55 protein-coding genes, 2 tRNA genes, 3 pseudogenes and 2 riboswitches (2 of these 62 only partly in view) are annotated in these 56,055 nt (G+C 69.7%); of the genes and pseudogenes, 21 read left to right on the plus strand and 39 right to left on the minus strand.

All coding sequences use genetic code 11. The features are described from left to right. A protein-coding gene (locus RYJ27_RS07130) for an FAD/NAD(P)-binding protein (RefSeq protein WP_330169678.1) crosses the window boundary here: on the plus strand, positions 1–422 show its final stretch. The gene continues 1,576 nt to the left of window position 1, outside the view; only the last 422 of its 1,998 coding nucleotides appear in the window; its start codon lies beyond the left edge, outside the window; its stop codon occupies positions 420–422. Next, positions 419–1,126: an SDR family oxidoreductase gene (locus RYJ27_RS07135; RefSeq protein ID WP_330169679.1), complete on the plus strand. Its 708-nt coding sequence runs from the start codon at positions 419–421 to the stop codon at positions 1,124–1,126. The genes RYJ27_RS07130 and RYJ27_RS07135 overlap by 4 nt, the downstream gene beginning before the upstream one ends. Positions 1,127–1,206: 80 nt before the next feature. Here RYJ27_RS07135 and rpsA read toward each other — a convergent pair whose 3' ends face one another. Beyond that, positions 1,207–2,655 (minus strand): 30S ribosomal protein S1, encoded by a 1,449-nt coding sequence (gene rpsA, locus RYJ27_RS07140; RefSeq protein ID WP_330169680.1) that lies wholly within the window; start codon positions 2,653–2,655, stop codon positions 1,207–1,209. 223 nt (positions 2,656–2,878) lie between these two features. Continuing rightward, positions 2,879–3,298 carry a hypothetical protein gene (locus RYJ27_RS07145; protein WP_330169681.1) on the minus strand — a complete coding sequence of 140 codons (420 nt, stop codon included), beginning with the start codon at positions 3,296–3,298 and terminating at the stop codon, positions 2,879–2,881. A gap of 543 nt (positions 3,299–3,841) precedes the next feature. Between RYJ27_RS07145 and RYJ27_RS07150 the strand changes: the two genes are divergently transcribed. Then, complete coding sequence (locus RYJ27_RS07150; RefSeq protein WP_195691657.1) at positions 3,842–4,159, plus strand: hypothetical protein; 318 nt, start codon at positions 3,842–3,844, stop codon at positions 4,157–4,159. Then, positions 4,156–5,205: a zeta toxin family protein gene (locus tag RYJ27_RS07155; protein ID WP_195691658.1), complete on the plus strand. Its 1,050-nt coding sequence runs from the start codon at positions 4,156–4,158 to the stop codon at positions 5,203–5,205. The genes RYJ27_RS07150 and RYJ27_RS07155 overlap by 4 nt, the downstream gene beginning before the upstream one ends. 323 nt (positions 5,206–5,528) lie before the next feature. On the opposite strand, the gene RYJ27_RS07160 is transcribed toward RYJ27_RS07155, so the two are convergent. Together RYJ27_RS07160 and RYJ27_RS07165 are read right to left on the minus strand one after the other, a co-directional pair. Continuing rightward, positions 5,529–6,188 carry an arsenate reductase ArsC gene (locus RYJ27_RS07160; protein WP_228178110.1) on the minus strand — a complete coding sequence of 220 codons (660 nt, stop codon included), beginning with the start codon at positions 6,186–6,188 and terminating at the stop codon, positions 5,529–5,531. Between the two features lie 5 nt (positions 6,189–6,193). Then, positions 6,194–6,871 (minus strand): arsenate reductase/protein-tyrosine-phosphatase family protein, encoded by a 678-nt coding sequence (locus RYJ27_RS07165; RefSeq protein ID WP_195694251.1) that lies wholly within the window; start codon positions 6,869–6,871, stop codon positions 6,194–6,196. A 47-nt stretch (positions 6,872–6,918) separates the two neighbouring features. Between RYJ27_RS07165 and RYJ27_RS07170 the strand changes: the two genes are divergently transcribed. The 3 genes from RYJ27_RS07170 to chrA are packed head-to-tail and all read left to right on the plus strand — an operon-like array spanning position 6,919 to position 10,244. Beyond that, positions 6,919–7,614 carry an aquaporin gene (locus RYJ27_RS07170; RefSeq protein WP_195691660.1) on the plus strand — a complete coding sequence of 232 codons (696 nt, stop codon included), beginning with the start codon at positions 6,919–6,921 and terminating at the stop codon, positions 7,612–7,614. After that, entirely contained in the window at positions 7,611–8,993 is a 1,383-nt protein-coding gene (locus RYJ27_RS07175; RefSeq protein ID WP_195691661.1) for an FAD-dependent oxidoreductase, read from the plus strand. The genes RYJ27_RS07170 and RYJ27_RS07175 overlap by 4 nt, the downstream gene beginning before the upstream one ends. Positions 8,994–9,026: 33 nt before the next feature. Beyond that, on the plus strand, positions 9,027–10,244 hold the full coding sequence (gene chrA, locus RYJ27_RS07180) for a chromate efflux transporter (protein ID WP_195691662.1): 1,218 nt from the start codon (positions 9,027–9,029) through the stop codon (positions 10,242–10,244). 23 nt (positions 10,245–10,267) lie between these two features. On the opposite strand, the gene RYJ27_RS07185 is transcribed toward chrA, so the two are convergent. Together RYJ27_RS07185 and RYJ27_RS07190 are read right to left on the minus strand one after the other, a co-directional pair. Further along, on the minus strand, positions 10,268–10,993 hold the full coding sequence (locus tag RYJ27_RS07185; protein ID WP_195691663.1) for a VIT1/CCC1 transporter family protein: 726 nt from the start codon (positions 10,991–10,993) through the stop codon (positions 10,268–10,270). 109 nt (positions 10,994–11,102) lie between these two features. Continuing rightward, positions 11,103–13,013, minus strand: a complete 1,911-nt coding sequence (locus RYJ27_RS07190; protein ID WP_195691664.1) for a heavy metal translocating P-type ATPase — start codon at positions 13,011–13,013, stop codon at positions 11,103–11,105. Positions 13,014–13,154: 141 nt separating this feature from the next. Between RYJ27_RS07190 and RYJ27_RS07195 the strand changes: the two genes are divergently transcribed. Continuing rightward, positions 13,155–14,156 (plus strand): IS481 family transposase, encoded by a 1,002-nt coding sequence (locus RYJ27_RS07195; RefSeq protein ID WP_195691665.1) that lies wholly within the window; start codon positions 13,155–13,157, stop codon positions 14,154–14,156. A gap of 9 nt (positions 14,157–14,165) precedes the next feature. After that, positions 14,166–14,684 (plus strand): gamma carbonic anhydrase family protein, encoded by a 519-nt coding sequence (locus RYJ27_RS07200; protein ID WP_228178109.1) that lies wholly within the window; start codon positions 14,166–14,168, stop codon positions 14,682–14,684. Between the two features lie 15 nt (positions 14,685–14,699). Here the strand turns inward: RYJ27_RS07200 and RYJ27_RS07205 are convergent, their stop codons facing one another. From RYJ27_RS07205 to RYJ27_RS07260, 12 genes are all read right to left on the minus strand, one after another. Next, a complete protein-coding gene (locus tag RYJ27_RS07205) occupies positions 14,700–15,395 on the minus strand; it encodes an alpha/beta fold hydrolase (RefSeq protein ID WP_195691666.1) in 696 nt (231 codons plus the stop codon). Next, positions 15,385–17,136 (minus strand): allophanate hydrolase, encoded by a 1,752-nt coding sequence (atzF, locus tag RYJ27_RS07210; RefSeq protein ID WP_228178232.1) that lies wholly within the window; start codon positions 17,134–17,136, stop codon positions 15,385–15,387. Before atzF ends, RYJ27_RS07205 begins: the two co-directional genes overlap by 11 nt. 11 nt (positions 17,137–17,147) lie before the next feature. After that, a complete protein-coding gene (gene biuH, locus RYJ27_RS07215) occupies positions 17,148–17,852 on the minus strand; it encodes a biuret amidohydrolase (protein WP_228178108.1) in 705 nt (234 codons plus the stop codon). Then, positions 17,849–18,868 (minus strand): ring-opening amidohydrolase, encoded by a 1,020-nt coding sequence (locus RYJ27_RS07220; protein ID WP_195691667.1) that lies wholly within the window; start codon positions 18,866–18,868, stop codon positions 17,849–17,851. Before RYJ27_RS07220 ends, biuH (RYJ27_RS07215) begins: the two co-directional genes overlap by 4 nt. After that, positions 18,868–19,611 carry a biuret amidohydrolase gene (biuH, locus tag RYJ27_RS07225; protein ID WP_330169682.1) on the minus strand — a complete coding sequence of 248 codons (744 nt, stop codon included), beginning with the start codon at positions 19,609–19,611 and terminating at the stop codon, positions 18,868–18,870. The genes RYJ27_RS07220 and biuH (RYJ27_RS07225) overlap by 1 nt, the downstream gene beginning before the upstream one ends. Positions 19,612–19,672: 61 nt before the next feature. After that, on the minus strand, positions 19,673–20,281 hold the full coding sequence (locus tag RYJ27_RS07230; protein WP_286932978.1) for a GntR family transcriptional regulator: 609 nt from the start codon (positions 20,279–20,281) through the stop codon (positions 19,673–19,675). Positions 20,282–20,363: 82 nt separating this feature from the next. Next, positions 20,364–21,179, minus strand: a complete 816-nt coding sequence (locus tag RYJ27_RS07235; RefSeq protein WP_228178107.1) for an ABC transporter ATP-binding protein — start codon at positions 21,177–21,179, stop codon at positions 20,364–20,366. After that, positions 21,176–22,588, minus strand: coding sequence for an amidohydrolase family protein (locus RYJ27_RS07240; protein ID WP_195691670.1), 1,413 nt, complete (start codon positions 22,586–22,588; stop codon positions 21,176–21,178). Before RYJ27_RS07240 ends, RYJ27_RS07235 begins: the two co-directional genes overlap by 4 nt. Further along, complete coding sequence (add, locus tag RYJ27_RS07245) at positions 22,585–23,613, minus strand: adenosine deaminase (RefSeq protein WP_228178106.1); 1,029 nt, start codon at positions 23,611–23,613, stop codon at positions 22,585–22,587. Before add ends, RYJ27_RS07240 begins: the two co-directional genes overlap by 4 nt. Before the next feature lie 2 nt (positions 23,614–23,615). Next, the gene (locus RYJ27_RS07250; RefSeq protein WP_195691672.1) at positions 23,616–24,407 is read right to left on the minus strand and encodes an ABC transporter permease; all 792 of its coding nucleotides are present in this window, start codon (positions 24,405–24,407) and stop codon (positions 23,616–23,618) included. After that, positions 24,404–25,186 (minus strand): ABC transporter permease, encoded by a 783-nt coding sequence (locus RYJ27_RS07255; protein WP_195691673.1) that lies wholly within the window; start codon positions 25,184–25,186, stop codon positions 24,404–24,406. The genes RYJ27_RS07250 and RYJ27_RS07255 overlap by 4 nt, the downstream gene beginning before the upstream one ends. Beyond that, entirely contained in the window at positions 25,183–26,169 is a 987-nt protein-coding gene (locus RYJ27_RS07260; protein WP_286932973.1) for an ABC transporter substrate-binding protein, read from the minus strand. Before RYJ27_RS07260 ends, RYJ27_RS07255 begins: the two co-directional genes overlap by 4 nt. A 174-nt stretch (positions 26,170–26,343) precedes the next feature. On the opposite strand from RYJ27_RS07260, the gene RYJ27_RS07265 reads away from it, so the two are divergent. The 3 genes and pseudogenes from RYJ27_RS07265 to RYJ27_RS07275 form a co-directional block, all read left to right on the plus strand. Next, positions 26,344–26,727: a histidine phosphatase family protein gene (locus tag RYJ27_RS07265; RefSeq protein ID WP_267189647.1), complete on the plus strand. Its 384-nt coding sequence runs from the start codon at positions 26,344–26,346 to the stop codon at positions 26,725–26,727. 47 nt (positions 26,728–26,774) lie between these two features. Beyond that, a complete protein-coding gene (locus RYJ27_RS13520) occupies positions 26,775–27,134 on the plus strand; it encodes a histidine phosphatase family protein (protein WP_408904883.1) in 360 nt (119 codons plus the stop codon). Then, positions 27,067–27,228, plus strand: a pseudogene (locus RYJ27_RS07275) (gamma carbonic anhydrase family protein); the annotation flags it as partial. The gene RYJ27_RS13520 and the pseudogene RYJ27_RS07275, both read left to right, overlap by 68 nt. On the opposite strand, the gene RYJ27_RS07280 reads toward RYJ27_RS07275, so the two are convergent. Further along, a complete protein-coding gene (locus RYJ27_RS07280) occupies positions 27,225–27,542 on the minus strand; it encodes a hypothetical protein (protein ID WP_195691675.1) in 318 nt (105 codons plus the stop codon). The pseudogene RYJ27_RS07275 and the gene RYJ27_RS07280 overlap by 4 nt on opposite strands. A gap of 10 nt (positions 27,543–27,552) precedes the next feature. Next, positions 27,553–28,515 carry an IS481 family transposase gene (locus tag RYJ27_RS07285; RefSeq protein WP_195691676.1) on the minus strand — a complete coding sequence of 321 codons (963 nt, stop codon included), beginning with the start codon at positions 28,513–28,515 and terminating at the stop codon, positions 27,553–27,555. A gap of 301 nt (positions 28,516–28,816) precedes the next feature. On the opposite strand from RYJ27_RS07285, the gene mobF reads away from it, so the two are divergent. After that, positions 28,817–32,236: a MobF family relaxase gene (mobF, locus tag RYJ27_RS07290; protein ID WP_228178104.1), complete on the plus strand. Its 3,420-nt coding sequence runs from the start codon at positions 28,817–28,819 to the stop codon at positions 32,234–32,236. A 40-nt stretch (positions 32,237–32,276) separates the two neighbouring features. Here the strand turns inward: mobF and RYJ27_RS07295 are convergent, their stop codons facing one another. Then, positions 32,277–32,978, minus strand: coding sequence for a hypothetical protein (locus RYJ27_RS07295; RefSeq protein WP_195691677.1), 702 nt, complete (start codon positions 32,976–32,978; stop codon positions 32,277–32,279). 120 nt (positions 32,979–33,098) lie between these two features. Here RYJ27_RS07295 and RYJ27_RS07300 point away from each other — a divergent pair, with 120 nt between their 5' ends. The 3 genes and pseudogenes from RYJ27_RS07300 (at position 33,099) to RYJ27_RS07310 (ending at position 34,449) form a co-directional block, all read left to right on the plus strand. Next, positions 33,099–33,311, plus strand: coding sequence for a helix-turn-helix transcriptional regulator (locus RYJ27_RS07300; RefSeq protein WP_195691678.1), 213 nt, complete (start codon positions 33,099–33,101; stop codon positions 33,309–33,311). Positions 33,312–33,320: 9 nt separating this feature from the next. Continuing rightward, positions 33,321–33,770, plus strand: a pseudogene (locus RYJ27_RS07305) (tyrosine-type recombinase/integrase); the annotation flags it as partial. A gap of 97 nt (positions 33,771–33,867) precedes the next feature. After that, a complete protein-coding gene (locus RYJ27_RS07310; protein WP_330172013.1) occupies positions 33,868–34,449 on the plus strand; it encodes a tyrosine-type recombinase/integrase in 582 nt (193 codons plus the stop codon). Positions 34,450–34,510: 61 nt separating this feature from the next. Here the strand turns inward: RYJ27_RS07310 and RYJ27_RS07315 are convergent. Then, a tRNA-Glu gene (locus tag RYJ27_RS07315) sits at positions 34,511–34,586 on the minus strand. Positions 34,587–34,695: 109 nt separating this feature from the next. Between RYJ27_RS07315 and RYJ27_RS07320 the strand changes: the two genes are divergently transcribed. Further along, positions 34,696–35,334 (plus strand): MBL fold metallo-hydrolase, encoded by a 639-nt coding sequence (locus RYJ27_RS07320; RefSeq protein WP_330169683.1) that lies wholly within the window; start codon positions 34,696–34,698, stop codon positions 35,332–35,334. Positions 35,335–35,423: 89 nt separating this feature from the next. On the opposite strand, the gene RYJ27_RS07325 is transcribed toward RYJ27_RS07320, so the two are convergent. From RYJ27_RS07325 to RYJ27_RS07345, 5 genes are all read right to left on the minus strand, one after another. Next, positions 35,424–37,484, minus strand: coding sequence for a PTS fructose transporter subunit IIABC (locus RYJ27_RS07325; protein WP_330169684.1), 2,061 nt, complete (start codon positions 37,482–37,484; stop codon positions 35,424–35,426). A 27-nt stretch (positions 37,485–37,511) separates the two neighbouring features. After that, positions 37,512–38,471 carry a 1-phosphofructokinase family hexose kinase gene (locus tag RYJ27_RS07330; RefSeq protein WP_330169685.1) on the minus strand — a complete coding sequence of 320 codons (960 nt, stop codon included), beginning with the start codon at positions 38,469–38,471 and terminating at the stop codon, positions 37,512–37,514. Beyond that, positions 38,468–39,253 (minus strand): DeoR/GlpR family DNA-binding transcription regulator, encoded by a 786-nt coding sequence (locus RYJ27_RS07335; RefSeq protein ID WP_330169686.1) that lies wholly within the window; start codon positions 39,251–39,253, stop codon positions 38,468–38,470. The genes RYJ27_RS07330 and RYJ27_RS07335 overlap by 4 nt, the downstream gene beginning before the upstream one ends. Positions 39,254–39,429: 176 nt before the next feature. Continuing rightward, positions 39,430–40,245, minus strand: coding sequence for a hypothetical protein (locus tag RYJ27_RS07340; protein WP_330169687.1), 816 nt, complete (start codon positions 40,243–40,245; stop codon positions 39,430–39,432). Positions 40,246–40,338: 93 nt separating this feature from the next. After that, positions 40,339–40,569, minus strand: coding sequence for a hypothetical protein (locus tag RYJ27_RS07345; protein ID WP_330169688.1), 231 nt, complete (start codon positions 40,567–40,569; stop codon positions 40,339–40,341). Between the two features lie 374 nt (positions 40,570–40,943). On the opposite strand from RYJ27_RS07345, the gene RYJ27_RS07350 reads away from it, so the two are divergent. The 3 genes from RYJ27_RS07350 to thiC all read left to right on the plus strand — a co-directional run bounded on the left by RYJ27_RS07350 (position 40,944) and on the right by thiC (position 43,336). Then, positions 40,944–41,243: a hypothetical protein gene (locus tag RYJ27_RS07350; RefSeq protein ID WP_330169689.1), complete on the plus strand. Its 300-nt coding sequence runs from the start codon at positions 40,944–40,946 to the stop codon at positions 41,241–41,243. Beyond that, entirely contained in the window at positions 41,240–41,398 is a 159-nt protein-coding gene (locus RYJ27_RS07355; protein ID WP_330169690.1) for a hypothetical protein, read from the plus strand. The genes RYJ27_RS07350 and RYJ27_RS07355 overlap by 4 nt, the downstream gene beginning before the upstream one ends. A 93-nt stretch (positions 41,399–41,491) precedes the next feature. After that, a riboswitch (TPP riboswitch) is annotated at positions 41,492–41,601 on the plus strand. After that, positions 41,597–43,336, plus strand: a complete 1,740-nt coding sequence (gene thiC / locus RYJ27_RS07360) for a phosphomethylpyrimidine synthase ThiC (protein WP_330169691.1) — start codon at positions 41,597–41,599, stop codon at positions 43,334–43,336. Its footprint overlaps the riboswitch before it by 5 nt. Before the next feature lie 70 nt (positions 43,337–43,406). Here thiC and RYJ27_RS07365 read toward each other — a convergent pair whose 3' ends face one another. From RYJ27_RS07365 to thiO, 5 genes are all read right to left on the minus strand, one after another. After that, on the minus strand, positions 43,407–44,708 hold the full coding sequence (locus RYJ27_RS07365) for an ISL3 family transposase (protein WP_330169692.1): 1,302 nt from the start codon (positions 44,706–44,708) through the stop codon (positions 43,407–43,409). A 245-nt stretch (positions 44,709–44,953) separates the two neighbouring features. Then, positions 44,954–46,126: a molybdopterin-synthase adenylyltransferase MoeB gene (gene moeB / locus RYJ27_RS07370; protein ID WP_330169693.1), complete on the minus strand. Its 1,173-nt coding sequence runs from the start codon at positions 46,124–46,126 to the stop codon at positions 44,954–44,956. Then, complete coding sequence (locus RYJ27_RS07375; RefSeq protein ID WP_422732889.1) at positions 46,123–46,842, minus strand: thiazole synthase; 720 nt, start codon at positions 46,840–46,842, stop codon at positions 46,123–46,125. Before RYJ27_RS07375 ends, moeB begins: the two co-directional genes overlap by 4 nt. 55 nt (positions 46,843–46,897) lie before the next feature. Continuing rightward, a complete protein-coding gene (thiS, locus tag RYJ27_RS07380) occupies positions 46,898–47,137 on the minus strand; it encodes a sulfur carrier protein ThiS (protein WP_330169695.1) in 240 nt (79 codons plus the stop codon). Beyond that, positions 47,134–48,324 carry a glycine oxidase ThiO gene (gene thiO, locus RYJ27_RS07385; protein WP_330169696.1) on the minus strand — a complete coding sequence of 397 codons (1,191 nt, stop codon included), beginning with the start codon at positions 48,322–48,324 and terminating at the stop codon, positions 47,134–47,136. The genes thiS and thiO overlap by 4 nt, the downstream gene beginning before the upstream one ends. A gap of 51 nt (positions 48,325–48,375) precedes the next feature. Here thiO and thiE point away from each other — a divergent pair. Next, positions 48,376–49,040 (plus strand): annotated as a pseudogene (gene thiE / locus RYJ27_RS13525) (thiamine phosphate synthase). Between the two features lie 123 nt (positions 49,041–49,163). Further along, positions 49,164–49,272: riboswitch (TPP riboswitch) on the minus strand. Positions 49,273–49,413: 141 nt separating this feature from the next. Here the strand turns inward: thiE and RYJ27_RS07400 are convergent. The 7 genes from RYJ27_RS07400 to RYJ27_RS07430 all read right to left on the minus strand — a co-directional run. Next, positions 49,414–49,485, minus strand: a tRNA-Gln gene (locus tag RYJ27_RS07400). A 70-nt stretch (positions 49,486–49,555) separates the two neighbouring features. Further along, the gene (gltX, locus tag RYJ27_RS07405; RefSeq protein WP_330169697.1) at positions 49,556–51,082 is read right to left on the minus strand and encodes a glutamate--tRNA ligase; all 1,527 of its coding nucleotides are present in this window, start codon (positions 51,080–51,082) and stop codon (positions 49,556–49,558) included. Between the two features lie 68 nt (positions 51,083–51,150). Beyond that, complete coding sequence (locus tag RYJ27_RS07410) at positions 51,151–52,398, minus strand: MFS transporter (protein WP_330169698.1); 1,248 nt, start codon at positions 52,396–52,398, stop codon at positions 51,151–51,153. Then, positions 52,391–53,155, minus strand: coding sequence for a fumarylacetoacetate hydrolase family protein (locus RYJ27_RS07415; RefSeq protein WP_330169699.1), 765 nt, complete (start codon positions 53,153–53,155; stop codon positions 52,391–52,393). Before RYJ27_RS07415 ends, RYJ27_RS07410 begins: the two co-directional genes overlap by 8 nt. 168 nt (positions 53,156–53,323) lie before the next feature. Next, the gene (locus RYJ27_RS07420; protein WP_330169700.1) at positions 53,324–54,430 is read right to left on the minus strand and encodes a branched-chain amino acid aminotransferase; all 1,107 of its coding nucleotides are present in this window, start codon (positions 54,428–54,430) and stop codon (positions 53,324–53,326) included. A 54-nt stretch (positions 54,431–54,484) separates the two neighbouring features. Continuing rightward, on the minus strand, positions 54,485–55,537 hold the full coding sequence (locus RYJ27_RS07425) for a 3-isopropylmalate dehydrogenase (protein WP_330169701.1): 1,053 nt from the start codon (positions 55,535–55,537) through the stop codon (positions 54,485–54,487). A gap of 7 nt (positions 55,538–55,544) precedes the next feature. Continuing rightward, positions 55,545–56,055, minus strand: partial view of an MFS transporter gene (locus RYJ27_RS07430; RefSeq protein ID WP_330169702.1) — the end only. It continues 1,040 nt past the right edge of the window; only the last 511 of its 1,551 coding nucleotides appear in the window; the start codon falls outside the window, past its right edge — the gene reads right to left on this strand; it ends in the stop codon at positions 55,545–55,547.

The following is a 56,055-nucleotide window of genomic DNA, read 5'->3' on the forward strand; positions in this document are numbered from 1 at the left end:
ACGGCTCGTTCGTGGCGACCTCCCCCGCCGTGGCGGGGTCGGAGGTGCGATCCTCCGTCCTGATCGATGCATGGATGCATTTCCACGACGTCGCCGCCAGCGACGACCCGCTCGTCCACTCCCTCCACGCGTCGGGACGCATCCGCCCGTTCAGGGTCGCCGCGCGCGCCGGCGGATCGATCGTGACGGGGGGCTTCGACGTGGATCCGTCCACCGGCATCGCGCTCCATCCCGACGGCTCCCCCGATCGAGCGCTCCACATCGCGGGGATCCCGATCGACGAGGTCATGCACGACGCCATCATCAGCCCGATGCCGGGCACCGACCCGACCATGCTGCGCGAGACCGACAGGGTCGCGCGGAGCGCGCTCGAGGTCGCGCTCGCCGCGGCATCCGCCCCCTATTCAGGAGCTCACCGGTGACGAACGACACGAACCGCCCCGTCGCCCTCGTGACGGGGGCCACCGGCGGCATGGGCGGCGAGATCGTCGCCGACCTCTCGCGCACCCATCGGGTGATCGCCACGGGCCGCTCGGTCGCGGCGCTCGAGGACCTCGCCCTGCGCACCGGGTGCGACACCGCCGCCGTCGACATGACCGATGCCGCGTCCCTCGACGGCCTCGGCGGGTCCCTCGACCGGCTGGACGTGCTCGTGCACGCCGCGGCCGTGTCGCGCGCCCGGCGTGTCGACACGGCGGATGCCGAGGACTGGGCGCTCCAACTGGCCACCAACGTCACCGGCCCCGCCCTCCTGACGCGCGCCGTGCTCCCGCTGTTGCGCCGTAGCGCGGGCACCGTCGTGTTCATCGGCTCGGGCGCCGGCACGCGTCCGGTGCCCGGCAGTGCGGTGTACACCGCCAGCAAGCACGCCCTGCGTGGACTCGCAGACGTGCTGAGGATCGACGAGGCGCCGTCGAGGATCCGTGTCGTGACGATCGCGCCCGGCCAGACCGACACCGCCATGCTGCGCGACATGATCGCCACGGCCGGGGGCGCCTACGAGCCGGAACGGTACATCCGCCCCGCGTCGGTGGCCCAGGCCGTGCGGTTCGTCGTCGACGCGCCCGCCGATGTGCAGCTCACGGACCTCGCGGTGCGTCCGCGCGTCGAGGTCTCGCGCCTCTGAGCCGACCGCCCGCGGGGCCGAACGACAGAACGGGGTCGGAGCCCGAAGGCTCCGACCCCGTTCTGTCGTGTGGTGTCGGCTCAGCGACCCGAGAGCTTCTCGCGCAGAGCAGCGAGGGCCTCGTCGTCGGCGAGGGTGCCCGCGCCCGTCGAGTCGCTCGTGAACGCACCGGCGCCGAAGTCCGCGGCGGACTGCGCCTCGGCCTCCATGGTCTTGGCGACCTGGGCCTTGTGGGCCTCCCAGCGGGCCTGCGCGGCGGCGTACTCCGCCTCCCACGCGAGGCGCTGCTCGTCGAAGCCTTCCTTCCACTGGTTGGTCTCGGGGTCGAACCCTTCGGGGTACTTGTACTCCCCGTTCTCGTCGTACTCCGTCGCCATGCCGTAGAGGGCGGGGTCGAACTCGGTGCCGTTGGGGTCGACCGAGTCGTTCGCCTGCTTCAGCGAGAGCGAGATGCGGCGGCGCTCGAGGTCGATGTCGATGACCTTGACGAAGACCTCCTCGCCCACCGAGACGACCTGCTCGGCGAGCTCGACGTGCTTGCCCGACAGCTCGGAGATGTGCACGAGGCCCTCGATGCCGTCCGCGACGCGGACGAACGCACCGAACGGAACGAGCTTGGTGACCTTACCCGGCGCGACCTGGCCGATCGCGTGGGTGCGGGCGAAGACCTGCCACGGGTCCTCCTGCGTCGCCTTGAGCGAGAGCGACACGCGCTCGCGGTCGAGGTCGACCTCGAGGATCTCGACGGTGACCTCCTGGCCCACCTCGACGACCTCGGAGGCGTGCTCGATGTGCTTCCACGACAGCTCGGACACGTGAACGAGGCCGTCCACGCCGCCCAGGTCGACGAACGCACCGAAGTTGACGATCGAGGAGACCGTCCCCTTGCGGACCTGACCCTTGTGCAGGGCGTTCAGGAAGTTCGTGCGGGTCTCCGATTGCGTCTGCTCGAGCAGCGCACGACGCGAGAGCACGACGTTGTTGCGGTTCTTGTCGAGCTCGAGGATCTTCGCCTCGATCTCCTGGCCGAGGAACGGCGTCAGGTCGCGCACGCGGCGGAGGTCGATGAGCGACGCGGGAAGGAAGCCGCGCAGGCCGATGTCGACGATGAGGCCGCCCTTGACGACCTCGATCACCTGACCGGTGACGACGCCGTCGTTCTCCTTGATCTTTTCGACATCACCCCACGCACGCTCGTACTGCGCGCGCTTCTTCGAAAGGATGAGGCGCCCTTCCTTGTCCTCCTTCTGGAGGACGAGCGCCTCGACGGCGTCGCCGAGCTGGACGACCTCGTTGGGGTCCACGTCGTGCTTGATGGAAAGTTCGCGGGAGGGGATCACACCCTCGGTCTTGTATCCGACGTCGAGGAGCACCTCGTCGCGGTCGATCTTCACGACGGTGCCTTCGATGAGGTCTCCGTCGTTGAAGAACTTCAGGGTCTTCTCGACCGCGGCCAGAAAGTCTTCGGCAGATCCGATGTCGTTGATCGCGACCTGCTTGGTGGCCGGGGCGGTCGTTGCGGTAGTCATGTAGTGGGTTGTCCTTGTTGGGTTGGTATCTCGGGCCCCGCGGCACAGCGCCCACCCGAAGGGCACGACGATGACCGTGGAGGCGAAGCGGATTCGATTGGGATCGCCACACGCGCACGACGAAGCCGCGACACGAGTGACACTCGAGGGTATCAGAACGGCATGGCCGCGCGCAGGCGCGAGCGATCCCGCCGGCCGCCACCGAGCGGGATCGCCGACGGGCTCAGCGGTCGGTGACCTCAACGGTGAACTGCAGGGGCTGGATGCCGCCCTGCGCGTTCGTCATCGTGACCTCCGTCGCACCGGCGGAGCGCGCCTCGATCCCGGGGTTGAAGACGGCGCTGCCGTCCTCACGTCCCTGCACGAAGACGGCCACGGCGGTGTCGGCCACCTCGCCGGTGTAGCTGTCGACGGCGAGGTCTCCGGTGTCGATGTTCAGGACCTGCCCGACGACGAGGTCGACGGTGGCGCCCTGGAGGTCGCCGGCATCCATCGTGACGGGAGCGATCACGGGCGTGGCGGGGCTTTCACTCGGTGCGGACGAAGACGGGGAACCGCTGGGGGTGGTCTCCCCCGCGCAGCCGGCGAGGGTCAGTGCGGCCGCGACGACGAAGGCCGCGCCGATGAGCTTTGCTGTGTTCACGTGGCCAGTATGGCAGGGGGCAAGGAACCGTCCCGGGCATCTGTGCACAGTCGGCGCGTCCGGTCCGTCGCCTACCGGCGAAAAAGAAGAAGCCCGGCTCGCGAGAACCGGGCTTCTTCTGGTGTTGTGACCCCAGCGGGATTCGAACCCGCGTTACCGCCGTGAGAGGGGAATAGGCTCCCCCGGAACTGCGTGCCCGACCCGGTTCTGCCCTGTGTTTACTGGGGTTCCGCGTGCGTCGAGTGCGTCGCGGAAAGTCCTGTCGTCAGCGTTCGTTGCCAAAATGTTGCCACGTTTGCGCCCCTCCAGAGGCGGGTAATCCTGGTGCCTCTGCGCGCCTGCCGAGTGTGCCGAGTAGCGAACTCACGTTCCCGCGCCTGACCCGCTCTACCAGCTTGCGGGGTCGTGGCGGATGCCGCAACACCACGTCGCTGCGCTCGGATGTTGCACCCTCCGTCCCGACCCGCGAACAGCAGGGAGCGGGTCCGGGGCGGGAGCGGACCGGGGAGGTAGAATGAGCAACGACGAAGCAGAGGTGATCCCATGAGCGTGACGATTCCGAGCGCGATCCCGGCCGAGTCCCTGCGCGCCTGGTACGACGACGAGCCCCGCGTGAGCGATGTGGCCCTCTACGACATGACCGCCCAGGGCGCGACCACCCTGGCCTCCGTCCTGATCGAACGGCAGCTCGCCACGACCGACGAGCGCGAGCGCGAGTATTGGGCCGCGCGGGTGCGCCTGGTGAACCAGCAGCGCACGGCGCTGGACCCCGACGACCGGCTCGGGCTGATCGCCCAGCAGCAGGCATGGCTCGATGAGATCGACGCCCTGACCGGCCAGGCGAGCCGCCGGATCGCGTGACCGAACCCGTCGCCTCCGACGAGGCGCGGCTGCGGCAGGTGTTCGACGCCACCGCGCGGCAGGCGATCTTCCCGCCGGTCCCGACCGGCGACCGGCTCCTGGTACTGCTCGGCGGCCAGCCCGCCGCGGGCAAGACGAGGGCGCAGGCGGCGATCCTCGCGGAGCACCCCGAGCTGGTGTCCATCACCGGGGATGACCTGCGCGCCTACCACCCCGGCTACCGGGATCTCGCGGTGAACGACCCGCTGGCGATGCCGGCCGCGACCGCGCCAACCTCCAGCGGGCTCATCCGCCTCGCCCTGGACCATGCGATCGAGCACGGCTACCCGGTGCTGCTGGAAGGCACCTTCCGCGATCCAGCGATGGTCATCGACACCGCGGCCCGGTTCGCGGAGGCCGGTTACCGGGTCGAGGTCGTCGCCGTCGCCATGCCCGCCCCGGTGTCGCGCCTGGCCGCGGAAGAACGGTTCCTGCGCGCCCGGCGCGGCGAGGTCGGCCGCTGGACCCCGCCCGAGGCGCACGAGACGGCGCTGGCCGGCTCACCCGAGGTCGTGGCCGCGCTGGAGGCCCTGCCCGCCGTCGCCCGCATCCAGGTCTACACCCGCGACCGCCGCCTCTACGACAACCGCCGCACCGAATCCGGCGCATGGGAGCACGAGCCCCACGCGGCCGAGGTGCTGCGCAGCGAGCAGACCCGAGAGCTCACCCCGGTCGAGGCCGTTGCCTGGCTCGCGGACTACGGCGCCGTATTCGGCGCCGCTCACGCCCGGCGCGGCTACCTCAGTCCGAGGACCGCGTCGGCCTACCGGCGGCTGCAAGACGACGCCGCCCGCATGATCGAGCTGGCCGCCTCCGACCCCAGTGCCGACGTGCGGGCGCTGGAAGAGCAGCAGACCCACCGCCGGATCGCACTGAAGGTCGCCGTGCCCGAGCCGCCGGGGATCGTCGGACGGATCGGGCAGACCCTTCGGCGCTCACTCCCGCCCTATCGTCCAGCTCCGTCGCGTGACGCGCCCGGTAACGAACCACCGAGCATCGGACGCTGAGAAGACGCCTATCGTTCCCCCACTCACGACGACGACGTGGGAGTAGAACTGTTCGACACCCCTGTCCCCGCCGGATCACGAAAGCACGTTCTGGCCCGTAAAACACGGGCGAGTCGCCGGGTGGCCGCGTGGACAACTCCCTCAGGATTCACGGACCTACGCGGTCGGTAGCACATGAGAACGAGCCTGCCGAGACGCCGCCAAACCCGATACCCGAGTCTGCGCGATCGCGCCGGATGTCACAAGCCGGTTCGGGCATTGCGGCCTCCGCCCCGACCCCGCGACTGGCAGGGAGCGGGTCCGGTGCTTGTGGAAGTCGACTGTCAGGCGCGGGAGGGGACGCCGAGTTCGGCCAGCAGGTTCAGCACGCGGCGCTCGATCTCGTCGCGCACCGGCCGCATCCCGTCCGGGGTCCAGCCCGCGGGATCGGGTAGCGTCCATTCCTCGTACCGCTTGCCGGGGAAGATCGGGCAGGCGTCGCCGCAGCCCATCGTGATCACCGCGTCCGCCGCCCGCACGATCTCGTCGGTCCAGGGCTTGGGGAACTCGCCGGCGATGTCGATGCCCCGTTCGGCCATGACCTGAACGGCGACCGGGTTGATCTGCTCGCCGGGCTCGGAGCCGCCGGACCAGCCGATCGCCCGGTCGCCGGCGTGGTGCTGGAAGAAGCCGAGGGCCATCTGCGAGCGGCCGGCGTTGTGGACGCACAGGAACAGCACGGTCGGCGTGCCCGTCAGGTGCATCCCGTCGACCTTGGCGAGCGCGCGCAGCCGCTGCCGGGCGAACTTCTCGGTCAGCAGCGGCAGATAGGTCGGCACCGTCGCACGGGCGGCGAGGTCGGTGTAGGAGGCGTGCAGGAAACGGTCGATCGTCTCCCGCCCGAAGGTGCCCTCGAACTCCCGCGTCAGGCGCTCGGCGCTGGTGGCGAGGCCCGCTTCCTGGTCGATGGTGATCGTCGCGTGGCGCTCGTGCTCGTCTGGCATCGTCGTCATCCCTTCGTCGTGGTCAGCCGGGGCGCGAGGCTCTGGATGCGGGCGGCGATGTCCTCGAACGCCGCGTCGAAGGCGGCGTCCGTCCCGTCGCGCACCGGGTCCGGCACCGACCAGTGCACGCAGCCGGCGTCGCCGAGTTCTTCGTGCGCGGTGTCGCACACGGTCACCACGAAATCGTCCGCGCCGAGCACGTCGTCCAGCGCGCGCGGGGCGCGGGCTCGCAGGGTGAGGCCGTGTCGGTCCGCGGCGGCGATCGCGCCCGGCTCGATCTGCGCGGCCGGGTGCGTGCCGGCCGAGGCCACCGGGATATCGCTGCTGCCGTGCCAGAGCGCAGCGGCGAGCTGGGATCGGGCCGAGTTGCCGGTGCAGACGAACACCACCCGCCGCACCCCGAGCATCGGGGAAGGGGTGAGGCCGTCGAGCGCGCCGGGCGCGAGGTGGAGGTAGGTGCGGCGCCGGTCGGCCTCCGACCGCGTCCGCACGATCAGCCCTGCCTGTTCGAGCTGGTTCAGGTGATGGGCGAGCAGGCTCGATGAGACACCCAGCTCGCCTTGCAGCTCGACCGGGGCGACATCGCCCAGGGTGAGCAGGTCCACGATCCGCAGCCGCACAGGATCGGCCAGCGCCGCATACCGCGCGACCCGACCCGCAAGGCAAGTTTCCTCAATGTTCATTACCTCAAGTTTGACTGAGCGAACCGGATTCGTCAAGATGGGCAGCGATGAACACCACCACGACCGAGGCCGTCCCGCTGTGGCGGCGTGCTGCCGCTGAGCTGCTGGGCGCCGGCCTGCTGGTGACGGTCGTGGTCGGTTCCGGCATCGCCGCCTCGCGTCTCTCGCCCGGCGATGTGGGCTTGCAGCTCCTGGAGAACTCGATCGCCACCGCGCTCGGCCTGACCGTCCTCATCCTGATCTTCCAGCCCGTCTCCGGCGCGCACCTGAACCCGGTCGTCACCCTCGCCGACCGCGCCCTCGGCGCACGGCACGGCGGCGGCGAGATCGCCGTCTACGCTGGCGCTCAGATCGTCGGCGGCATCGGTGGGGCGCTGCTGGCGAACCTCATGTTCGCCGTGCCGGCCGCGCTGTCGGTGACCGACCGGGCGGCACCGGGGCAGGTGCTCGGCGAGGTCGTCGCCACCGCCGGGCTGATCCTCACGATCTTCGCCCTGGCTCGCACCGGCCGCGCGGCGCTGGTCGCCCCGGCGGTCGGTGCCTACATCGGCGCCGCGTACTGGTTCACCTCGTCCACCTCGTTCGCCAACCCCGCCGTGACCATCGGCCGGATCTTCACCGACACCTTCGCCGGCATCGCCCCGACCTCCGCGCTGTGGTTCCTCGCCGCCCAGGTCGTCGGCGCGGTCGTCGGCGTCGGGCTTGTGTTCCTGCTGTTCCCGAATCGAAAGGCCCAGCCATGACCCATCTGATCGCCATCGGCGGCTCCGACGCCGGTATCTCCGCCGCGCTCCGTGCCCGCGAACTCGACCCGACCACCGACGTGACGGTGGTGGTGGCGGACGAGTACCCGAACTTCTCCATCTGCGGCATCCCCTACTACTTCACTGGCGAGGTCGCCCCGTGGCAGTCGCTCGCGCACCGCACGAGCGCTGACTTGGAGGCCACCGGGATGCGGCTGCGGCTCAACACTTTCGCCACGGGCATCGACGTCGCCGGGCAGCGGCTCACTGTCCGCACCCCGGACGGCATCTTCGAGGATCTGGCCTACGACGAGCTGATCGTCGGCACCGGCGCGCTCCCGTCCCACGCCGGCATCGCCGGCCTCGATGCGCTGACCCCGGAGGACGGGGTGCATGTCATTCATTCGATGGGTGACACTTTCGCCCTCGACCACGACCTCACTACCCGGCAGCCGCAGTCTGCGATCATCGTCGGCGCCGGCTACGTCGGCCTGGAGATGGCCGAAGCCTTCATCACCCGCGGGATGCAGGTCACCCAGCTCCAGCGCGGACCCGAAGTGCTCTCCACCCTCGACCCCGAGCTCGGCGCCCTCGTCCGCGACGAACTCACGACGCATGGCGTCGAGGTCGTCACCGGCTCGACCGTGACCGGGATCGAGAAGACCCCGGTCGGGCTCACCGTCACCGGCACCCGCGACGGGCAGCCCTTCGCACAGACCGCGGACCTCGTGCTCGTGGTCGTCGGGGTGCGGCCGAACACCGAGCTGCTCGAGCAGGCCGGAGCGAGCCTCGGCGCGGGCCGCGCCGTCGTGGTCGATGAGCACATGCGCACCGGGCTCCCGCACGTCTGGGCCGCCGGCGACGGCATCATCACGCATCACCGCCTCCTCGGCGCGACCTATCTGCCGCTGGGGACGACCTCGCACAAGCAGGGCCGCATCGCAGGAGAGAATGCTCTCGGCGGCGACCGAGCCTTCGCGGGGTCGGTCGGCACCCAGGTCGTCAAGGTCTTCGACCTCGTCGCCGCCCGAACCGGCCTGCGCGACCACGAGGCGATCGCCGCCGGCTACGCGGCAGCAACGATCACCGCGGCCGCGGACGACCACAAGCGGTACTACCCCGGTGCCCACCCGATCCACTTCCGCATCACCGGGGACACCGGCGACGGGCGTCTGCTCGGCGCGCAGCTCGTCGGGCGGCGCGGCACCGAGGTCGCCAAGCGGGTCGACACCTTCGCCACCGCCCTCTATGCCGGGTTGACCATCGGGCAGTTCGATGACCTCGACCTCTCCTACACCCCGCCGCTCGGCTCTCCGTGGGATGCCGTGCAGCTCGCGGCGCAGGCGTGGTCGGCCGCGAATGCCAGGGTGCTGGTCTAGTGAGCGTCAAGTGACTGGGGCAGACTGAGCGCGATGAGCCTTTCCCCCTCGACCGGCGGGCGCCGCCACCCCGGCACGGTCGGAGAGGTGTTCCTCGTGTTCCTGCGCCTGGGACTGACCTCCTTCGGCGGCCCGGTCGCGCACCTGGGGTACTTCCGCGAGGCGTTCGTGGAGCGGCGCAAGTGGCTGGGCGACCGCGCCTACGCGGACCTGGTGGCGCTGTGCCAGTTCCTGCCCGGCCCCGCATCCAGTCAGGTCGGCATGGCGATCGGGCTGCAGCGCGCAGGGTTCGGCGGGCTGCTGGCGGCGTGGGCGGCGTTCACCCTGCCGTCGGCGATCCTGCTGGTCGCGTTCGCCTACGGGGTCACGGCGCTCGGTGACCTGTCCGGCGCCGGATGGATTCACGGGGTGAAGGCCGCCGCGGTCGCGGTCGTCGCCCACGCCGTGCTGGGCATGGCGAGAACCCTCACCCCGGACGCGAAGCGGGCCACGATCGCCGTGGCGGGCATGATCGTCGTCCTGCTCGTCCCGAGCGCGTTCGCACAGGTCGCCGTGATCGCCGCCGCGGGAGTCGTCGGGCTGGTGTGGCTGCGCCCGCAGGCCGCCACGGCATCGGAGTCGGAGCCATTCGTCGTGCGGGTGCCTCGCTGGGCCGCGATCGGGAGCCTGGCCTTTTTCGTGATCCTGCTCGCGGGCCTCCCCCTGCTCGTGTCCGCCACTGAGAACGGGGCGGTACGCTTATTCGACGTGTTCTACCGGGCTGGGGCACTCGTGTTCGGCGGCGGTCACGTCGTGCTGCCGCTGCTGGAGGCCGGGACCGTGCAGACCGGCCTCGTCGACCACGACGTGTTCCTCGCCGGCTACGGTGCCGCGCAGGCGGTCCCCGGTCCCTTGTTCACCTTCGCCGCCTACCTCGGCGCCGCGACTACCAGCCCGCCGTCCGGGCTGCTCGGCGCCGCGATCGCGCTGGTCGCGATCTTCCTCCCCGCGACACTGCTCGTGGTCGGGGTGCTGCCGTTCTGGGACCGGCTGCGTCGCGCTCCACTCGCGCAGCGGGCGCTCATGGGCGTGAACGCCGGCGTGGTGGGGATCCTCGCCGCAGCGCTCTACACGCCGGTGTTCACCGAAGGGGTCACATCGGTCGCGGCCCTCGGGATCGCCGCCGCCGGGTTCGTCGCCCTGACCTCGTGGAAGGCGCCGGCGTGGGCGGTCGTCATCGCCGCGGGCCTCATCGGCTGGGCCGTACTGTGAGCAAGGGGTGAGTCCGCGCCGCCTCAGCCGACGACCGTGCCGAACAGGGAGCCGACCAGGAAGGTCGCTCCCAGGGCGAGCGCACCGCCGATCACCAGGCGCACCACGGCCCGCCACCGATGAGAGCCGCCGATCCAGGCCGCGACGTATCCGGTGACCGCCAGGGCGAGGAGCACGGCAACGAAGGTCCACACGATGCGCGCCGGGTGCGGCAGCAGCAGGATCGTCAGCAGCGGCAGCACGGCGCCGATCGTGAACGCGATCAGCGAGGCGAAGGCGGCGTGCCAGGGGCTGACGACGTCCTCCTGGTCGATGTTCAGCTCGAGCGCCAGGTGGGCCTTGAGCGCGTCGCGCTCGGTCAGCTCCGTCGCCACCAGGCGGGCGGTTCCGGGGGTGAGGCCCTGCTCCTCGTAGAGCCCGACCAGCTCCTCGAGCTCGACCTCGGGATCCTCCTCCAGCTCGCGCCGCTCCTTCTGGATGAGAGCCCGCTCGCTGTCCCGCTGGCTGGACACCGAGACGTACTCGCCGAGCGCCATTGAGATAGCCCCGCCGACCAGGGCCGCGGCCCCCGCCAGCAACACTGGCGTGACCTCCGCTGTCGCTCCGGCGACACCGACGACGACCGCCGCCGTGGACACGATCCCGTCGTTCGCTCCCAGCACTCCTGCGCGCAGCCAGTTGAGTCGCTGCGCGAGCCCCGTTGCGTGAGGCTCGCCGGAATGCCGGTATGGAGGGGATTGCGTCGTCACGGCTCCTCACGGTAGTTCGGTAGTTCTCCTGCCGCCAGGAAGGAGAGGCAACCCTGCACCTCGGCTCTTCGCCCGCAGATTCCAGTCGTGGTGCTCGGGTTTCAGAGCGTCACACGCGGTGCGAGTCGGACTCCGTGTCGGATCGGCGTGACGGCGGCGGTGCGGCAGCGGGGAGTCCGCTCGGCGGGCCGCCCAGCGCGCGGAGCGCGTAGAGGATCGTGGCGAGGTCCACGAGCTCCTGCGTGAGAGCGCCGGCGACGGCGGGGATGGCGCCCGTCATGGCGATGACCATGAGGACCACGCTGAGACCGATGCCGAGCCATATCGCCGTCAGCGCGACGCGAAGCGTGTGCCGCCCGATCGACACGGCGTCGACCACCTTGCTGAGCGAGTCGACAAGGATCACCACGTCAGCGGCATCGCCGGCCGCGGTCGCGCCTTTCGCGCCCATCGCAACGCCGATGTCGGAGGCGGCCAGCACCGGGGCGTCGTTCACCCCGTCGCCGACCATCATCACGGGTCGTGGATGCAGGTCGGCCGCGAGATGAACCTTCTCTGGCGGAAGGAGCTCGGCATGCACCTCGTCGATCCCGGTCTGCCGCGCGATCGATTCGGCTGTCGCACGAGTGTCTCCCGTGAGCATGACGATCCGTTCGACACCGTTCGCGCGCAGCCACGACACCACCGCGACGGACTCCGGGCGGGGATCGTCGGCGAGCACGAGGACGCCGGCGAACCGGCCGTCGATGGCGACGTAGGCCGCGGCCTCGCCCGTCGTCAGGTCTGCGCGCACCGTGTCGGCCGCCACTGACGCGACGTAGGAGGGCTTCCCCACGACGACCGTTCGCCCCCCGATCACCGCGGTCACACCATTCGTGGCGACCTCACTGGCCTCCTCGGCCGCGAGAAGGTCGATGCCGCGCTCGACCGCGGCCCGGCGGATGCTGTCTGCGAGCACATGCGACGAGTACTGTTCAGCAGACGCGGCGAGCTGCAGCAGTTCGCCCGCCTCGAAGCCGCCGACAGGGCGAACGTCAACGAGGGTCGGCTGGCCCTGCGTCAGCGTTCCGGTCTTGTCGAAGGCCGCGGACTGCACTCGGGCGAGCTGTTCTACGACACCTCCGCCCTTCATGATCACGCCGGCCTTCGCGGCCCGCGAGAGCCCGCCGAGGAACGCGACCGGTGCAGCGATCAGCAGCGGGCACGGCGTCGCTAGCACCAGCACCTCAGCGAAGCGCGTCGGATCGCCCGATACCGCCCACGCTATGCCGGCCAGGGCGAGCGAGACGGCCGTGAAGGGGATCGCAAACCGATCCGCGAGCCGCACGACGGGCGCACGCGAGTCCTCCGCGGCACGCACGAGCGCGACGATCTGCTGGTACTGACTGTCCGCGCTGCGCCGCACCGCCCGGATCCGCACCGCCCGGTTCCCGTTGATAGCGCCGGAGAGCACGTCGCTGCCCGCCTCACGAGTCACCGGCAGACTCTCCCCAGTGAGCGACGATTCGTCGAACGTGCCGCTCTCGGTGAGCAGGATGCCGTCGACCGGCACGATCTCGCCCGGCCGCACCAGCAGCACATCATCGATCCCTACGTGCTCGACCGCGACATCCTGCACCTCGTCCGAGTCCGACGCATGCTCGTGAGTGAGAACATGCGCGGTGCGCGGCGATCGGTCCAGCAGCGCGGTGAGGTCGCGCCTGGCCCGCCGGGCGGCGAAGTCCTCCAACGCTTCACCGCCGGAGAGCATCAAAACGATGATGAGCGACGCGATGTACTCGCCCACGGCGAGGGTTGCGACCATCGCCACCACCGCGAGGATGTCGAGCCCGACATGCCCGCGAAGCACATCACGCACCATCCGAACCAGCGTCCACACGACGAACGCTCCGACGTAGGCCGTCGCCGTCCACCGTCCCACCGCATCCGCTCCGACGGCGTGGAGGACCACGACCGCGGCGAGCACCACGACGGTGACCGAGATGATCGGGTATCGCCACAGCGGCCGCAGCAAGCGCATACGTCTCAGCCTTGTCGACTGCTGCACTCGCCGCTAGCTGTACTGCCCAGGGAGGTTGTTTGATCTGGCTTCCCTGATGTGACGAGAACCTCCCGGCAGAGTGGAGCTGCTACCGCATCCGCTCTGAACCAGGAGGTTCTCGTGTCTCACGCTAACGCGGCGCTCACCCCGCGCCAAAGGCTCCGTCTTGCACAGAAGATCGTCGACGAGGAGTGGACGGTCGCCGCGGCGGCGGACTACTTCCGTGTCTCCTGGCCCACCGCCGCGAAATGGGCGCGACGCTACGTCGAGCTCGGTGAAGCGGGGATGGCCGACCGGTCCTCGCGCCCGCATGCGCATCCGAACAAGACCCCGACGCACCGTGTGAAGAAGATCGTGCACCTGCGGATCCGCAAGCGCCTGGGGCCGGTCCAGATCGCCGACCGCGTCGGGATGCCGGCCTCGACCGTCCACGCGGTGCTGAAACGGTGTCGACTGAACCGGCTCTCGCATGTCGATGTGAAGACCGGGGAACCCGCCCGCCGGTACGAGCACGACAAGCCCGGCGCGCTGATCCATGTCGACGTGAAGAAGCTCGGCAACATCCCCGACGGCGGCGGCTGGCGCTACGTCGGACGGTCCCAAGGCGACCGCAACCGAGCAGTCACGGCCAAGCGCACCGGAAAGCGAGGCATCGCCGGCGACATGGTCACCGGCACCGCCTACGTCCACACCGTCATCGACGACCACTCCCGCGTCGCTTACGCCGAGATCCACGACGACGAACGCGCCGAGACCGCGATCGGCGTCCTGCAACGGGCCGTGTCCTGGTTCGCCGACCGCGGCGTCCGCGTCGAACGGGTCCTCTCGGACAACGGCCCCGCCTACCGCTCCCACGCCTGGCGACGCGTCTGCGCCGAGCTCGCCATCACACCCAAGCGCACACGTCCTTACCGTCCGCAGACGAACGGGAAGATCGAGCGATTCCATCGCACTATGGCCGACGGTTGGGCCTACGTGAAGCACTACAACAGCGAATCAGCCCGCCGCGCAGCCCTGCCCGCCTGGCTGCACTTCTACAATCACCACAGGCCCCACACTGCGATCGGGAAGCTCCCGCCCATCAGCCGGATCTCAAACAACCTGCCTGGGCAGTACAGCTAGGCTGGCGGAATGCCGGTCATCCTCCCCTTCGACGGGCACGAGCCCGACATCTCCGCCGACGCCTGGGTCGCCCCGAACGCGTCCGTGATCGGCAAGGTGCGCATCGCTGCAGATGCCAACGTCTGGTTCGGCGCGGTGCTGCGCGGCGACATCGACGAGATCGTGCTCGGCGAACGCAGCAACCTCCAAGACAACGCGGTGATCCACACCGAGGCGGGCAACCCGACGATCATCGGCGCCGACGTCAGCATCGGCCACGCCGCCGTCGTGCACGGCTGCGTCGTCGAAGACGGATGCCTCATCGGCATGAACGCGACCGTGCTGAACGGCGCCGTCATCGGCGCGAACTCGCTCGTCGCCGCGGGGGCGGTGGTGCTCGAGGGAACCGTCGTTCCGCCGCGATCGCTCGTCGCGGGCATCCCCGGCAAGGTGCGGCGGGAGCTCACCGACGAGGAGGTCGCCGGGCTGCTCGGCAACTCCGCGCGCTATGTGCCGCGGTCGAAGATCTACCGCGCGGCCGAGGTCTAGAAGACCGCCGCGAGGTCACCACCAGAACCTCGCCCACCCCGAACCTCCGTCATCGATCCCCGGATGCCCGGGCGCATCCAATCCGGCGACCTCGCGCACCAGGGCGGCCAGCCTCGCGGGCTGCTCGTATGTGACGAAGTGCCGGGAGCCTTCGATGGTGCGAGTCTCGTAGCCCAGCCGCCGCAGCTCTCTCGCAACATGGTGCCTGGGCGCAGCCGACCGAGACCCCGTCGTGACCACGCATCGGGGTCCCCCGACCGGTCGACGTCGAGGCTGAAAGCTGCGGAACATGGCGATCTCCTTCGCCGTCGTCGCGTCGACGTCTCCGTGGTCATCGAGCAGGTCGACCGACCACCTCCTGCCATAGAGCGCCTTACCCACCGCTGTCGTCCCGCCACGGCGAAAGGCCTCGGCGGTCGGGGAGAGAAGGTCCGGCACCAGGTTCCCCGCCGCCGGCTCATGGAGGACGAATCCATGGCACGCGGCACCCATGCCCGCGAGCGCGAGACCGAGGGTTGCCCCGCCTGACATCCCCACGATGACCGCGCCCGCCGCATACTCGGCCAGCCACTCGATCTCGTCCTCCAACCGACCGGTCTTCGGGCGACGAAGCGCCCGGAGCTGTGGAATCAAGCGCTTCAGAGGATCCCAGACGGCAGGTGAGGCCGCGACCCCGTGAACCGCGAGGATCGGGACGTCGTCAGCTGGCATCGGCCGCCCTGTTGAGATCATCGGCCGCCGCGGCCATATACGAGCGCCACCCGCCGTACGCGGTGATGTCACGCGCTCCCTCGAGCGCCGTCGGATCGCAGACGAATCCGTGGACGGCGGTGCCGTCGTCGAGCTCGAGCGTGCCGATCGCCAACGGTGCACTCACACCGCGGAGAAAGGACCCGACGGTAGCAGTCGGAAGCCGATAGACCTCGACCTCGATACGAGCGCCTTCTCGTAGATCGGTCACCAGCCCGGGACGTCGCGGCTCGTCGCCGGGGAGCGCGTAGAGCCGGTACCGGGGTGCGGTCATCGTGCGCCGGCTCAGGAGCCCGCCGCGATCGGTGATTTGGTGATGAAGTCCGAACCCCTCGAGATGGGCGCCGACGACGGCGACCTCCATCAGCGAGTCCTGGTCGACCGCATCCGCGAGCGCCGACGCCAGCCCTGCGAGTTCCTGGTCGGCACCGGAAGGCCCATGAAGGGTGACACCGAAGGGGACGTGCGCCGCCGTACTCCCCGCCGGGACCGCGATGGCGCACATGTCGAGCAGGTTGGTAAAGGTCGTGTAGGTACCCAATTGCGCGTTGAGTTCGACGGGGTCAGCGCGCATCTGCTCGACCGTGTAGGTCTTCGTCACCGTGGGAGTGAGCAGAGCATCGACCGAACGGAGGATGTCATCCGCCTCCCGCCGCAACTCCCACACGCGGTGCATACTCGACCAGACCTGTGCGGCCGACATCGCACCGGCGCCCGCCAAGATCTGGCGCACGACCGGGTCGACGTCGTCTCGGTCCTCCTCGAGCGCGACCGAGACGGCGGTCGCGCGCTCAGCAAGCCACGCACCGCCATACAGGTGACGACCTGCCTCGAGAAGCGGGGTGTAGTCGATCTCAACCAGTTCGGCTCCGGCTCGGACGAGGTCGGCACGGACCCGACTCCACGCGTCCTCCTCGCCACGCTCGCCCCATCCGGCGACAACCTCAGGCACGCCCAGGCGGACTCCGGCGAGCGAGACCGAAGCAACCCGGGCGGAAGGAACCGGGAGCGGGCGCGACCAGGGGTCCTGATCATCGAAGCCGGCGATCACCTGAGCCACGATGGCTGCGTCGGCAACCGAGTTCGCCATCACCGAAACGCAATCGAGCGACCGGCACGCCGGCACGACACCGCGAGTGCTGACAAGGCCCACACTCGGCTTGAGACCGACGACCCCGTTCAACGCCGCGGGAACGCGCCCGGACCCCGCGGTATCGGTCGCCAGAGAAAACGCAACCAGGCCCGCCGCAACAGCTACCGCGGATCCTGATGACGACCCGCCGGAGATGAGGGAGCTATCGTGGGCCGAGGAGGGCGTCCCGTAAGGAGAACGGGTACCGTTCAGACCGGTAGCGAACTGGTCCAGGTTGGTCTTGCCGACGAGGATCGCGCCTGCCGCGATCAGGTCGCGAACCACGGGTGCCGACTGCTGGGGGCTGTAGGCGAAAGACGGGCACGCCGCCGTCGTCGCCCACCCCTCGACGTCCATGTTGTCTTTGACCGCGAAGGGGATGCCCCAGAGCGGAAGACGATCGCGATCGGCAGGATCGAGTGCTTCAGCATCTCGGACGAGTCGATCGGAGACCGAGATCCAGACTCCGTCACGTCCTCGCGCATCGATCGCAGCCAGAGTGCGCTCCGCCACATCGCGAGGTGTGCAGGTTCCCCGCCGGTACGCGGAGTGGAGGCGGGCGATCTCCATGCGAGGAGAGATCACCGCGCGGATCCCTTACCGAACGCGTCATCCAGCGCCGACGACTCCGCGACCGCACCGAAAACACCCCCCTGCATGGTGATCATCTTCAGCGCCGCCTCGTAGTTTCCGTGATCGGTGGCGCCTGTGCAGTCACTGAGCAGAAGGCACTCGTAGCCGCGATCGTTCGCCTCCCGCATCGTCGTGTGCACGCAGACGTCGGTTGTGATCCCCGTCAGAATCAGATGAGTGATCCCCCGAGTGCGCAAGATCACGTCGAGATCGGTTCCGTAGAACGCCCCCTTGCCAGGCTTGTCGATGACGATCTCGCCCACGAGAGGTGCCACTTCGGGCACAATCTGCCACCCGGGTTCCCCGCGTACGAGGATGCGTCCTCCCGGTCCTGACGACCCGATCTCGGCACCGATCTGCTGCGAGCGCCAGAGTTTGTTGGGCGGGCAGTCCGAGAGATCCGCCCGATGACCCTCGCGAGTATGGATCACCTGGAGGCCTGCCGCGCGAGCGGAACCGAGGATCCGCGCTGTGGGCGCGAGTCCGCGTCGGGTGAGTGTGAGGTCGTACCCCATGCGGTCGACGTAGCCACCGACCCCGCAGAAGTCCACCTGCCAGTCGATACACAGGAGCGCGGTCGACTGGGCGGAGAACGTTCCGTCGAACGGCCACGCGTACGGTGTGGCCGCTACCGGCCCGAATCTGCTCGTCATCGCCTCGTCTCACCTCCGCCCGTGGGTTCCTGCCACACCACCGTCACCGGACCTCCTCCAGGTGGCCCTTGGTTCTCGGCGCCTCCGGAGACGTAGATCGATGTGCGCCCGAACACCCCCGCTAGAAGGCCTCCTACGGCCGCGCGCGCGTGTCGTGTCGACGAGAGGTCGGTGTCGGTGAGCATCGTGTGCCGTAACCCTCGGATCCGCCCGTCCGGACTCGCCTCGGCCTTCGCGAAGACCTGCACGATGGTGCCGCCGGCGGCTCGGATGCGATCGCGGAGCGCGACGATCTCCTCCACGTCGATCGCGTCGTGCATGACCACCGTCTCAGCGTTCAGCTGTCCGCCGGGGTCGAGTCGAGACCCGAACGCCAGCACGAGGCACCGGTCGAGCTCGATACCGGCGGAAGCCGAAGCGACCGCCGACCAGACAGAAGGATCGCCTGCGAGGCCTTGGTCCGCTTCGACTCCGCCGATCTCTCCGCACGCGAGCGCGACGCCCAGCGAGCTAGCCGCTCGGGATCGCGCCATCGATAGGTAGGGATCATCCGTCACGGCCCCGCCTCTCGCTGACACGATCTGCTCGGTCGTCAGCAAAGGGCATTTCACGAGCACCATGTGGGCGTTGCGTGGATCAAAGCCTCCGTTGCGGCACGCTTCGAGCGTCGCCGCAGCGACCGCGTCGACCTGCTCTCGGCGCCCGAGCCCTTCGACAGATAACCGAGGGGTCTGCGCGAACCCCGCCGCAAGTCGCCCGTTGCCTGATGTCGAACCCTCCGAAACCACGGTGACATGCGGGCTGAGGACTCCCTCAGTGCCGCCCGACATGACGGTCAACGCCGGTTCCGAGAGCCCCTCGGTCCAGGCGCGAGTCGCGAGAGCCCGGCTGAAGTCGTTAACGCCGCCGTTCCCCTCCGTCTTTCCGATGACGGCAAGGACCCTTCGCCCGAACACCCTGTCGACCGGGGCGTCGTCGGGGGCAGCAACCGGCACGACCGTCAGATCGACATACATCAGCGCGTCCGGTCGTCGGCCGGGAGCGATTCCGCACCCAGCGCGGCGAGGACGGAGTCCGATGAAGCGACAGCCGCGAACAAGCCGCCCTGCATCGTGAGGATCTCGATCGTCTGCAAGTGCCGGGCGCGATCGGTCGCGGCCGTGCAATCCGACAGCACGAGTACCTCGAACCCGCGATCGTTGGCCTCCCTGATTGTGGTCGACACGCAGACATCGGTGGTCAACCCCGTAATCAGCAGATCGGTAATCCCCGCCATGCGCAGAATGTGCTCGAGGTCGGTGGCGTAGAACGCACCTTTGCCGGGCTTGTCGATGACCGTCTCACCCGCAAGCGGGGCCAACTCGGGGATGATCTCCCACCCAGCCTCGCCTCGAATCAGCACGCGTCCCAGAGGCCCGACGGACCCGATCTCGACCCCCTGACTGGCGGAACGCCACCTCTTGGTGTCGGGCAGATCAGAGAGATCGGGGCGGTGCCCTTCTCGCGTGTGGATCACCGTCAGCCCGAGTTCGCGCGCCCGCCCAAGCACTCTTTGGGTGGGTTCTATCGCCGCACGGGTCAGGCTGATGTCATAGCCCAGCGAATCAATGAATCCACCGCTGCCGCAGAAGTCGACCTGCCAGTCGATGCAGAGCAGAGCCGTGCGCGTGAGATCGAGTTGACCGTGCCACGGCCAGGCATAGGGATCCGCCTGGATCGCCTGCGGTGTTGTCGTGGTCACTATGACTCCCTTGCTCACCTCGATCGTATACGACCTACCGGAGAGGGCCGGCGTCGGAGTGTTACCGCCGTGTTAAACCTCAGCGACGGATGAGCTCGTCGAAGAACGCAAGGTCGCCGAGGACGTGCTCGCGCATGAGATGAGCCGCGGCCTCCTCGCCGCCGAGAATCGACGCGCAGATGTCGCGATGCTCATCCCACGACCCGGCAGCGCGCGCAGCCAGCTCCGCTCCGAATATCCAACTGAGGCGGCTGCGCAGCGTCCTCAGCATCTCGACGAGTTCTCGATTTCCGGAAGCAATCGCCACCGTGTCGTGGAATCGCTCCACCAGCTCCGAATGGCGCTCGGGTTCGGTCACCGGGTCGAGGGTGCTGCCCTCTTCTGTAAGAGATCGAAGTTCGCGTGCCATCGCCCCTCCGTGGGCAGCCGCGGCAAGCCGCGCCGCCATCGCCTCGAGTTCGGCGCGGATCGCGATGAGCTCGCGGGTGCCCGATGACTCGGGCTGGGCGACTATTGCACCCTTGTATTTGCGCAACTCGAGAAAGCGCTGCTGCTCCAGCACCTGAAAGGCCTCGCGCACGGGTACTCGGGAGACGTCGAAATCGGAAGCAATCTCCTCCTCGCGAAGCCGGCTGCCGGGAACGTACGAGCCATCGATGATCCGTCCCCGGATCGCGGCGGCAATCACGTCGCGCAGGGGAAGCCCAGCACGAGAAGCCATGCTCCTCACTCTAGGGACCAACCCCGCCAGATGCCGAGTTCCGGTCGCCTCAGCTGGATGCTCCCCCGCTTGCGGACGATTCCGCCTCCGTCGCGTCCAGTCGCGCGTTCAGCCCGTCGACGATGCGATGCAAGCGATCATCCCGCAGCAGATCCGGCTCACGGGGTCGCTCGAACCCCACTTCGACGACATCGGCGACCTGCGCCGGTCTGGCGCTCAGCACGACGACTCGGTCGGCGAGGAACACCGCCTCCTCGACGCTGTGCGTGACGAGGAGCGTCGTGATGCGCAACCGCGTCCACACCGCCTGCAGCTCCACATTGAGTCGTCGTCGCGTCACCGCGTCGAGCGCTCCGAACGGCTCGTCCAGAAGCAGAACGGAGGGATCCAGAGCCAGAGCCCGCGCGATCGAGACTCGTTGACGCATCCCGCCGGAAAGCTGGGACGGGCGCGCATCGGCGAAGCCCCGGAGTCCGACCAAGTCGATCAGATCATCTACCTGGTGCCGATCGACGTCACGGCCCGCGACTCGGAAAGGGAGCTCAATGTTCTTGCGCACCGTCAACCACGGCAGCAGTGCGTGGTCCTGGAACGCGACACCCAGGCGATGATCGCGCGCGAGGACTCGCGGATGCTCACCGGCGATCGTCACGGACCCCGAAGTCGGCTCGTCAAGTCCGGCAATCATCCGCAAGATCGTCGACTTCCCCGAGCCCGACGGGCCGATGAGCGCGACGAACTCCCCCTCGGCGATCTCCAGGTCTACCCGCTTGATCGCCTGGACCGACGCTCCGCGCTTCAGCCGGAACGACTTCGAGACCGCCTCGACCCGCACGCTGCGCCCGAGAGGCGCGCCGGCGTTCATCGGCCCACCTGGAGTCGTGCGCGGTCCGCGATGCCGCGGGAACGCTCCGAGGCCTCCCGCACCAGGGCCGCGAGGTCGCCGTCAGCGCCAAGGAAGGTAGGAACGCCGCGTTCGACGACGACCCGACCGTCGACTATCACGGTACGTACCGCGACCGTGGGTTGCAAGAATACGAGCGCCGCGTACAAGTCGGCCGCGGGCGTCATCCGCGGCTCCTCCAGATCAAGGATGACGAGGTCGGCGCGCTTGCCGACCTCGATCGATCCGATCAGGTCATCCATACCCAGAACCCGCGCTCCCTCGATCGTTGCCATTTCCACGACCCGCTGCGGACTGATCGCCCCCGGGTCACGACTCACCGCGCGGTGCAGGAGCGCCAGGAGCTTCATCGAACCGAAGAGATCGACCGCATCCGAGCAGTTCGCATCGTCCGTGCCGATCCCCATCGGGATGCCCGCCCGGAGCATTCGCGGAACCGGCGCGACCCCGGCGCCTAGAAAGGCGTTGCTCGCCGGCTGCGTCGATACCCGGGTGCCCGATTCTGCGAGCAACCGGATCTCACGATCGGAGACGTCGATGCAGTGCGCCGCGAGCAACCTCTCATCGAGCGCACCGACGCTGTCGAGATACTCGACCGCGCCCATCATGTGCTGCACGCGCTCCCGCTCGTCCTCGGCGACGTGCATCGTCCACATGGTTCCGCGCTCGCGCGCGATCTGTCGGCTCCGCTGCAGGGCGCGTCGGGAGACGATTCCGGGGATCGCCGGCGACGGCCACACTCGGATCCGACCCTCACCGGCCCTGTCGTACCTCCGCACGATCTCATCGAGGTCGGCCAAGACGCGATCGGTGTCGACGAAGATGTCGCTGTCCGGAACGTCCGGGGCCTTCGCACGGACCGCGCCGAGATAATCCTCGAAACCCGGCGCAGGCTGGTCGGCGAACATGCGAGCGTATACAGCGCGGATGCCGCTCTCGACGAGGGCCTCGACAGTGCTCGCCGCGGTGGAGACCATGGAACGCGTTCCAGCATCCTCGTTGTCAACGATCGTCGTCACACCGTTCATCAACGCCTCCGTCGCGAACAGCAAGGTCGCGCACCGGATGTCGTCGTTCTCGTACACGCTCAGGCCCGGGTACAGCACGTTGTAGAGCCACTCGTAGAGTGGCCGATCGTGGGAGTAGCCGCCGCGAAGCAGGATCTGCGGCACATGGGTGTGCGCGTTCACGAGTCCCGGGATCACCGCGCGCCCCGCCGCCTCGATCACCCGCGAGCCGACGGGAATCTCGACGTTCGATCCCACTGCGACGATCTCGCCGTCCTCGACCAACACGGTCGCCCGCTCGAGGTCGCGGCGCTCATCGTCCATCGTCAGCACTCGCGCGTCAACGATCGCCACCGCGCTCATGCCCGCGCCTCCTCGCCGGCTGCCACCGCATCGAGCTCCGCGAGCAGCGCGCTACGACGGTCATCGTCGCAGAAGGCCGACTCGATCGATGTTCGCGCGATGGCGAGAAGGTCATCGCGCTGCCAGCCGAACGCCCGCGCGGTCGCGGCGTACTCCTGGTCGAGAATCGATCCCAGGGCAGTGCCGTCGTCGGTGTTGAGGCTGATCCGCACCCCGGCTTGCCGCAACTCCTCGACTGGATGCGCGGCCCGGCTCTCGGTAAATCCAAGAGCGACGTTCGACCCCGGGCAGATGCCGAGCGGGATGCCTCGGTCGGCGATCTCGGCGACCAGCGCCGGTTCCTCGATCGCGCGGAAGCCGTGATCGATACGATCGGCCATCAGGAGGTCGATCGCATCGCGGACACCCTCGGGACCACTGGACTCCCCTGCGTGAACGGTCCGGTAAATGCCACGGGATGCCGCGCGGCGGAAAGTGTCGGCGAACCTTGCGGACACACGCCCGGCAACCGCTTCGTCGCCGTCGATCGACAGGGCGACCACCCGCGGATGGTCCCGCTCCAGCATCCAATCCAGCAGTTCATCGGCCTCAGCGGCGGATTGCTGGCGCAACAAGCTCAGGCACAGGCCAGTCGACGGGAGTCCGTCCTGTTCCGCCTCTCGCCATCCGGCGTCGAGGGCGTCGACGAGTCCCGCGATATTTCCGCGCCAGGCCTCCCAGTGGGTCGGGTTGATGATCACGTCGGTGTAGCGGATGCCGCTGGCCGCCTGCCTCTGGGCGAACCGATAGGCGACGGATGCCGCGTCGTCGGCGGTCCTGACCAGCGACGCACCCCAGTCGAGGAACTGGAGAAATTCGGTGAGTCCGTCGAAATCGAAGAGCTGCTCGGCCGGTCGGCGAAGGGGCACCCCGTACTTGCCGGCCAGTCGCATCAGCTCCTCCCGGTCGATGCATCCGTCCAGGTGCACGTGGACCTCGGCTTTGGGTACCGTCCGTACCCAAGCCTCGTCGATGTTGTCGTTCACGATCATCCCTTCCCATTACTGCCGTCGTGATAAGCCGCTTCGAGCCACCGCGTCACGGCCGAAGCCAGCCCGAAGAATGCGAGAGAGAGCACTGTGGCGACGATGGCGGCACCCCAGGATCGCGACATGTCGTAGGAGACCCGCGACACCACGAAGAGCTGCCCGAGACCCGACGACCCGACGACGAACTCGGCGAGCAGCACCCCGACCACCGACCCGACCGCAGAGAGCCGGAACGCCTCCAAGAGCGAAGGGACCGCGGCCGGGAGATCGAGCCGCCGGAACCTCGTCCATCTCGAGGCTCCCAGCACCGTCAGCAGGTCCTGCTTGCTGCGCGAGGCGGAGGCCAGACCGCGCGACACCAGGACGAACGCTGGAAAATACGCGACCAGTGTGGCGACGACCAGCACGGTCGGCGTTCCGTAACCGACAATCCGCGCGAAGATCGGAACCATCGCCACCATGGGAACAGCGCGGACGATCAGCACCGCGGGCCGCACCGCCGCACGCACGACTCCTGAGAGATGGGCCGCGATGGCGAGTCCGATGCCAAGCAGTTGTCCCAGGACGAGACCCGTCGCGGCCAGCCCGGCGCTCACCGTGAGGTCGGGAAGATACGCATCCGGATGTCCGACCAGGTCGGCGAGAACACTCGCCGGGGAGGGCATGACGACCCGGTTGACCTGCCCGATCACGACCCACAGCGCCCACGCGGCGACGATCGCCACGACCGCCACGTTGTCCCAGGCGAACCGGGCGACCGCTCGCCCGATAGCCGTCACGCGCGCGTTCACAGCCCGAACCTCGCCGCGCTCCGCCGGGCGAGTGACGCAGCGCCGCCGTAGACGATGCTGGCGGGCACTGCGGTCAGGACCCCCGCCGCCCACAGCAACGGGATGTCGTAGTTCTGCATCGAGTTGATCAGCAGGGGCCCGATGCCCCGGGCGGAGCCGAACCACTCGCCGATCACCGCCCCCAACAGGGCCGCGGGAATCGCCAGCTGAAGAGCCGCGAACACCGCTGGGAGCGCCGCGGGCGCTTCCAGCTGCGCGAGCACCGCGATCCGCCGGGCACCCAGTACGGCAAACAGGTCCTCCTGCGCCGCCCGTCGGGTCCACAGCGCGGAGCAGATGACGACAAAGGCAGCGAAGTAGGCCGCTGTCGCCGCCAGCGCCGCGGGCACGACGGCGCGGGGCAGAAGGACCATGAGCAGCGGGCCGAGGGCGACGACCGGAACCGCCTCGACGAGAACCGCGAAGCGCTCCGCCGGGCGACGCGTGACCGGCATCAGGCGGGAGAGCACCGCGGTCGCCACCGCGGCGCTGATTCCGATCACGCCGCCGAGAAGCCCCTCCTGGACGGTCACCCCGAGCGCCCCCCACAACCTCGGCGCACGCGCGGGATCGACGATCACCCACAACACGTCGGTGAGGGGTGGCCAGGAGGTGGAGAGGACCCCGGTCCGGCCGATGATCTCCCACGCCGAGGCGAAGAGGAGCACGCCGATCACGATCTCGATGGTCTTTCGGGACCGCGTCGCCGTGCCGACCGGACCGAGGTCCTGCACAGTCATCGGAGCAGGGTTGCCGATCCGCCGAAGACCTCGTCGAGCAGCGATTCGTCAACGTAAGTCGCGACATCAGGAAGATCGGTCATGCCCGCAGCCCGCAGGATCGGGTACATCTTCTGCTCGATGTCCTCCGCCGAGATCCGCAACAGACCCGACTCCGCGGTGAGATCGCTCGTCGTCATCGGGATCTGATTGATGTTCTCCTTGATCTGCTGGCTCAGCGAGAGTCCCAGGTCGGCTCCCCACACGTCGACCGCGAGCTGCGCGGCCACTTCGGGGTCGTCGGCGTTCTTCTCCCAGCCCTTCACGGTAGCCCGCAACCAGGCGACAACCAGGTCGCGGTTCTCTTCCAGGTAGGTGCGGTCGACGAAGATCATGTTGGAGTAGACATCCAGACCCAGGTCCTGCCACGACACGCTGGTGTAGTCCACACCCTGCTCTTCGAGGATGAGTCCCTGGTTGGTGGCGAAGGCGGTGATCCCGTCGACGTCTCCGTTCACGAGCGCTTGCACGTCGTAGCCGATCGGCACGAACTCGTAATCCGGCTCTAGCCCGTTGATGGTGAAGATGGCATCCAGTTCACGCTGCTGCCCCTGGGGGCTTCCGATGCGCTTGCCGATCATGTCCTCGACCGAGTTGATCGGGTTCTCGGAGAGCGACAGGATTGCCAATGGGCTCTCCTGGTAGACAGCACCGACGAGCACCACGTCGGCTCCCTCCGACACGGCGTCGATGAACGAGGTGAAGTTCGTATCGAGTCCGATCGGTGCGTCACCGGATGCGACGATCTGAACGGTGTTGGAGACGTTGGGGCCGCCCGGCAGCCATTCGGCGACGATGCCCTCCTCCGCGTAGTAGCCCTCGCTCTCGGCGATCCACATTCCGGCGAACTCCACGTTGGTGACCCAGTTCAGCTGTGTCGCCACGACCGGAAGGGACTCTTCCTCGGTCGATGGCTCCGCCGCACAACCGGCGATCGTCAGCATCCCCACCATGGTCGCACCCGCCCAGGCGAGACGCCTATCGCGGTGGCTTGAAGTCTTCATAAGCCTCTCAATTCTCGCGGCAATCATGACGCGATCTCTCGCGTTTTGTATACGATCCATGCTCGCTGGCTGTCGTTGCGCGGGCATGGCCTGAACATTTCCAGCGTGTAAAAGATGCTGCGCCGCCCGCAGGGGCGGGTCACCGGCGCCGTTCCCGGCACTGAAGCGTTCGGCGAGCACCCCGAAGTCAGGCGGTCGCTGCGATCCTCAGGATCACAACGCCGACGATCGACGACCCCCGCGATCCGGGAATTCGCGCGGCGATACCTGGGCGTGCTGCCGTGGCGCCTCGCCCACCGGGCGCGGTTCCTCCTGCTGGTGGCGCCCGTGAGGCTCGTCGTCGTGGGCTCCGGGGCGGTCTGGACCCGTGGTCGGCGTGATCGGTGCCTTCACGTCATGATCGTCGCGTTCATCCGGCATTGTCAGGCCGACTGGAACGCCGAGGGACTCATCCAGGGATCGAGCGACATCCGGCTCAACAACACCGGACACCGATAGGTGGCGGATACCCCGATGACCCTGCGCTCACTGCCGTGGATGCGGTCGTGAACTTCCCGCTCCTGCGCGCCCGCGAGACGGCCCGCATCATCGCGGAAGGGCTGAACACCCCGTTCGGCACCGCGTATCCGAAGCTCGCCGAACGCGACTACGGCGAGCTGGAGGGCACCTCGGCCGCCGCCGCGATCGCGCGCTGGCCCGACCGGGAGTATCCGGGCGCAGCGTCGCTCGACTCCGTCGCTGTGCACGGGGTCGTGGCCCTGACCCGCATCGCCACCGACTTCCCGGCAAGGCGGTGCTCGTGGTCTGCCACGGCACGCGAGGTGGTGGTGCTCGAGGGGCACGATCGTGCCGCCGCAGTCGCTCGTCGCGGGCATCCCGGGCAAGGTGCGCCGCGAGCTCACTGACGAGGAGGTCGCGGGGTTGCTCGGCAACTCCGCGCGCTATGTGCCGCGGTCGAAGGTGTACAAGGCGGCGGAGGGTCAGGACGCCGCGGGTTAGGACACCGCCGCGATCCGCAGGATCACGACGCCGACGACCGGCACCAGCGCGACGACCAGCGCCAGGATCGCGATGCCGCGCGCGAGACCGCGCACGAGGCAGACGATCGAGATCACCAGCGCCGCCAGCACGAGCGCGGCTCCGGCGAGGAACAGCACGATGAATCCACCCGCTCCGCTGCCGCTGCCGTCGAGGGCGGCGGGAACCCCGAGCACGAAGCCGGCGTACATGGCGGCGGTGCCAAGCACGGCGAGCAGGAGGGCGATGCCGGCAGGGACGCGGGTGGGGCTGACGTAGACGTCGCTGTCACTCATGGCGACCACCCTAGGTGTAGCGACCCGTGAGGTTGTGAAGGCGGCAGGTGGGGGTGTGGCCTCCGAGGGCGGTGTGGGGTCGTCGGTGATTGTATTCCTCGAGCCAGTCGGCGTAGGTGGCTGATCTTGCCGCGTTCGAGAGGTAGGTCGATGCGTAGGCCCACTCGGCGGCGAGGGTGCGGTTGAATCTCTCCACTTTCCCGTTCGTCTGTGGCCGGTAGGGGCGGGTGCGGATGTGCCGGACTCCCTCGCCGAGGGCCGCGGCGAAGTCGTGGGAGCGGTAGCAGGAGCCGTTGTCGGTCATGACGGCTTTGACGGTGAGGCCGGCTTCGGCGAAGTGAGCGCGGGCGCGGATCCAGAACCCGGCGGCGGTGTCCTTCTGTTCGTCGTCGAGCTCTTCGGAGTAGGCCAGGCGGGTGCAGTCATCGACCGCGTGGTGCAGGAACGAGTAGCCGGTCCCGGCGCGGCGGTTGCGGCGTCCGGCGTGACGGCCGAGCATCCGGTGGCCGCCACCGTCAGGGATCCGACCCAGTTTCTTGATATCGACATGCACGATATCGCCCGGCGCGGCCGCCTCGTACCGGATCGGTTTCGGCTTCCGAACGGGCAGCCCGGTGTTGCGGTCCAGATGCGACAGCCGCGGCATCCGATAGCGGGCAAGCACCCGACCCACGGTCGCCGGGTTCAACCCCAGATGCCAGGCGATCCGCCGAGCACCCCACCGCCGGTTGAAGCGGATCGCGACGATCCGCCGCTCCGTGCGACGGTCAAGCTGGGTCGGCGATCGATACGGACGGGAACTGCGATCAGTCATCGGCTGACCCGCCCGGTATCGATCGGCCCACTTCTTCGCCGTCGCCTGCGAACACTGGAACCGTTCCCCAGCCCGGGCGAGCGACCAGCCGCCGACAACGACCGCACGAGCAAGCCGAAGCCGCCCCCTCGGCGTCAAATGAGCATTAGCGTGAACCACGAAGACCTCCGGTCACCGATGCGAGTTGTCAGATACCCACATCGTCCCGGAGGTCTTCACCTACCCGCGACGCACACAACGTCCCGGGTCGCTACACCTAGGTCGCGGCCCAGCAGTTATCACCGCATGCAGGCACATCTCTCTGAGATCCTCACCACTGTCCACTCTCCCCAACTCTTGACCCTCTGACGTTCGCTGATCCGCCAACCGGACCCCGGACTCGCTCATTTCTGACTTCTTCACAAGAATGGACGTATCCTACCTGATATGGTAGCTGTTATCTTAGGTAGGAGGCGAAGGCATGAAAGGTGGCGTGATCCCGTTCCGGGGCACAGGCTCGGATGCCCTGCGCTATCTGGAGTCCGACCGCGCGCGGGCGGACGAGTATTACCTGGAGGCGGGGACCGCCCTGGCCGAGTTCACGGCGGTCGACGCCGAGGGCCGAGTGATCGGCGAGCTCGGGCTGACCGCCGAGGAGTACCGCCAGTGGGTTGGCTGGATCAACCCGCTCACCGGGGAGTCGATGGGCCGACCCCGGCTGCGGGGCGAGGGTGGCCGGGGGTCGCCCCGGTTCATGGAGATGGTCGTGAACGTCCCGAAGTCCCTGTCGGTCGCCGCCGGCCTGCACCCGGAGGTGTCCGAGGCCCTGGACGCCGCCCAGCGGGACGCGGTTGCGGAGATCCGGTCCTGGCTCGGCCAGCACTCGGTCACCCGCGTCGGCGCGCGCGGGAAGCAGGAGGTCGTGCCGATCGAGCAGCTCGAAACCGTGGCCGTGTCGCACAAGACCTCCCGTGCGGGCGACCCGCACCGGCATATCCACTTCCAGATCGGGACGCGCGTGTGGGCGGCCGGTCGCTGGCGCGGGCTCTACACCGCGGCGCTGTTCCGGCAGCAGGGCGCGATCCGCGCCCTCGGCACGGCGGTCATCGCCGCGCACCCGCAGCTCGCCGCGGTGCTCGACGCGCACGGTCTCACCCTTGACCCGGTGACCGGGGAGGTCGCGGAGCTGGTGCCGTGGAAAGCGGTCATGTCCAAGCGCGGGCAGCAGGTGGCGCGCAACCTCGCCAAGTTCGAGGCCGAGTGGGAGGCCGCGCATCCCGGCCAGGAGACGGGGCCGGTGGTGCGCGCCAGGTTGCACGCGAAGGCGTGGGATCATGAGCGGCCGAGCAAGAAGCCCAGCGTGCTCGGCTCCGAGGCCGGCTGGTTGCGCGAGTTGCAGGAGGCTGGCTACACCCCGGACCTGCCGCGCGCCACCGTGCAACCCCTGCGCACGCTGGACGAGCTGGCCGTGCAACAGGTCGCCTCCCGTGCGCTCGACCGCTGCGCGGCTGCTGCATCCGCATGGACCGTGCATGACGTGCAGGAGCAGGTGGCGCACATCGTCACCGAGGCCGGTGTGCGCGCCACCCGCGAGGAGCTGCGCGAGTTCATCACCATCACGACCCGGCTCGCGGCGGACGACTGCCTCTCGATCCTGCCGCCGGATGCGCCACGGCTGGAGCATGTTGCGCACCTCACGACGCTGCACGTAGTGGCCGTCGAGACGGAGCTGCGCGACCGACTGGCTGCACGCGCCACCCGGCCGGTGCACGGCGCAACCCCGCGCGTGCAGGAGCCGGGGCTGGATGCGGACCAGGCGCGCGCCGCCGCCGCGCTCGCCTCCACCCGGCCGCTCGTCGTGGTCGAGGGCGCGGCGGGCGCGGGCAAGACGACCATGCTCGGTGCTGCGATCCGCGCCGCCGGACAGGAGGGTCGTTCGGTGCGGGTGGTGACCCCGACGAAGAAGGCCGCCGACGTCGCCGCCGCCGAGCTGGGCGTGCCGACCGACTCGGTAGCGGCACTCGTCTACGACCACGGGTTCCGGTGGAACGCCGATGGTGTCTGGACCCGGCTGGCCGTGGGCGACACGGACCCGGTGACGGGCGCGACCTACCGCGGCCCGGCGAAGGAGAACCGACTGGCCGCCGCCGAGCGGGTTGTGGTGGACGAGGCGGGGATGCTCGACCAGGACACCGCCCTCGCCCTGCTGACCGTCGCGGACGAGGCCGGCGCGACGCTCGCACTCGTCGGGGACCGGGCGCAGCTCCCCGCCGTGGGGCGCGGCGGGGTGCTCGACATCGCGGCCGCGCTCGTCCCCCGCGTCTACTCGCTGACGAGCCTGCACCGCTTCGCGGACCCCGACTACGCGCAGCTCACCCTCGCCCTGCGGACCGGCCGCGACCCGGCCGAGTTGTTCGACCGGCTCCACGCGCTCGGACTCGTGCGGCTCCACGAGGACACCGAGGCGCTGCGCGCCGCGGTCGCCGCCGAGCGGATCGACGGAGCCGCGATCACCGCGGCGACCAACGACGAGGCGCGCGAACTGAACACTCTGATCCGAGAGGACCGGGTGCGCGCGGGCGCGGTCGACGACGCCCGCACCATCGACGGCGCGGACGGCCTGAGCATCGGCGCCGGCGACCTCATCCAGACCCGCCGCAACGACTCGGAGATGGGCGTGGCGAACCGGCAGACCTGGATCGTCCAGCACGTCAGCGGCGACGGCAGCCTGTGGGTGCGGGACGCCGCGAGCCAGCGGAAGCAGCAGCGCACCGTGCATCTGCCCGCCGAGTACGTCGCCGAGCACGCGCACCTGGCCTACGCCGCGACCGCCTACGGCGTCCAGGGCATGACTGCCCCCGCGTCGCACACCGTCCTGTCGGACGCGCTCGACGCGGCCGGCGTCTACGTCGGCCTCACCCGCGGGCAGGAGGAGAACAGGCTGCACGTCGTCGCCGCGGACCTCGGGGACGCGCGCGAGCAGTTCCAGGCCGCGCTCGAGCGGGACCGCGCCGACCGCGGACTGCGCGAGGCCACCGAGCGGGCGCAGGCCGCCGTCGCGGGCATCGTCGCGGACGGGCCGGTGCGCGTCGTGAACGCCGAGCGCACCCGACTGCGGCAGAGCATCGAGCAGGCCGAGCGCCAGGCGGCACGGTGGGCGGAGGCGGCCGAGGCGATGGAGCGCCAGTCGGCCGCGCACCGCGTCGAGGCCGAGGCGCTGCTGGCCGAGGTCGAGGCCGCCGCCCAGCAGGTCGAGGCGGCACGGGCCGAGGCCGTCCCGCCGCTGGTCGAGCAGGCCGGCACGGACGCCGCCGCGGTCCTCGCGGTCAGGGAGCGCCACGAGACGGCGATCGCCGCCAGGAGCCGTGCCGGGGCGCTGAGGCGTCGGAGCGCCGACCGGGCGCTGACCGAGGCCGAGCGCCAGCGCCACGAGGCCGAGCACCTGACCCGGCAGCGGTGGGGCTCGATCCCGCGTACGCCGGAGCAGGCGCCGGCGTGGGCGCAGGCGGCGGCCGAGCAACAGGCCGAGGCCGACCCGCGGCTGGCCGACGCCATGCGCACGCACGCGCAGGCCCGGCAGGAGCAGCGCCGTGCCGGGGACCGGCAGGAGCGGCAGCGGGCCATGCTGCACACGCGGCTGTTCAGCAAGCCGTACAGCACCGGCAGCCCGCGCCGCCAGGCCGAGAGCGCCCAGCAGCAGGCCGAGGCGCTGCGACGCCAGCTCGCGGAGCTGGAAGCCCTGCCGGTCGCCGAGGCCGCAGCCCAGGTCGAGGCCCGAGCCGAGGCCGAGCGCGTCGCAGCCGAGGCCCTGGCGCGGCGTGCCGCAGAGCTGCACGACTTCACCCGCGACCAGCACCGTCCGAGCCCGAGCAGCGGACCCGACTTCGGGCCGAGCCTGTAGCGACGCGCTCGGGGGCAAGTGCGCGCCGCTCCCCCGACGACTACCCGCGGCGGCCCGGCGGGAGCAGTCCGCGCGAGCGGGTGCGCACGAGCCAGCCCTGCGCGGTGGCGTGGGCGACGCCGTTGATCTTCGCCATCGTGACAGCAGGCGCCGCGTCCCCCTGCGCCGAGAGCTTGCCGTACTGGAGGGCGACCAGCTCGTAGAAGTCGGGCGTGCGCTTCGGGTTCCCGAGCGGCTTGAGCAGATCCCGCTCGCTGATCTTCCGGCCGGAGGGCAGCACGATCTTCCCGCCGGTGATGGTCACCGTGCGCTTCATGGCGAACAGGCGCTCGTTGATCGCCGCCTCGATGCGCGCGGTCGGCAGGGTGCGGAGGTCTTGGCTGGACACGGGATCGCCCGGCCGCCACGGGAGGTAGACGACGCCGGTGATGCGCACCTCCTCGGGCACGGCGAACTGCTGGCGCTGGAGCCGGATGAACACGCGGGTCGCCGTGGCTGTGTGCTCGATGTAGCGCCAGCGGCCGTCGATCGTCTCGTTCTGCTCCGAGTCGAGCTGCGCCTGCCGGTCGGCCTCGGTCGTCACCTGATCGTTGTAGCCCAGGATCGCGTCGATCTGCGCGCTGGCGTCGTCGTCGCGCTCGCCGGGGAACCGGCTCGGCAGATGCCAGCCGTCCGGCAGGTCGGCCGAGACGATCAGGCCGTCATAGGACTGATCGCCGGGTCTGCGCGGGGCTGCGGTCACATCCCGAGTGTACCGAGCGACACGAGCAACTAAAACTCTTGCTGTGATTGGCGTGTTGTGGTCTAATCTAAGACGACAGCAGCAATCGCGGCTGTGATCGTAGATGCGAAGGAGGCCGTGATGGGTCAGAGCGCATCGCCCCTCGACGCTCGGGAGCCCGAGCGCCTGTTCTACTCCGAGGAGGAGACAGCGGCGCTGCTCGGCATCCACCGCACGACCCTGCGCACCCTCGCCCTGGAGGGCCAGGCCCCGGTGGAGCCGATTCGGCTCACCCGGCACAAGCGCGTCTACCGCCGCATCGACGTGCAGCGCCTCGCGGGGCTGGAGCAGTAGGAGCCAGTCATGGGAAGCATCGAGTCCTACGACACGGCCAAGGGCCGTCGCTACCGGGCGCTCTACCGACGCCCGGACAAGAAGCAGACGCAGAAGCGCGGCTTCACCACCAAGAAGGCCGCCGAGCTGTTCCTGGCGACCACGGAGGTCGACATCGCCCAGGGCCGCTACCTCGACCCGTCGCGTGCGCGGGTGACCGTGGCCGAATGGCTCCAGACCTGGATCGCCGCCCGCGGCGACCTCCGGGCGACGACCCGCAGCCGGGTCGAGAACATCATCGCCAAGCACATCGTCCCCGAGTTGGGGAAGATCCCGATCGGCGACCTCACCCGCCTGCGGGTGCAGGAGTGGGCCTCGGCCCTCCCCGGTGCCCCGGCGACCGTCCGCAAGATCGTCAACGTCCTCTCCGGTTCGCTCCGATTCGCGGTCGAGGACGAGCGCCTGCCGTCCAACCCCGCCGCCCGGCTCAAACTCCCCAAGCCCACCAAGTCCCGCAAGCGGTATCTGTCCCACAATCAGGTCGCCGCGCTCGCCCAGGCCATTGACGAGATGAAGGATGGGCGCGAGTACGGCTACGGCCTCGTCGTCCTCGTGCTCGCCTACTGCGGCCTGCGCTGGGGCGAGCTGTCCGGGCTCCGCATCCGTGACCTCGACCTCGACGCGAAGCACCCGCGCCTCACCGTCGAGCAGACCGTCGTGGCCGACAAGGGCTACCAGCGCATCGAGCCGCCGAAGGACTACGAGCACCGCAGTATCCCCGATCCCGGCGTTCCTCGTCGGGCTGCTCCGCGCGCAGATCGCCGGGCGCCCGGCCTACGCCCCGGTGTTCTACGGCATCCGCACCGGCACCTGGCTTCGCAACCACGTCTACCGGGTCGGCTGGTTCGACACCGCGGCCGAGGCGGTCGGGATCAAGGGCCTCACCCCGCACGAGCTGCGGCACACCGCTGCCTCGCTCGCCGTCAGCGCCGGCGCGAACGTGAAGGCCGTCCAGCGGATGCTCGGGCACGCCTCGGCCGCGGTGACCCTCGACGTGTACGCCGACCTGTTCGATGACGACCTGGACGGTGTTGCCACGGCGCTGAACCTCGCGGCCATGCAATCAGATGTTGCCAATCTGTTGCCAAAAGCGGCATAGCGCCCGTTCGAGCCTTTCGGCAGGAACAAGAAAACCCCCGGCTGACCGGGGGTCTTCTTGTTGGTGACCCCAGCGGGATTCGAACCCGCGTTACCGCCGTGAGAGGGCGGCGTACTAGGCCGCTATACGATGGGGCCTCGCTGACAACCGTTCAAGTATGCCACGGCGTGCACGGGACGGACAAATCGAGGCCACCCGAGTGCAGTGGCCTTGCCGGAACCTGCGCCGAAGCGCTTGAGTGATCGCATGCGCCTGACCAAACACGAGCACGCCGCCCTCCTCCTCGAGCACGAGGGCAAGGGCCTGATCATCGATCCGGGGTCCTTCACGACGCCGTTCCCCGAGATGGGCCACGTCGTCGCGGTCGTCGTGACGCACGAGCACGCGGACCACTGGACGCCCGAGCACCTGGACCGCATCCGCAAGGCTGCGCCCGGCGTGCCGATCTACGGGCCCGCGGGGGTCGAGGCCGCGGCATCCGATCACGGCATAACCGTCGTCGAACCGGGCGACACCGTGACGATCGAGCCCTTCACTCTCCGCTTCTTCCCGGCAGAGCACGAGGTCATCCACGAGTCACTCCCGCGTGTGCAGAACGTGGGCGTCCTCGTCAACGACCAGCTGTACTACCCCGGCGACTCGTACGCCGTGCCGGAGGGCGTCGACGTGAACGTCCTCGCCGCGCCCATCGGCGCCCCCTGGCTGCGTATCGGCGATGCCATGGACTTCGTGCTCGCCGTCAAGCCGCGGAGGGCGTTCGGCACCCACGACATGACCCTGTCGGTCATCGGCCGCGACATGCACCGCGCGCGCCTGCAGTGGGCGACGGCGCAGAACGGCGGCGAGTTCCTCGCCCTCGACCCCGGCGACACGATGGACATCTGATACCCACAGAACGGCGGATGCCGCGGCCTGAGAGGCGCCGCGGCATCCGCCGTTTCGGCCGGGGTCCCGCCGGTCCCCGGGGTCTGGGATCAGGCGGCGACGGTCGCGCCGACCGGAGTCAGCGCCGCCTCCTCCTGGGCGCCCTTCTTGTGCACCCACTTCTTCAGGGCGACCACGACGAGGGCCGCGACGACCGCTCCCGCGGCGATCGAGACGGCGAAGCCCCAGAACGGGTTGATCGCGAAGAACACGAAGATGCCGCCGTGGGGGGCGAGCGACGAGACCCCGAACGCCATGCTGAGTGCGCCCGTGACGGCGCCGCCGACCATCGACGCGGGGATGACGCGAAGCGGGTCCACGGCCGCGAACGGGATAGCCCCCTCCGAGATGAAGGCCGCGCCCAGCAGCCACGCCGCCTTGCCGTTCTCCCGCTCGACGGGGTTGAACAGGCCGCGCGCGAGGACCGTGGAGGCCAGAGCCATCGCCAGCGGCGGCACCATCCCCGCCGCCATGACCGCGGCCATGATGAGGAACGGCGTCGAGGAGAGGTCGCTCGTGGACGCGGCGGCGAGGCCCGTGGTCGCGAACGTGTACGCCACCTTGTTGACGGGCCCGCCGAGGTCGAAGCACATCATGAGGCCGAGGATCACGCCGAGACCGATGATCGACGCACCGGTCAGGCTGTTGAGCCAGTCGGTGAGGCCCAGCATCAGTTCCGCGATGGGGCGACCGAGGAAGAGGACCATGAGGCCGGATGCGACGACCGACCCGATCAGCGGGATGATGACGGTGGGCATGAGTCCGCGCAGCCAGCGGGGCGCCGGCAGCCGGCCCAGCCACCAGGCGATGAAGCCGGCGAGCACGCCGCCGATGAGGCCGCCGATGAAGCCCGCGCTCATGAGCACGGCGACGGCGCCCGCGACGAATCCGGGGGCGATGCCCGGCCGGTCCGCGATCGCGAAGGCTATGAAGCCCGCAAGCACGGGGACGAGGAAATTCATCGACGTGGCGCCGATCATGAACGCGACGGAGCCGAGGTACTGCCCCAGCGGACCGAGCGGCGACGTGATCCCCTCGGTCGGAAGATCCCACAGCGAGTTCTGGATGATGACGTTCGCCGCGTTTGCCGTGACCTCGTAACCGCCGAGGAGGAACCCCAGCGCGATCAGCAGACCGCCGCCGGCGACGAACGGAATCATGTACGACACGCCCGTGAGCAGCCAGCGCTTGATGCGCGAGCCGACGGACTCCTGTGCGGCGGTGGTCGAGGAGGCCTGTGCCGCGCCGGGGACCCGCTCGGCCTTCGGGTCCTTCGCCGCGGCGACGGCCTCCGCGATGAGCCGGTCGGGCTGATCGATGCCGCGCTTGACGCTCGCTCGCACGACGGGCTTCCCTGCGAAGCGCTGCGGCTCGCGCACGTCGACGTCGACGGCGAAGATCACGGCATCCGCCGCCGCGATCTCGTCGGCGGGAAGCGCCTTGTATCCGCTGGAGCCCTGAGGCTCAACGACGATGTCGACATCGTTCTTGGCGGCTGCGGCCGTCAGCGCGTCGGCCGCCATGAACGTGTGCGCGATGCCCGTGGCGCACGCCGTCACGGCGACGATCTTCGGGCGCGGGCCGGATGCCGCGGGCGTCGGAGCGGCGTCGGACTCCCCTGCCGGCGGGGTGGGGGGTGCCGAGTGCGCGGCGGCGGAGCCCTCACCGATCGCCTCCTGCACGATCCGCACGACGTCGTCCTTCGAGGATGCGGCGCGCAGCGCGCCGGTGAACTCGTCGTCCATGAGGCTGCGGGCGAGCTTCGAGAGGACGGCGAGGTGCTCCTCGGCGGCATCGGCGGGGGCGGCGATCAGGAAGACGAGGTCGGCGGGGCCGTCGTCCGCGCCGAAGTCGACTCCGGGCTTCAGGCGCGCGAACGCGAGGGACGGCTGGGAGACGGCGGTGCTCTTCGCGTGCGGGATCGCGATGCCGCCGGGAAGCCCTGTCTCGTCCTTCTGCTCGCGCGCCCACGCGTCGGCGTAGAGCGCGTCGGCGTCGGTCGCGCGACCCTGCGCGACGACCCGCTGAGCGAGGGCGCGGATGACGGCGCTCTTGTCGGCGCCGAGCGGCTCGTCAAGGCTGACGAGCCCGCTGGTGATGGTGTCAGACACGGAAGACCTCCTCTGGTCCTGCTGTGTTCACACGCCCGAAAGGGCGAGAGGGGTGAGTACGACCTCGCCGGCGGGCAGGTCGTGGGGGGTGGGGATCTGGGTGCCCGGCAGAGCGGCGGCTGCGGAGCCGTACCGGACGGCGTGACGCAGGCGTTCGGCTGGGGTGGCATCGGCAAGGTCGGCGAGCAGATAGCCGGCGAGCGAGCTGTCGCCAGCGCCGACGGTGCTCCTGACCCGGATGGGCGGGGGCGCCGCGTGGAACGCGTCATCGGCCGTGACGAGCACGGCACCGTCTCCCCCGAGCGTGATCAGGGCGGCCGCGACACGGGAGGGAACGAACGAGCGGGCGATGCGGACGATGTCCGCGAGACGACCCCCGACGTCCTCGAGGGTGACGCCGGCGAGCTCCGCGAGCTCGTCGTCGTTGGGCTTGACGAGGTCGGCGATGCCCGCGTCCACGACCGCCCGCAGCGCCGGTCCGGACGTGTCGACCGCGATCCTCGGGGCCGCGTCGCCGAGCTCGCCGCGGATGGCGCGCGCGACGTCGACGTAGAAGTCGTCGCCGGGGCCGAGGGGAAGCGATCCGGCCAGCACCGTCCAGGAACCGTCGCGGGACGCTTCCACCACCGCCGCGATGAGGGCGCGTCGTTCGCCGGGGTCGAGCTCGACGCCCGGAAGGTTGATCTTCGTCGTCGTGCCGGCGGCATCCGTCAGCGCGATGTTCGCGCGGACATGACCGTGGACGGCGACAGTCCGGGTCGGCAGGCCCGTCGCGCGCAGGATCGGCCCGTAGGGGTCGTCCTCCGACAGGGGAAGCACCGCCAGCGTGGGAACTCCCGCCGACGCGACCGCACGGGCGACGTTGATGCCCTTGCCCCCCGCATCCTCCCGCGCCGACAGGGCCTGCTGCACGTCGCCGGGCACGAGCGGCGCCTCGAGGGCGATCGTGCGGTCGAGGGCGGGGTTGGCCGTGAGGGTGACGATCATGCCGTCCACACCTCCACGTCGGCGGCGGCGGCGGCATCCGCCACGGAGACCGGCACTGGAGCGTCCGTCACGATGACGTCGACCTCGTCGATCCCGGCGAAGCGCACGAGGAACTCGTCCCCGATCTTGCTGGCGTCGGCGAGCACGACGACGCGGCGGGCCGCACTCACGATCGCCCGCTTGACGGCCGCTTCGTCGGGGTCCGGCGTGCTGAGGCCGAATTCGGCGGAGAGCCCGTTGGTGCCGAGGATGGCGACGTCGGGCCGGAGCTGTTCGATCGCGCGCACGGTCTGCGAACCCACGGCGGCGGCCGTGAGCCCGCGCACCCGCCCGCCGATGATCGTCACGGGCACGTCGCTGCGCGCTCCGAGTTCGAACGCGACCGGCACCGAATGCGTCACGACCTCGGCCCGCGCCCCACGCTCCCGCAGGTGGGCGCCGAGTTCCCGGGCGAGGGCTGCCGTCGTCGTCCCCGCGTCGATGTACACCGAACCGCGGAACCCGTCGGCGATCGCATCCAGCGCGCGGCGGGCGATCTGCAGCTTCTCCGCGCCGCGCACCTGATCGCGGTCGGTCACGGCGGTCTCGTTCGTGCTGCCGCGCTCCGCGGAGACTGCTCCTCCGTGCACCCGTCGGAGCGACCCGGATCGCTCCATCGCGTCGAGGTCACGACGGATGGTCTCGGTGGTGACCCCGAACGAGCGCGCGAGGGAGACGACGGAGACCCGCCCGTCCTGCGAGAGCTGGCGCTCGATCGCCTCGTGGCGCTCCGTCGCGTACACACCGACCTCTTCTCTGCGGCTTCGTGGTTGCCCACACGGTACAACACAGTCCAACAGAAAACAACGACGCAAACCAAGATCGATGAATAGACGCCGCGCACCGCGGCGCGGCCGGACACCGCGGCGTTGCGGAGTGGTGGTCGGACGGACGCACCGGACGGGGGCCTTCGTCGCGATTACGCGGCGGCGTCCGTCCCGTCGCCGGATGCCGGGGCGACCGTCACCTCCACGACGTCGCCGGCGAGCCTCAGTCGAACGATGCTGCGCTCCGGGAGATCGGGGAACTCGTCGGGCAGTCGGATGCCGGGGAAGATCGGGATGTCGAGGATGACGTCCAGTCCGGGCGGCGCGCACTGCAGGGCCCACAGCTGACGCTCGGATGCGACGGCGAGGCATCGGCCCGCGCCGTCCGCCGTGCGCGCCGAGAGAATCTCCAACCCGCCGAACGTCTCGTGCGAACGCACAGAGGCGGGGTCGATGGCGTAGAAGTCACGCGGGTTCGTGTTCAACTGGTCCACCACCGCGGCCGACGGCTCGCCCGCCGGGCGGAGGACGGCGGTGGAACCGAGCCCCGTGAGCGAGGGCAGAACCGCGCCGCCGACCACCACGATCGCAAGCGTCACGACCGCCGCGACGACGACGCGCCCGCCGATCCGGTCGATCAGCCCGCGCTTCGCCGGGGCCGGGGACGCCGGCTCCGGCTCCGGCTCCGGCTCCTCGACGGTCGAGCCGGCGTCGTCCCGGGTGTCCTCGATGGGCTCGCCGTCCGATCGCCCGCTCTCCGGGGCGGATGCCGCGCCGGCGTCGCTTGCGGGCGTCGACGCGTCGACGCGTCCACCGCCCGCCCCTGTGTCGGCGGCGCGGAGGGCCGCCTCCAGTCGGGAGAGCCGCTCCTGCGCCGCCGGGTCGTCGAGGATATCGGCATCCGGTCCGTAGGCGCGGGCGCGCAGCTCGGCGAGCTCCTCGCGCTCGCTGCGAACCCCGTCATCCATCGCGCCCCATTATTCCCGCCCGTGCCGGCGCACGGGCGGGAAGGGGTCACTTCGCCGCGGACTCCGGCTGCGTCCGACGGTGCCGCGCCAGGATCAGCCCCGCGCCGGACACCAAACCGACAGCCGCTTGCCGAGCAAATGGTCGGTGAGCGTGAGAGACGCACCCGTCGCACCGGCGAGCTTCTCGCCGTCCGCGAGCCACTGATACTCGTACAAATCGGGTCCCGGAGCGGGCCCCCGCAGGATCGTGGCCGACAGGGTCTCGCCGACGAGCGGCTGCCCCGTGACCGACACCTGCACCGTGGTCGCGAACGTCCCGAGCACGACACCGGTCGGTAGGACTCCGAGACGGCTCCGTCGATCGGCGCGCCGTCGGCGTACCACTGATAGGCGTAGCTCGCCGGAAGAGGCGTCGCCTCCTGAGTCACCTCGGCGGAGAGACCCGCACCCACCGCCGCCTCGCCCGCGATCCGCACCGCAGACGGTGTGCGGTACTCGCCGGGGGAGATGTGCGAGGCACCGCCCGCCGTGCCCACGCCGCTCGCACTGTCATATCCGGCACGAACGGCGGTGACGCGCACCGTGACCTCTGCGCCCACCAGTTCCGACGGTACGTCGAATACCGAGCTCGTCTCGCCCGGAATCTCCTCGCCGTCGGCCATCCACTGATACGAGTAGGAGTCGGCGACCGGATCGGCGTGCCCGGAGATCGCCGCCGTCAGGGTGGCGCCCACCGACGGCTCTCCCCCGACGATGACCTCGCCCACACCCTCCACGGCAGCGTCCAGAGCGCCTTCATCGTCCTCGAGGCCCGGCTCGGGTCCGTTCTGCCGCGCCTCGGAGAGCGGGAGGCGGACGAGGTCGGCGCGATCGTGCAGGACCTGGCGCGCTTGCGCGACGGGGAGATCCGCACCCTGTCCGCGGCGCTCGCGCTCAAGCACGGCGGGGCGAGCGAGCTCGCAGTGCGGTCTCGGCCGAGGGACGAGAGGTCACGGTGACGGTCGACAACAACGGCGACGCGCCCCCCGCGGCCTTCGAATCGTCCGGACTCGCCCGCCTTCGGCAGAACCTCCCGTTGGCGGAGGGCCGGATCACGCTGTCACCGGGCGGTGACCTCGGCGGCGCCCGGCTGCGCGCGACGCTGACCGTCTGATTCGGAATCGTGCGGCTGTTCGCCGGCCTCATCCGCCCCACGCTCCTTGCGTCCCGCCGGGGTGCTCGCGTTCGCGCGGTCCGATAAGGTGGTCATCATCCACACGGGAGCCCTTCGCAGGGGCTGAGATCGGGCTGACGCGGCCCGCGACCGTTCGAACCTGTCCGGGTAATGCCGGCGAAGGAAGTAGGACTTCTGATGACCGATTCATCGCACTCGCTCGCCTATCTGCATGACGAGGAGCACGGCATCCGTGTACCCGTCACGATGATCGCGCTCGAGGACTCCCCCGGTGCCGTCCCCAATCCACCGCTGACGGTGTACCGCACTGCCGGGCCCGGCAGCGACCCGCTGCAGGGGCTGCAGCCCGTGCGAACCTCGTGGATCGAGGCGCGCGGCGACACCGAGGCATACGACGGTCGAGAGCGCAATCTGCACGACGACGGACGGGCGGCGCTACGCCGCGGGGTTGCGTCGGCGGAGTGGCAGGGCGCGAAGCGTCGCCCCCGCCGCGCTCTGCCGGGGAGAACGGTCACCCAGATGCACTATGCCCGCGCCGGGATCGTCACCCCCGAGATGCGCTTCGTCGCGCTGCGGGAGAACTGCGATGTGGAGCTGGTGCGCTCTGAGCTCGCCGCGGGCCGGGCCATCATCCCGAACAACATCAATCATCCCGAATCCGAGCCCATGATCATCGGGAAGGCGTTCCTGGTGAAGATCAATGCGAACATCGGCAACTCCGCGGTGACCAGCTCGATCGCCGAAGAGGTGGACAAGCTTCAGTGGGCGACGCGGTGGGGCGCCGACACGGTCATGGACCTGTCCACCGGCGACGACATACACACCACGCGGGAGTGGATCATCCGCAACTCGCCGGTGCCCATCGGCACCGTGCCGATCTACCAGGCCCTCGAGAAGGTGGACGGCGACGCGAGCAGGCTCACGTGGGAGATCTTCCGCGACACGGTGATCGAGCAATGCGAGCAGGGTGTGGATTACATGACGATCCACGCCGGCGTGCTGCTGCGCTACGTGCCGCTCACCGCTGATCGAGTTACCGGCATCGTCTCGCGCGGCGGGTCGATCATGGCCGGGTGGTGCCTGGCGCATCATCGGGAGAACTTCCTGTACACGCACTTCGACGAACTGTGCGAGATCTTCGCTCAGTACGACGTCGCATTCTCCCTCGGCGATGGACTGCGGCCGGGGTCGACGGCCGACGCGAACGACGCCGCGCAATTCGCCGAGCTCGACACTCTCGCCGAGCTGACGAAGCGGGCGTGGGCATACGACGTGCAGGTCATGGTCGAGGGGCCGGGGCATGTCCCACTCCACCTGGTGCGGGAGAACGTGGAGCGGCAGCAGGAACTCTGCGACGGTGCACCGTTCTACACTCTCGGGCCTCTGGTAACGGATGTCGCGCCCGGTTACGACCACATCACGTCGGCGATCGGGGCGACCGAGATCGCCCGATACGGCACAGCGATGCTCTGCTACGTGACGCCCAAAGAGCACCTGGGTCTGCCCAACAAGGACGATGTCAAGACGGGGGTGATCACGTACAAGATCGCGGCGCACGCCGCAGACCTCGCCAAGGGCCACCCCGGCGCGAACGAGCGCGACGACGCCCTGTCGAAGGCGCGCTTCGAGTTCCGCTGGCGGGATCAGTTCGCCCTCGCCCTGGACCCCGTCACGGCGGAGCAGTTCCATGACGAGACGCTGCCGGCGGAACCGGCGAAGACGGCGCACTTCTGCTCGATGTGCGGGCCCAAGTTCTGCTCGATGCGCATCTCCCAGGACATCCGCGACCGGTTCGGCGACATGTCCGAGCAGGAGCGGATCGTCGGCATGCGGGAGAAGTCCGCGGCTTTCCGGGACTCCGGTGGGACGGTGTATCTGGAACTGCCCTCCGTGCGCGAGCAGGCCAGCCGGCCGTGACCGCCCGCGTCTTCGCCGAGTACATCGGCGGGATGCTGGAGCGCCCTCGCGCCAAAGAGGCTCTTCGGAATCAAGGGTGTAGCGAGGGTCTGAAACCTCCGGCCTCGAGCAGGCTCCTGGCTGTGTAGTTCGCGAGGTTGCGGAAGCCGAGCGCGGAGCCGCGGAGATGCTCGAGTCGGCCGTTGATCGCCTCTGTCGGACCGTTGCTCGTGCCGGGCAGGTCGAAGAACGCGAGGACGTCCGCGGCGCGCTGCTTCAACGTCCGACCGAGCCGGCGAATCTCGGCCAGCATCGCGGGGACGCCGCTGCTGACGGAATCGATCACCGACCGCATCATCTCCTTCGCCTTCTTCTTGTCGGGTTCGCGGTAGGCGGCGACGATGCGCTGGTAGATGCCCCAGGTCGCTTCGACCTCGACGTGCTCCTCGACCGCGAACACCGCGTCCAGCCGTGCGGTCTGCTTCTCGGTGAGGAAGCTCACGCCGGTGTGGAGGGTGCGGCGGACCCCGTAGAGCGGGTCCCCGGCGTGACCGCGGTGCCCGAGAGTGTCCTGCTGAACCCTCTGCCGGGTCCGGTCCAGGGCGTCACCGGCGAGCCGGACGACATGGAACGGATCCATCACCGGGACCGCGTCGGGGAGTTCCTCGGACGCGGCGGTCTTGAACCCACTGAACCCATCCATCGCGACCACTTCGATCTGCTTCGACCACTCCTTGGGCCGGGCGGCGAGCCACTGCTTGAACACCGCCTTCGACCGACCCTCGACCATGTCCAGCAGCCGTGCGGGACCTGTCTTGTTGCGGGCGGGCGTGAGGTCGATGATCACGGTCACGTACTTGTCACCGAACCGGGTGTGACGCCAGACGTGCTCGTCGACGCCGATCGTGGTGACGCCGTCGAACCTGGCCGGATCGTCGATCAGCCGCCGCTTGCCCTCGGCGAGGATCGCGGTGTTCGCGGTGTGCCACGACACACCCAGGCCTGCCGCGGCGCGGGAGACGGTGAGGTGGTCGACCACGATCGCCTTCAGCGCCCACCCGACCCCGCCGCGGGAGATCTTCGCCCGCGGCGCCGCCGCGTTCGTCGTGTCCTGCCGCCAGGTGCGGCGGCAGTGGCCGCACCGGTAGCGGCGCACCCGCACCAGCAGCGTCGTGGGCCGGTGACTGAACGGCTCGTGCGCGAGCGGACGCGTCACGGTGTCGCGCGGCACGCCCTCGGCGCCGCACTTCCGACACCACGGGTCATCGTCAACGACGCGGCACTCGAGTACCGCCCGGTCGGGCTCGATCAACTGGCCGATGGCTTCGAGGCCGAGCTCATCGAGACGGCAGAACGTGGTCAGGTCAGGGGTCGCGAACGTAGGGTGGTGCAAGTCGAGGTCTTCCGGCAGATGGGCAGTGTGAGAACTTCCATCCTGGAAGACCTCGACGTCTATCCACGAACCAGCCGCCGACCCTCGACTACACCCTCAACTGCGAAGAGCCGCCAAAGATCCCCTGGTGCGGTGACCGACGAACGCCGTCGTCACCGACGTCACCGCGAACGCCCGCCTCGCCATCGGCGCCTCCCCGCGATGGTCGACATCCCCATCGCTGGGAGGCGTTCAGGTCGAGGTCGTCAGTGCGACTGGAGGGCCCATCGGTCGAATCCCCCGTCGAGGACACGCACATCCGGGTGCCCGGCGGCCAGGAGAAGTGCCGCGGCGGCACGCGCACGCGGTCCCGCCTTGCAGTAGACGATGATCGGACGATCGTCGGGAAGCGCGACGAAGCCGGGCCCGTCGGCTCTCAGCCGACTGAGTGGCGCGGAGCGAGCGCCCGAGATGTGTTCTCGGGAGTATTCGTCGGCCTCTCGGACGTCGAGAAGTTCGAACGGCGCCCCACCCGACGAGCGCTCTCCCAGCGCATTGCTCAGCGTTTCGACGTCGATGAGTGCGTTCCCCGGATCCTGATCACTGCACGAGTCCCCCGGAAACCGGTCGCCGGTTACCGCTCCCGCACCGCGGTCGGGGTCGGGGTCGGGTACGACCATGAACTCCCGCCACGTGGCGTCCGCGAGGTCGAAGGTGGCGAGTCGCCCGAGCAGGGTTCGCCCCGTGCCGGTGATGAGCTTGATCGCCTCGGCGGCCATCAGCGAGCCTGCCACGCCGCAGAGAACACCGAACACGCCTGCTTCGCCGCACGAGGGGGCGGACTCGCGGGGAGGTGCGTCCGGGTAGAGGTCGCGGTACGTCGGGCCGTGAGTGCTCCAGAACACACTGACCTGGCACTGAAATCGAAGGATCGACCCCCACACGCACGGCTTCCCGGTCACCGTCGCGGCATCCGAGACGAGGTAGCGGGTAGCGAAGTTGTCCGTCCCGTCGACGACGACGTCGTATTCCTCGAACAGTCCCGTAGCGGACTCCCTCGACAGTCGCAGCGGGTGGGTGCGCACCTTCACCCGCGGGTTGACCGCGGTGACGGCGTCGCGTGCGGAGTCGATCTTGAGGCGGCCGATGTCATCGACGCCGTGCACGATCTGACGCTGGAGGTTGCTCGCCTCCACGACGTCGTCGTCCGCGACCCCCAGCGTGCCGACCCCGGCAGCGGCGAGGTAGAGGAGGATCGGGGAACCGAGCCCGCCGCCGCCGATGACCAGCACACGCGCGTTCTTCAGCCGCCGCTGCCCCGCGACCCCGATCTCGGGGAGCAGGATGTGGCGGGAGTACCTGTCGATCTCCTCGGGCTCCAGTCCCGGAGCCGGCGCGACGAGCGGCGGCAGCGAGGCGCCGTGCGGTGTCGGTGTCATAGGTCGGGCCGTCCTTCCATGGCCGAGGAGGCTCGGGCCGCGGTGCGCCGCGGGATCCGGCCCGACAGGCGGGCGAGTCGACCGGCGATCACGGCGTGGCGGAAGGCCGTCGCCATGCCGACCGGATTTTGCGCGCGCGTGACCGCTGTGGCCAGCAGTACGGCGTCGCAGCCGAGCTCCATGGCGAGGGCTGCGTCGGATGCCGTGCCGATCCCTGCATCCAGCACGATCGGAACGCTGGCGCGTTCGACGATGAGAGAGATGTTGTGCGGATTGAGGATGCCGAGTCCCGTGCCGATAGGGGCACCCAGGGGCATGACCGCGGCGGCGCCGAGCTCTTCGAGCCGCAGGGCGAGTGCCGGGTCGTCGTTGGTGTACGCGAAGACGACGAAGCCCCGTGCGACGAGCTCCTCTGTGGCCTGGGCGAGCTCGGCTCCGTCGGGAAGGAGGGTGTCCTCGTCCGCAATCACCTCGAGCTTGATCCAGTTGGTCGACAGCGCCTCGCGTGCCAGTTCTGCGGTGAGCACCGCCTCCCGTGCGGTGAGGCATCCTGCCGTGTTGGGAAGCAGGCGGATGCCCTCGTCGCTCAGCAGCCGGAAGAGAGAGCCGGTCGTCGACGGCTCGTGCCGGCGCATCGAGACGGTGGTGAGTTCCGTGCCCGAGGCCCGCAGCGCCTCACCGACACCGGCGTGGCTGGGTGCGCCGCCGGTCCCCATGATCAATCGTGAGCCGAGAGCGACGCCGTCGATGTGCAGAGTGTCGGTGGCCACCTCAGCCTCCCTGCGTGGCGCTGACGATCTCGACCGCGTCGCCCTCGGCGAGACGCTCGTGCGCCCACCGTGCGCGAGGGACGACGACGGAGTTGACGGCTACGGCGATGCCCAGAGTCGTGCCGGCGGGGAGGGCTCCGTCCGCCCCGATCCGAACGCCGAGGATCCCTTCCACCACGTCTGCGACCGACTGCGGAGCGGACGTGTGACGAGGTTGGCCGTTGACGGTGATCGTTGTCATCGGTGGGTCCCTTCTGCCGTTTGATCGGCCTGAGTGGTGAATCGATCGGGACGGAACGCGTCCCAGCGGTGATCGGGGTGGCCGTCGATGAGACCCAGGACGATATCCGCCGCGAGCGGCGCGAGAAGGACCCCGTGGCGGAAGAAACCCGTCGCCACGGTCAGTCCGGCCACGGCGGCGCCGCCTCGGCCCAGAACGCGCCCCAGGAGGGGTGCATTGTCCGGCGTGCCCTGTCGCGCCCTGGCCGTCGCCTCGATCAGCGACAGCTCCCCCACCGCCGGCACCACCTGCTGTGCATCCCGAAGGAGCCGGTGAACGGCCCCCGCGGACACCGCATCCACTCCGTCCTCGCGCTGCGTCGCACCGACGACGAGGGTGCCGTCGGCGCGGGGTACCAGGTAGACGCTCTCGCCGTGGACGAGGGCGCGTACCGTGCTGTGAAGCAGCGGCCGGAGCCGGTCGGGCACCCGGAGCCTGAGGATGTCGCCGTACACGGGTCGCAGCGGCAGGTCGAGACTCCCCGGAACCCCGTCGACGACGCTCGCTCCAGCACCGTTGGCGAGCACGACCTCCGCCCCGACGACCTCCGTCCCATCCGAGAGCCGGACGCCGATGACAGGTGAGTCGTCGTCCGCCCGGTCACGATGCAGCAGCGCTACCGCCTGCTCACGCGCGATACCCACCTGACGCCCTTCCCCGTCCTCCCTCTGGAGCCGGTCGAGCAGGCTGGCCGCGAGCATCCGCGGGTCGACCTGGTGGTCGCCCGCCACGCGGTAGACGCTGCTCACCCGCGGTCCGAGCAGCGGTTCGCGAGCGCGCGCATCGCGCGTCGTCAGCGGCTCGACGTCGAGCTGAGCACGACGGTGCGCGGCGTGGAGATCGGCCAGGGCCTGACGGTCCCCCTGATCGACACCCACCAGCAGCGTCTCCGTGCGGAGGTAGCCTGCCGCCCCTTCGACGAGTTCCAACTCGCGGATGAACTCGGGGTAGCGTGCGGCGGACTCCCGCATCGCCGGAAGGAGCGCGTCCTCCTGGTAGGAGTACTCGCTCACCGGCGCGAGCATGCCCGCCGCCGCGAACGTCGCACCCTGGGCGGGGGCGGGGTCGATCAGCAGCACGGAGCGTCCGGTCTGCGCCGCGCGCCAGGCGATGCTCAATCCGATGACCCCGCCGCCGACAACGATCACCTCGGCGGTGGGCCGGCCGCGGCGGGCCGGATCCGCCGATAGGGTGAGCCGATGTCCATCGCCGCTGCACGCCTCTATCTCTGCACCGACGCGCGAGCTCGTCAGGGCGACTTCGCCGATTTCGTGGATGCGGCGTTCGCGGGCGGCGTCGACATCATCCAGTTGCGCGACAAGTCCTTGGAGGGCGGCGAGCAGCTCGACTTCCTGCGCATCCTCGCCGACGCCGCGGCCCGTCACGACGCGCTCTGGTCGGTGAACGACCGCGCCGACGTCGCGCGCGTCACCGGCGCCCCCGTCCTGCACCTCGGTCAGAAGGACCTTCCCGAGCGGCTCGCCCGGACGGTCGTCGGACCGCGGACGATCCTGGGCAAGTCCACCCACACCCCCGAGCAGATCGACGCCGCCGCCGCCGCGGACGACCTCGACTACTTCTGCGTCGGGCCCGTCTGGGCGACACCGACCAAGCCCGGCCGCGCTGCGGTCGGGACCGGGCTCGTCCGCTACGCGGCGGGCATCGGCACGCGGCGGGCATCGGCACGCGGCGGCCGTGGTTCGCCATCGGCGGCATCGATACGTCGAACATCGAGGAGGTCGTCGCCGCAGGCGCAGAGCGTGTCGTCGTCGTCCGCGCGATCACCGATTCCGACGACCCCGCCGGCAGTGCGCGACGACTCCGCGCCGCGCTGCCCGGGATCGTGCCACCCGGGGCTCCCTGATATCTCGGCGTGGCGCGCGACGCGACTTCCGTTCGGGTGAGCCATGCCCGGCGCCTACTGCTCGCGCAGCGCGCGGTGGTCGTGACGTCGGTGCGCACGAACGCGCGATGAATGGACGGACTCCATGGGGCGACTCCTACTTCCTTCGCCGGCATTACCCGGACAGGTTCGAACGGTCGCGGGCCGCGTCAGCCCGATCTCAGCCCTTGCGAGGGCACCCGTGTGGATAGCCGCAACCCTACCGCAGTCGCGCGACGTCAGTCCTCCAGCCCCGCGCCACCGGTCCGCCCCCGTCGGCCTGCCGGGACGAAGCTCCCCCACCGACGGGAGCGCAAACGACAAAACCCCCGAACTATCGGGGGTTTTCGTCTTGCTGGGGTACCTGGACTCGAACCAAGAACAACTGAACCAGAATCAGCCGTGTTGCCAATTACACCATACCCCAAGGGGTGTCGGCCGAAGCCGTACCGAGGGTCAAGTCTAGTCGACCGGCAGACCCACACCAAACCGGCGCCCTACCGGGCGCGCCGCTCCACGAGCGCAGCGAGGCGTCGAAGCGTCTCCGCCTTGCCAAGCAGCTCCATCGACTCGAAGAGCGGCGGCGAGACGCGGCGACCGGTCAACGCGACGCGCGGCGGCCCGTACGCCACGCGCGGCTTCAGGCCAAGGCCCTCCACGAGCGCGCTCGCGAGCGCCTCCTGCACGGCCGCCGCCGTGAACTCCGACTCCGGCACCACCTCGAGCGCGCCGACGCACGCCACGAGCACCTCGTTCGCGTTCTCGGGCAGGCCCTTCAGCGCGTCCTCGTCATATGCGATCTCGTCGACGAAGAGGAAGCCCAGCATCCCCGGCACGTCGCCGAGCAACTGGACGCGCTCCTGCACGAGGGGGGCGGATGCCGCGATGAGCGCTCGCTGCGCCTCGGTCGGCGGCTGCGCCACGAGGCCGCCTGCCACGAGGTACGGGACGATGCGCTCCGCGAAGTCGTCGGGGTCCAGCATCCGGATGTGGTCGCCGTTGATCGACTCCGCCTTCTTCTGGTCGAAGCGCGCGGGGTTGGGGTTGACGTCCGCGATGTCGAAGGCGGCGATGAACTCGTCGAGCGAGAAGACGTCGCGGTCCGGAGCAATCGACCAGCCGAGCAGGGCGAGGTAGTTGAGCAGGCCCTCGTGGATGAAGCCCTTCTCGCGCTGCAGGAACAGGTCGGCCCGGGGATCGCGCTTGGAGAGCTTCTTCGTCCCGTCGCCCAGCACGAGCGGCATGTGGCCGAAGCGCGGGATGAACGTCGTCACGCCCGCGTCGATGAGGGCGCGGTACAGCGACAGCTGCCGGGCCGTCGAGGGCATGAGATCCTCGCCGCGCAGCACGTGCGTGATGCCCATGAGCGCGTCGTCGACCGGGTTGACGAATGTGTAGAGCGGGATGCCGCCAGCGCGGACGATCACGAAATCCGGGAAGGATCCCGCCGGGAAGGTCACCTCGCCGCGGATGAGGTCGTGGTACGTGACGTCCTCGTCGGGCACGCGCAGGCGCCAGGCGGGCTCCCGCCCCTCGGCGCGGAACGCCGCCTTCTGCTCCTCGGTGAGGGTGCGGTCGAAATTGTCGTAGCCCAGCTGCTTCGCGCGCCCGTTCGCCTCGTTGCGGGCGTCGATCTCCTCGGCCGTCGAGTAGCTCTCGTATACGGCGCCCGCCTCGATGAGCTTGTCGAGCACCTCCCGGTAGATCTCGTGCCGCTGCGACTGCCGGTAGGGCGCGTGCGGTCCGCCCTTCTCGACGCCTTCGTCCCAGTCGATCTTGAGCCAGGTGAGCGCGTCGAGCAGCTGGCGATAGCTCTCCTCGCTGTCGCGCGCGGCATCCGTGTCCTCGATCCGGAAGACCATCGTGCCGCCGTGGTGACGCGCGTACGCCCAATTGAACAGCGCGGTGCGCACGAGACCCACGTGCGGCAGGCCCGTCGGCGAGGGGCAGAAACGAACACGGACATCCGCACCGACCGCGGTGGTCGTGGGATACGGGGTGGGGGCAGCGGGGGCGTCAGACATGGCCGCTCCAGCCTAGTCGCGCACGGGGTGCGCGACGGATGCGCGAGCCCTCGGACGGTGGGCGGCGGTCAGCCCCGCGACGCAGGCCGCCAGACGACCAAGAGACCGACGACGACCGCCGCGACGGCGAGGATCGAGACGAGGGCGAGCCCGCTGTAGCCAATCCAGCCCAGCACGACTCCCGCCGAGATCGCTCCGCCGGCCCCCACGAGGTTCATCGTCAGGTCACTGCGACCCTGGCGACGCGTGCGCAGCTGCTCCGCCGTCGCCTCCGTCAGCAGGGCGGACCCCGCCACGGTCGCCGCGCTCCAGCCGAGCCCCAGCAGGACGAGCGAGACGGTAACGGCCGCCTGCGCCTCGGCCCAGAGCCACGCCGTCAGGAGGGACGCCAGCAGCAGCGCCTGCCCGATCGCGACCGTGTGGACCCGGCCCAGGCGGTCGGCGAGGACGCCGAAGATGGGACTCAGCGCGTACATGCCCGCGATGTGGAGGCTGATCGTCAATCCGATCACCGTCAGCGCCGCGCCGTGGTGCTGCAGGTGCACCGGCGTCATCGCCATCACCGCGACCATCACGCCGTGGCTTGCCGCGATGGCGAAGATGGCGAATCGCGCCACGCTCGGCCGATCGGGATGCATGACCGCTCCCGCGGCCGAGTCGGCGGGGGTGTCCGCACGCAGGCGATCCGCGAGCATCAGCGGGTCGGGCCGCAGGGCGACGAGATACAGCCCGATGGCGAGCAGCTGGGCGACGATCGTGAAGACGTAAGGCCCCGTCAGCGGCGGCATCCCGAACACCGCCCCGATGCCCTCCCCCGGACCGACGAGGTTGGGGCCCAGCACGGCGCCAACCGTGGTCGCCCATACGACGATCGACAGGTCGCGCCCGCGGGTGCGGTCGGTGGCGAGGTCGGTTGCGGCGAATCGTGACTGCAGATTGGCGGCCTGACCGGCCCCGATGAGCGCGAAGGCGACGAGGAGAAGCGGGAACATGCGGGTGGATGCCGCGGCGATCACGAGGGCGACGCCGACGAGGGCGATCCCCATGCCCGAGGTGAGGGAGATCCGTCGGCCGCGCCGTCGTGCGAGCGCCGCGAGCGGGATGGCAAGCGCCGCCGCCCCGAGGGTGACGGCGGCCGCGGCGAGACCCGACAGCGCGTCGTCGCCGGAGATATCCGCCGCGAGCACGGCGCCGAGCGCGATCGTGGCGCCGAACGCGACACCGCCCAGCACCTGCCCGAGCGAGAGCACCCACAGGATTCGCACCCGTGCGGCGGCGACGACCGATGCGGCGGTCGTCGCCGGACCCTCAGGCATCCCGTACGGGATTGCGCAGGAGACCGAGCCCGGGGATCTCGATCTCGACGACGTCGCCCGCCACGATCGGGCCGACGCCCGCCGGCGTGCCCGTCATGATCAGGTCGCCCGGGAGGAGCGTGAACGCCGCCGAGGCGTACGCGATCACCTCGGCGACCGAGTGGATCATGTCCGAGACGGGACCGTCCTGCTTGACCTCGCCGTTCACGCGGGTGACGATCCGCGCCTGCGCGAGGTCGAGGTCGGTCTCGATCGCGGGACCGATCGGGCAGAAAGAGTCGAACCCCTTGGCGCGTGCCCACTGTCCGTCGGACTTCTGCAGATCGCGCGCGGTCACGTCGTTGCCGATCGTGTATCCGAAGACGTAGCCCGCGGCATCCTCGACCGAGACGTTGCGCGCGACGCGGCCGATCACCGCGACGAGCTCGCCCTCGAAATCCACGCGCTCACTGATGCCCGGGCGCACGATCGCATCGCCGGGACCGATCACCGAGGTGTTGGGCTTGAAGAAGAGCAGGGGCTCCGCGGGGGCCTCGTTGCCGAGCTCCGCCGCGTGATCGCGGTAGTTGCGACCGACGCCGACCACCTTCGAGCGCGGGATCACGGGAGCCAGCAGCTGCACCTCACCCAAGGGGACGCGCTGGCCCGTCGTGTCGAAACCCGCGAAGAGGGGGTCGCCCGCGAGCACGACGATGTCGGTCTCGTCGACCACGCCGTAGCGGATGGACTCTTCATGGCTGAACCGCACGATCTTCACCCGGACAGCCTACTGTCGACGCTTCGGCGGGCTACCGCAGCGCGCTTCCTGGCCAACAACAGGAGAACGCCCCGGAACAGGACGATCTGCGGAGGATCCCCCTGTTTTCGGGCGTTCGCCTGCGTTCGCGCGGGGGGAACCCCGAAGAACGGGCCCGCGGCGGACGCGTCAGGCGTCCAGGCGCATCAGCCAGCCGTGCTTGTCCTCGCGCCGGCCGTACTGGATGTCGGTGAGCTCCTCGCGCAGCGAGAGCGCCAGCTCCCCCGTGGGCTGCTCGTCGAAGAAGTCGCGGCCCTTCAGCATCCCGATCGGGGTCACGACGGCGGCGGTGCCGCAGGCGAACACCTCGACGATGTCGCCGGATGCCACCCCCTCGCGCCACTCGGCGAGCGAGACCGCGCGGCCCTCGACCTTGTGCCCGCGATCGCGGGCGAGCTGGAGGATGGAGTCGCGCGTGATCCCCTCGAGGATCGACGGCGACTCGGGCGTCACCAGCGTGCCGTCCTTGTGGACGAACACGACGTTCATCCCGCCGAGCTCCTCGACGTTGCGGTCGGCGTCGAGGAAGACGACCTGGTCGCACTCGTTCTCGTACGCCTCGGACTGCGGCAGCAGGCTCGCAGCGTAGTTGCCGCCGGTCTTCGCCGCACCCGTGCCGCCCTTGCCCGCCCGCGCGTAGTCCTCGCTCAGCCAGATCGACACCGGCTGCACTCCGCCCTTGAAATAGGCGCCGGCGGGAGAGGCGATGACGTAGTAGGCGACCTTGTGCGCGGGACGCACACCGAGGAACGCCTCCTTCGCGAACATGAACGGCCGCAGGTAGAGGCTCTGATCCGCGCCCGAGGGCACCCAGTCGCCGTCGACGGAGATCAGCGCGCGCAGCGACTCGATGAAGTACTCCGCGGGCAACTCCGGCAGCGCGAGCCGGCGCGCCGAGCGCTGGAGGCGGCGCGCGTTCTGGTCGGGGCGGAAGGTGTGGATCGACCCGTCGGCGTGACGGTACGCCTTGATGCCCTCGAAGATTTCCTGGCCGTAGTGGAGCACCGAGGCCGCCGGGTCGAGGCTGATCGGGCCGTAGGGCTGGATCCGGGGGCGATGCCAGCCACCGCGCACCGACCAGCAGATGTCGACCATGTGATCGGTGAAGCTCGAGCCGAAGCCGGGGTTGGCGAGGATCTCCTCGCGCTGGGCCGGGGACTTCGCGGCGAGGTTCTTCGTGACGGCGAACTGCAGCGGCGTGAGTCCGGTGTCGGGGTCGGAGTCGATGAGGGTCATGGCTGTCCTGACGGTCGGTAGGTGGACGGCGCCCGCGTCGCCCTGGGCTCCAGGTTACGCCTGCAGCCGGGCGGCGATCGCGTCGCCGATCTCGCTCGTGGTGCGTGCGGCGCCGGTGCGCGCCGCGATGTCGGCCTCGACGGCGCGGGTGACGCGGGAGGCCTCCTCGGCGAGGCCGAGGTGATCGAGCAGCAGGGCCACGGAGAGGATCGCCGCCGTCGGGTCGGCCTTCTGCTGCCCGGCGATGTCGGGCGCCGATCCGTGCACCGGCTCGAACATCGAGGGGAACGCGCCGTCGGGGTTGATGTTCCCGGATGCCGCGAGACCGATCCCCCCGGTGATCGCACCGGCCAGATCGGTCAGGATGTCGCCGAAGAGGTTGTCGGTGACGATGACGTCGAAGCGGGACGGGTTCGTGACCAGGAAGATCGTGGCCGCATCGACGTGGAGGTAGTCTACGGCGACATCCGGGTGTTCCGCGGCAACGGCCGCCACGACGCGCTGCCAGATCGATCCCGCGTGAACGAGCACGTTCGTCTTGTGCACCCACGTCAGCTTCTTCGAGCGTTTCTCGGCGAGGTCGAACGCGTGACGCACGACCCGCTCGACGCCGAAGGCGGTGTTGACCGAGACCTCGGTCGCCACCTCGTGGGGGGTTCCGCGGCGCAGCGCACCGCCGTTGCCGACGTACGGACCCTCGGTGCCCTCGCGGACGACGACGAAGTCGACCGCGCCCGCGTCGGCGAGCGGCCCCGGCACCGAGGGATACAGAACCGACGGACGCAGGTTGACGTAGTGGTCGAGCTCGAACCGCAGCTTGAGCAGCAGACCGCGCTCGATGTTGGCGCCCTTCAACCGAGGATCGCCCGGGACCCCTCCGACGGCACCCAGCAGGATCGCGTCGTGGCCCTTGATGGCCGCCAGGTCCTCGTCGGTGAGCGTGTCGCCCGTCTCGAGGAAACGACCGGCGCCGAGCGAGAACCGCGTCTTCTCGACCGTGACCTCCGTGCCGGCCACCGCGGCATCCAGCACCTTCTCGGCTTCCGTGACGACTTCGGGACCGATGCCGTCACCGGGGATGACGGCGAGTGAGACGACGCGCGACATTGTGCAGTTACTCCTGGGGGACGATCCGGCGGGACCCTCCCAGGCTAGCGGCCGCGACGATGGCCGCGAGCACGATCAGGCCCGCGCCGATGAGCGACGTGATCACGACTCCCCCGTCGAAGGCGTGGGCCGCGGCGTCCCGGAGCTGGGCGCCCATCGCGGGCTCGAGCGAATCCGCCGCGTTCACCGCTCCCGCGAGCGTCTCGCGTGCCGCATCGGCGGCGACGGCGGGGATGCCGACGGGCAGATCCAGCGCGGCGCGGTAGTACGCCGTCAGGATGCCGCCCATGATGGTCGTGCCGAGCACCGCGCCCAGCTCGTACGCCGTCTCGGAGACGGCGCTCGCCGCTCCCGCCTTCGCGGCGGGCGCGCTCGAGAGGATCAGCTCGTTCGACACCGTCTCGGCCATGCCGATGCCCGCCCCGAGCGTCATGAACGCGACGATCAGCATCGACAGGCTCTGCGCGTCCGTCGTCAGAGCGACGATCAGGTAGCCGAGCACCGACAGCGAGAGCGCG

Origin of the sequence: Microbacterium limosum, assembly GCF_036324365.1 — a bacterium.
In the GTDB taxonomy this organism is placed as follows: Bacteria; Actinomycetota; Actinomycetes; order Actinomycetales; family Microbacteriaceae; genus Microbacterium; species Microbacterium limosum.

What these genes read in the sequence shown, in the direction of transcription:
- rpsA (WP_330169680.1), bottom strand. Translation starts at nt 2,655, where the DNA reads ATGACTACCGCAACGACCGCCCCGGCCACCAAGCAGGTCGCGATCAAC.
- RYJ27_RS07150 (WP_195691657.1), top strand. Translation starts at nt 3,842, where the DNA reads ATGAGCGTGACGATTCCGAGCGCGATCCCGGCCGAGTCCCTGCGCGCC.
- RYJ27_RS07160 (WP_228178110.1), bottom strand. Translation starts at nt 6,188, where the DNA reads ATGCCAGACGAGCACGAGCGCCACGCGACGATCACCATCGACCAGGAA.
- RYJ27_RS07165 (WP_195694251.1), bottom strand. Translation starts at nt 6,871, where the DNA reads ATGAACATTGAGGAAACTTGCCTTGCGGGTCGGGTCGCGCGGTATGCG.
- RYJ27_RS07170 (WP_195691660.1), top strand. Translation starts at nt 6,919, where the DNA reads ATGAACACCACCACGACCGAGGCCGTCCCGCTGTGGCGGCGTGCTGCC.
- RYJ27_RS07175 (WP_195691661.1), top strand. Translation starts at nt 7,611, where the DNA reads ATGACCCATCTGATCGCCATCGGCGGCTCCGACGCCGGTATCTCCGCC.
- chrA (WP_195691662.1), top strand. Translation starts at nt 9,027, where the DNA reads ATGAGCCTTTCCCCCTCGACCGGCGGGCGCCGCCACCCCGGCACGGTC.
- RYJ27_RS07190 (WP_195691664.1), bottom strand. Translation starts at nt 13,013, where the DNA reads ATGCGCTTGCTGCGGCCGCTGTGGCGATACCCGATCATCTCGGTCACC.
- RYJ27_RS07200 (WP_228178109.1), top strand. Translation starts at nt 14,166, where the DNA reads ATGCCGGTCATCCTCCCCTTCGACGGGCACGAGCCCGACATCTCCGCC.
- RYJ27_RS07205 (WP_195691666.1), bottom strand. Translation starts at nt 15,395, where the DNA reads ATGCCAGCTGACGACGTCCCGATCCTCGCGGTTCACGGGGTCGCGGCC.
- atzF (WP_228178232.1), bottom strand. Translation starts at nt 17,136, where the DNA reads ATGGAGATCGCCCGCCTCCACTCCGCGTACCGGCGGGGAACCTGCACA.
- biuH (WP_228178108.1), bottom strand. Translation starts at nt 17,852, where the DNA reads ATGACGAGCAGATTCGGGCCGGTAGCGGCCACACCGTACGCGTGGCCG.
- RYJ27_RS07220 (WP_195691667.1), bottom strand. Translation starts at nt 18,868, where the DNA reads ATGTATGTCGATCTGACGGTCGTGCCGGTTGCTGCCCCCGACGACGCC.
- RYJ27_RS07235 (WP_228178107.1), bottom strand. Translation starts at nt 21,179, where the DNA reads ATGAACGCCGGCGCGCCTCTCGGGCGCAGCGTGCGGGTCGAGGCGGTC.
- RYJ27_RS07240 (WP_195691670.1), bottom strand. Translation starts at nt 22,588, where the DNA reads ATGAGCGCGGTGGCGATCGTTGACGCGCGAGTGCTGACGATGGACGAT.
- RYJ27_RS07255 (WP_195691673.1), bottom strand. Translation starts at nt 25,186, where the DNA reads ATGACTGTGCAGGACCTCGGTCCGGTCGGCACGGCGACGCGGTCCCGA.
- RYJ27_RS07260 (WP_286932973.1), bottom strand. Translation starts at nt 26,169, where the DNA reads ATGCTGACGATCGCCGGTTGTGCGGCGGAGCCATCGACCGAGGAAGAG.
- RYJ27_RS07265 (WP_267189647.1), top strand. Translation starts at nt 26,344, where the DNA reads ATGCTGCGCCGCCCGCAGGGGCGGGTCACCGGCGCCGTTCCCGGCACT.
- RYJ27_RS07280 (WP_195691675.1), bottom strand. Translation starts at nt 27,542, where the DNA reads ATGAGTGACAGCGACGTCTACGTCAGCCCCACCCGCGTCCCTGCCGGC.
- mobF (WP_228178104.1), top strand. Translation starts at nt 28,817, where the DNA reads ATGAAAGGTGGCGTGATCCCGTTCCGGGGCACAGGCTCGGATGCCCTG.
- RYJ27_RS07300 (WP_195691678.1), top strand. Translation starts at nt 33,099, where the DNA reads ATGGGTCAGAGCGCATCGCCCCTCGACGCTCGGGAGCCCGAGCGCCTG.
- RYJ27_RS07310 (WP_330172013.1), top strand. Translation starts at nt 33,868, where the DNA reads ATGGGCGCGAGTACGGCTACGGCCTCGTCGTCCTCGTGCTCGCCTACT.
- RYJ27_RS07320 (WP_330169683.1), top strand. Translation starts at nt 34,696, where the DNA reads ATGCGCCTGACCAAACACGAGCACGCCGCCCTCCTCCTCGAGCACGAG.
- RYJ27_RS07330 (WP_330169685.1), bottom strand. Translation starts at nt 38,471, where the DNA reads ATGATCGTCACCCTCACGGCCAACCCCGCCCTCGACCGCACGATCGCC.
- RYJ27_RS07340 (WP_330169687.1), bottom strand. Translation starts at nt 40,245, where the DNA reads ATGGATGACGGGGTTCGCAGCGAGCGCGAGGAGCTCGCCGAGCTGCGC.
- thiC (WP_330169691.1), top strand. Translation starts at nt 41,597, where the DNA reads ATGACCGATTCATCGCACTCGCTCGCCTATCTGCATGACGAGGAGCAC.
- moeB (WP_330169693.1), bottom strand. Translation starts at nt 46,126, where the DNA reads ATGACACCGACACCGCACGGCGCCTCGCTGCCGCCGCTCGTCGCGCCG.
- RYJ27_RS07375 (WP_422732889.1), bottom strand. Translation starts at nt 46,842, where the DNA reads ATGGGGACCGGCGGCGCACCCAGCCACGCCGGTGTCGGTGAGGCGCTG.
- thiS (WP_330169695.1), bottom strand. Translation starts at nt 47,137, where the DNA reads ATGACAACGATCACCGTCAACGGCCAACCTCGTCACACGTCCGCTCCG.
- gltX (WP_330169697.1), bottom strand. Translation starts at nt 51,082, where the DNA reads ATGTCTGACGCCCCCGCTGCCCCCACCCCGTATCCCACGACCACCGCG.
- RYJ27_RS07410 (WP_330169698.1), bottom strand. Translation starts at nt 52,398, where the DNA reads ATGCCTGAGGGTCCGGCGACGACCGCCGCATCGGTCGTCGCCGCCGCA.
- RYJ27_RS07420 (WP_330169700.1), bottom strand. Translation starts at nt 54,430, where the DNA reads ATGACCCTCATCGACTCCGACCCCGACACCGGACTCACGCCGCTGCAG.
- RYJ27_RS07425 (WP_330169701.1), bottom strand. Translation starts at nt 55,537, where the DNA reads ATGTCGCGCGTCGTCTCACTCGCCGTCATCCCCGGTGACGGCATCGGT.